Raw genomic sequence first — 56,667 nt, forward strand, 5'->3', positions numbered from 1 at the left:
AGCTTCTGGCCGGTTTGGGCATGGGGGAAGAGGGACAACGCACTCCCGGCACCGTGCGCGAAGGAGTGTCCTGGATTCCGTCATCCCGCTGTGAGGCGCTTCTCGTCACGCTCCACAAGTCGGAGAAGGACTTCTCGCCCAACACCATGTACAAGGACTATGCGATCCCTGAGACGCTCTTCCACTGGGAGTCGCAGAACCAGACCACTCCGGAGTCCGCAGCGGGACAGCGGTATCAGCACCACACCGCGCAAGACAGCCACATCATGCTGTTCGTCCGCGAATCTCCGACGCAGGAGGCGGGCACCTCGCCATATGTGTTTTTGGGTCCTGTCGACTACGTATCGCACGAAGGATCCAAGCCCATGTCGATCGTCTGGAAACTGCGGCGCCCAATGCCCACCACGGTGTTTTCCGCAGCGAGCACGGTAGCGCCGCACATTTAGCCTCGATCCACCGATGAGCTTGGGTGACAAGCGGGTGCCGTGACGCAGAAATGCCCCTCTGATCAGGAAGAATAGAGCTTGCTAAAGATTCTGTTCGACCGATCCGAGAGGCATCTCGTAGGTGCAATTCAAGCATGCTCCCGCTGCGGTGTCAGCGAAGTTCGATGACCCGAATCTTGTGTCGGCCGCAGGGCTGGTCCCGATGCTCCGCCTGGCCCGCACCGCAGGGCTCGATCAGCTCGCGCAGGTCCGGTTGACGGTCCCGTCGGATAAGGGCGCGAACGCGGGCAGCAAGGTGATGGCGCTGGTGGCGGGGATGCTCGCCGGGGCGGACTCGATCGACGACATGAACGTGCTTCGTCACGGCGGGATGGGCAGGTTGTTCGACCGGACGTATGCGCCGTCGACGCTGGGCTCGTTCCTGCGGGAGTTCCGGTTCGGGCACGTCCGCCAGCTCGACGCCGTCGCCTCCCGGACCCTGGTGAACGTCGCGCAATCCGCGCCGCTGCTGCGGGCGTCGAACGGCGAGCGGGTAATGGTGGATCTGGACGACACGATCATCGAAGTCCACGGATACCAGAAGCAGGGCGCGTCGTTCGGGTACTCCGGCGTCCGCGGCCTGAACGCCCTGTTCGCCACGGCGTCGACATCGCAGTCGGCGCCGGTGATCGTGGGGCAGCGGCTGCGGCAGGGGAAGACCGGTTCCCCGAAGGGTGCCGCACGGATCGTCGGCGACGCTCTCGCCACCCTCCGCCGCATGAACCCCGGGACCAGCGCCCGGCCGCTGCTGCGGGCAGACTCCGCGTTCTACGGTCACGCCACCATCGGCACGGCGATCAAGGCCGGCGCGGACGTATCGGTGACCGTCCGGATGGACCCCGCGGTGAAGGCGGCGATCGCGACGATCCCCGAGGATGTGTGGGAGATGATCGAGTACACCGACTCGATCCGTGACGAGGCCACCGGGCGACTGATCTCCAAAGCAGAAGTCGCCGAAGTGCCCTTCGTCGCGTTTCGGTCGAGGAAGATCGTTGAGCGGGTTGAAGGTCGTCTAGTGGTGCGGCGGATCCCGGACCTGAACCCGAAGCAGGTCGAGCAGCCGACACTGTTCGACATCTACCGGCACCACGCGTTCTTCACAACCACCGACAAGACAGTGATGGGCACCGTGGTGGCGGACAAGACCCACCGGGCACACGCGATCATCGAGCAAGTCCACGCCGACCTGAAGAGCGGCCCGCTCGCTCACCTGCCCTCCGGGGTGTTCACCGCGAACAGCGCCTGGCTCGTCCTCGCGGTGATCGCGTTCAACCTCACCCGCGCCGCCGGACTCATCGCCGACCACGCCGGCCGGCTCGCCAGAGCGACGACCGCGACGATCCGCCGCACTCTCATCTCCGTGCCCGCGCGGCTGGCGCGGTCCGCGCGCCGGGTCACACTGCACCTGCCCGAGGCCTGGCCCTGGCAGGCCCCGTTCGAGCAGCTCTTCACCGCGACGCACGCACCACCACCGGCCGCGACCAGCTGACCACCGCCGCGCCCGCGGCACGACCAAGGACCAAGTGGACGACCGGGATGCGACGCCCGGAACACACCCCTGCCCGCGGCGCATCATCTCGCACCGATCACGCCAGGACGGCCAGCCGAAGGCTCATCGGTGGATCGAGGTTTAGAGGCGCGGACGGCGAGGTTCAGAATTCGATCACCTGCCGCACCGCTCTTCCTGCGTCCAGCTCGTCCATCGCCTCGTTGATCTGGTCCAGCGTGATGTGCGAGGTGATCAGCTTCTCCAGCGGCAGCGCGCCGTCCCGCCACATCTGCTCGTACTTGGGGATGTCCACGGCCGGCACGGCGGAGCCGAGGTAGCTGCCGATGATCTGACGGGCCTCGGCGGTAATCTTCAGCGGCTCGATCTGGGACATCGCCCCCGGCGCCGGCAGGCCCACGGTGACGGTCACCCCGCCCACGGCGGTGGCGTTGAACGCCGTCTCGAACGCCCGCGGGTGCCCGGCGGCCTCGATCACCACGCGCGGCTTGTCCTCGAGCGCCACGAGCTCGTCCGGGGTGAGCGCCTCGTCCGCACCGAACTCCGTCGCCAGCTCCAGCTTCTCGGCCAGCGCGTCCACGGCGATCACCCGGCGGCAGCCCACGGCCTTGGCGACCAGCACCGCGGCGAGTCCCACGCCGCCGAGGCCGACCACGGCCACGGCGTCGTCGGGGGTGGCCTGCGCGGCGTTGATCACGGCCCCTCCCCCGGTGAGCACCGCGCAGCCCATGACGGCCGCGATGGGGGCCGGGACGTCCTCGCCCACGGGCACCACGGAGCGGCGGTCCACCACGGCGTGGGTGGCGAACCCGGAGACCCCCAGGTGGTGGTAGACGTTCCCACGGGACGCGGAGCTGAGGTGCCGGGAGCCCTCGATGAGGGTGCCGGAGGCGTTGGCCTTCGACCCGACCGTGCACGGCAGCAGCCCCTCGGTCCGGCACGCGGCGCACTCGCCGCAGCGCGGCAGGAACGCCATCACCACGTGCTGGCCCTCCGTGAGGTCGGTGACCTCGGCGCCCACGTGCTCGACGACGCCGGCCGCCTCGTGCCCCAGCAGCATCGGCAGGGGCCGCGGCCGGTTGCCGTTGACCACGGAGAGGTCGGAGTGGCACACCCCGGCGGCGGTGATCCGCACGAGCAGCTCGGTGGGCCCGGGCTCGCCGAGCTCGAGCTCCTCGACGCGCAGCGGCTGCGACTCCGCGTACGGGGCCGAGGCCTCCATGGTCTCCAGGACGGCTCCACGAATCTTCACGACGACCTCCGGTCTCGGTGCTGGGCTGTGACGCCGTTCACCGTATCGCCCGGTCCGGGAGTTATCGAGGACGTGCGCCGGACCGTCCCGCCGCGGGGTCGGCCCGTCCCGGCCCGTGCGGAGGAATCGGCAGTATGCGTAGTATCGGGGTGCGGCACTGCAGGAGAACCCCCGTCGCCGCCGGGACCCCCGACCTGAAAAGTGAGAGACCCCCATGATCGGATTCATCGTTGCCGGACTCGTCATCGGCGCCCTTGCCCGGCTCATCAAGCCCGGCAAGCAGCACCTCGGCCTGATCGCCACGCTGCTGCTGGGCCTGGCCGGCTCGGTGATCGGCGGTGTCATCGCCAGCGCGCTGGGCACCGGCGACATCTTCGAGCTCAACGTCCTGGGCTTCATCGTGGCCGTCATCGCCGCCGTGCTGCTGATCGGCGTGGCTGAGAGCCTGGCCGGGCGCAACAAGGCAGCACGCAACAGGGCCGTGCGCTGACTCCTCAGCCGAGCAGCACAGGCAGGAGCAGGCCGATCACCGTGAGCACGGCACCGGTCCAGAACAGCCACCGCGTCATGCGGTAGGGGGCCGTGAGCGCCCATCGCCGCGGATCGCGGACGCGGTAGTACACCGTCACCTCGGCCCCCGGGGCGGGGACCGGCGCCGGCGGGTCCGGCCACGGCTCCTCGTGGATCTCGTACCGGGTGGTGTGCCAGCGCAGGCAGGACTGCCCGTCCGTGAGCACGTGCAGGGCCTCGGTCCGGTGCCAGCCGAGGTAGAGGCACCGGATGAGCAGGGCCGCCACCACCAGCGCCACACCGGTGTTGGTGGCGGCGGCACTGAGCACTTCGAGCAGGGCCGCTCCACGGAGTCCGGTCACGGATGCGAGCCTATCGACCGGCCGCCCGGGCCACCGTGCGACGCCCCCGAACTCCCAGCCATCTCCCGGCCGGTGCGCCGGACCGCGGCCTCAGGCGGTCGCCGGCGGGGCGGCCCGGTCGGCCAGTCCCCGCCGGCGGGCGAGGACGATCAGGACCGCGGCGATGGCCGAGATGACCAGCATCGGCACCAGCATGAACGGGCCGCCGGCACCGGCCGAGCGGTCGAGCCCCTCGCTCATCTGGCCCGCGGCGGTGGCCACCAGGAAGAGCATGACGTTGTTCGCCGCGTGCACCAGCGAGGCCGCCTCGAGCCCGCCCGTGGCCTGGCTCAGCAGCGACATCGCGATCCCGAAGACCAGGTAGTAGACGATCAGCCACACGTCGGTGGCGAAGTGCGCGATCGAGAACAGCACCGCGCTCACGCCGGTGCCGACCACCAGGGACGGGACGGTCCCGGAGACCCATGACCCGGCCGCGCGCTGGATCACGCCGCGGAAGATGTACTCCTCGGACGCCGCCTGCAGGGGCGTGGTCAGCAGGACGACCGCGAGGAAGGCCCATGCGGTCGCGTCCAGGGACAGCGGGCCGGGCGCCTCGACGAGCGCCACGAGCCCCACGTAGGCCACGAACAGCGGAACGATCACCAGGGCGGCCCGCCCGCACCAGCCCCAGCGGAAGCGGCCCAGCACCGAGTGCAGGGTGCCGACGGGCTGCCGGTGCAGATACCGGTGCAGGAGCAGGGCGACGACGGCCGAGAGGACCAGCGTGAGATTGCTGGCCAGCAGCAGCACCGGCGTCATGGTGATCCGCCCGCTCGCGAGGTCGTCCATCGTGGTGGAGCCCAGGACGAGGTCGATTCCCATGGCGCCGAAGGTCAGCACGATCGACAACAGCAGCACCGCGGCGCAGAGGACGAGGATGCTGGTGAATCCCTTCCACCAGCGGTTGCGGGGCGTGCGGTAGAACTCCGCGTAGGTGACCGGCGCCGTCGCCGGGAAGCCCGGCTGCGGGGCCGGGCCGCCGGGGTGGCCCGGATACGGGGCTGCCGGCCACCCCGCGGGCGGACCAGGAGGCCGGACGCCGGAGGGCGCGGGCGCAGGAGGGGCGTCGGGCTGCCAGGGGGCCGGTCGCCGCGGAGGCTGCGAGGTCATGCCCTCAGCGTAGTTCTCGGCACCGACCCCGGGATTTTGGGGCCGGGGGCCGGGCCGGTGTCGCGGACGGTCAGGAGGGACCGGGCGAGGGAGTGCCGCCGTCGGCCGGGGACGGCAGGTAGTGCTCCAGCGGGGAGAACTCCGGCTGTGAGGAGGCGTCGCCGACGGCGTGGGCGCCCACTGCGTTGGCGGCGCGCAGGGCCGTTCCGTGGTCGAGCCCGGCGGCGAGGGCCAGCACCAGCGCGGTGCAGAAGGCGTCGCCGGCGCCGACCGTGCTGACCACGGCGACCTCCTGGGCGGGGGCGGAGGCGACCTGCCGCCCGTGCGCGTAGAGGGCCGAGCCCCGGGCGCCGTAGGTCACCGCGACGAGCTTCGCGTCGGCGAGCTCGGGGAGGCGGGCGTACTCCGTCTCGTTCACGATGACGAGGTCACACCGCTCCACCAACTCGGCCGGGAGGGACCGGGCCGGGGCGGCGTTCAGGGCGAAGAAGCCCGGGGTCCGCCGGGCGGTCTCGCACACGGTGTCGAGCGCGATCTCCAGCTGGCAGAGCACGACGTCCTCCGGCGCGAAGACCACGTCCTCGATCGACACCTCGGTGTTGGCCCCGGCGCAGACGGTGATCTGGTTCTCCCCGTGCCGGTCCACGGTGATGAGGGCGGTGCCGGTCGGCGCCGCCACGCGGCGGACGCCGGTGGCGTCGACGCCGACTGCCGCCAGGCGGCGGAGGAGGAGCCCGCCGTCCGGGTCGTCGCCGACGGCGCCGATCATCCGGGCGCGGCTGGCCAGCCGTGCGGCGGCGACGGCCTGGTTGGCGCCCTTGCCGCCCGGCTGCCGCTGCAGGTCCGCGCCGATGACGGTCTCCCCGGGCGCGGGCAGCCGCTCGCACACGGCCGTGAGGTCGAGATTGATGCTGCCCACCACGGTGAGCGCAGCCCCCACGGACTCCGCCGGTGCGGCCGGGCCGAGCCGGCGGAGGGTGTGCAGGAGGTGCGGGGCGAAGTCCTCGGCCAGCTCGAGCACCACGCGGCACCGGGCTCCGGCGGGTGCGGGATAGCCGGCGAACCGCCCGCGCAGATCGCAGATCGTCTGGCCGCGCCCGGGACCGTCGGTCGTGTCGACCTGCACCGTCACCCTCGGCGCGAGGGCCGGTTCCACGGTGCCGGCCGCCAGCGCCGCGGCCAGGGGGTCGTGCAGGGCGGACAGTGGGCGGCCGAAGACCCCGGTGTAGAACTCGGCGTAGCGCTCGAGCATCGCCGCCAGCGGGGGCAGCGCGGGATGGTCGATCGCCGCGAGCTGCTGTCGCTGGTCCTCGTCCAGGCGGTGGTCCATGGTGACGTCCAGTGGCACGAGGGTCACGTCCCACGGAGCGGCGAGCACCTCGGCGGCCGCCTCGGGGTCGTGCGAGATGTTGGCTTCGGCGACCGGCGTGCGGTTGCCGGGGACCAGGGCGGCGCCGCCCATGACGGTGACGCCGGCGACCAGCCCGGGCAGGGCGGGGTCCTGTCGCAGGGCGCGGGCGAGATTGGTCAGCGGGCCGGTGGCCAGCACGTGCAGCTCGCCCGGGTGCTCGTGGGCCAGCCGGATGAGCATCGCGTCCGCCGTCTCGGTCACCGGCTCGGCGGGCGCCCGCGGCAGGTCCACGTCCCCGGTGCCGTTGGTGCCGTGCACCGCCGGGGCGCCTCCGCCGAACCGGCTGCCGAGCGGATCCTGCGCGCCGACCGCGACCGGGATGTCGGAGCGGTCCAGCAGGGCCAGCAGGTCCACGGTGCTGCGGGCGGCGGTGGCGGCGTCGGTGTTGCCGCTGACGGTGCCGACGCCCCGCAGGTCGACCGAGGGGGTGGCCACCAGGTAGGCCAGCGCGACGGCGTCGTCGATGCCGGTGTCGCAGTCCAGATAGAGGAGCCGGGCAGCCGGATCGGTCATCGCTCTCGTCCTTCGGGTCGGTCGAGGACAGGGGCCCTCGCAGCGCTCACGCTAGAGTACGCGGTACCACGCCGGCGGCGCCGAACGCAGGAGGCCGTGCCCGCACCGACGTCGTCGCCGGCACCCCGGGCACACCCGACGGAAGGACAACCGGACATGCTCGACGTGCTGTGGGGCGTCGGGGGCATGATCGCCCTCCTCGCCATCGCCGTCCTCTTCTCGGTGGACCGCCGCAGGATCCGCATCCGCACCGTGGCCCTCGCGCTGACCATCCAGGTGGTCTTCGGCGTGCTGGTGCTCTACGTCCCGGCCGGACGCGCCGTGCTCGAGGCCCTCACCCTGGCGGTCCAGGCCGTGATCAACTCCTCCGGCGCGGGCATCGACTTCCTCTTCGGCCCGGTCCTGCCCGAGGAGGGCTCGGTCTTCGCATTCCTGGTGCTGCCGGTCATCGTGTTCTTCGCGGCCCTGACGTCGGTGCTGTACTACCTGGGCGCCCTGCAGTGGGTCGTGAAGATCATCGGCGGCGGCCTGGCGAAGCTCCTCGGCACGACCACGCCGGAGTCGATGAACGCGGCGGCAAACATCTTCGTGGGGCAGACCGAGGCGCCGCTGGTCATCAAGCCCTACGTGGCCGGGATGACGCGCTCCGAGCTCTTCGCCGTCATGTGCGGCGGGCTGGCCACCGTGGCCGGCTCGGTGCTCGTGGGCTACTCCCTGCTCGGGGCGCCGCTCGAGTACCTGATCGCCGCCTCGTTCATGGCCGCGCCGGCCGCCCTGCTCATGGCCAAGCTCCTCGTCCCCGCCGGGGCGCTGGAGGACGCCCGGGATGCGGCGCCGGCGGATGCGTCCGGGCGGACCTCCGACGACGCCGCCGGTCCGGCGGGCTCGGCGCACCACGCCGGTGACTCGGCGGCGAGCGCGCCGGCGCAGAAGGAGCGCCGCGGCGCCTCCCGGTGGCTCGCCCGCGGCTCCCGGCGCGGGGCGACCTCCTACGCCGCCGTCGAGTTCGCCCGCCGGGAGGACGCCCAGGCCGCGGCGCGCGGCGACGGCGCCGCCACCCGACCCGACGATCTTGTCCGGTCGCACGATGCCGCCCAGCCCGGCGACTCCGCCCGGCCCGACGACGTCGCCCGGTCCGCCGACCCGGCAGGGGTGTCCGCCACGGACGCGGCCGACGGCGCGACGGGCGGCGCGAGGGGCGATGCGACGGACGAGGACACGGAGCCGGCCAACGTCATCGACGCCGCCGCCCGCGGCGCGTCCGACGGCCTGAGCCTGGCCCTCAACGTCGGCGCGATGCTCATCGCCTTCATCTCGCTCATCGCGCTGATCAACATCGTCCTCGGCGCGGTCGGCGGCCTGTTCGGATTGGAGGCGCTCACCCTGGAGCAGCTCTTCGGGTACGTCTTCGCGCCGGTGATGTTCGCCGTGGGGGTGCCCTGGACCGAGGCGATCGACGCGGGCAGCTTCCTGGGGCAGAAGCTGGTGCTCAACGAGTTTGTCGCCTTCGCCGACTTCGCCCCGCAGATCGAGAACTACTCCGCCAAGACCCAGGCCATCGTGACCTTCGCCCTGACCGGCTTCGCGAACTTCGGCTCCCTGGCGATCCTGCTCGGCGGGCTCGGCGGCATCGCCCCGAGCCGCCGCCGGGACATCGCCCGCCTCGGCCTGCGGGCCGTGCTCGGCGGGACGCTCGCCAACCTCATGAGCGCCGCGATCGCGGGCATGCTCATCGGCTGACCGCGCCCGGAAGGTCCGCCCGGCCGTGCTCGCCCGGACGGCCGGGCGGCGTCCGGTGCGCGGCCTGCTAGGCCTGGGCCGGGTCCTCGCCGAAGACGTGGCCGCGCTGCTCGGCGTAGAACTCCGCCTCCGCGGGCTCGGGCCGGTCCTGGCCGTTGAGCAGCCGGTGCCACAGCGGGTAGTAGGCGGGCAGCTGGGACGCGGACGTGATCCGGTCCCGGGCCTCCTGCGGCAGCGTCAGCTCGGCGGCGTCGAGGTCCTCCTGCAGGTGCTCGAACCGCCGGGCGGCGATCACGGTCCCGTCGATCCCCGGGCGGCCCAGGATCCAGGAGATCACCACCTGGGGGATCGTCCAGCCCAGCTCCCGGGCGATCTCGTCGAAGAGCTCGATCAGGTCGTAGGCCCGGTCCCGGTCCACCACGTGGGGCTCCGGCCAGCCGGTGCCCTGCCGCGTGTCGGACGGGGTCTCGGTCCCGCGGCGGACCTTGCCGTTGAGCAGCCCCTCCCCCAGCGGGCTCCAGCCGAAGGTCGCCAGCCCGAGGTCGCGGGCGGCCGGGACGATCTCGTACTCGATCTCCCGGGCCTCCGGGGTGTAGTAGGCCTGGTGGGCCACCGGGCCCTCCAAACCGGCCAGCCGCGCCTCGTAGACCGTCTTGGCCAGCTGCCAGCCGTTGTAGTTGGACACGCCCCAGTAGCGGATCTTCCCGGCCCGGATCAGCTCGTTGGCGGTGGCGATGGTCTCGGTGATCGGGGTCTGCCCGTCCCACTGGTGCAGGTAGAGCAGGTCGAGGTGGTCGGTCCTCAGCCGCTTCAGGCTGTCCTCGACGGCCCGGGTCACGTGGATCCGGCTCGCGCCGCCGTCGTTGGGGCCGTCCCCGGTGGGGGTGCGGGCCTTGGAGGTGAGGACGACGTCGTCCCGCTTGCTGCCCAGCACCTCGCCCAGCACCCGCTCGGCGTCCCCGCCGGAGTACAGGTTGGCGGTGTCGATGAAGTTCACGCCGCGGTCCAGGACCTCGTCGATCTGCCGGCGGGCCTCGTCCGGGCCCAGCCCCGCGATCTTCTCGAACCCTCCGCCGGAGCCGAAGGGGATGGTGCCCAGGGCCAGCCGGGAGACGTACAGGCCGGAACTGCCGAGTCGGGTGTATTCCATGGAAGAACTCCTCTGCTCGTGGTGCGGTGCTGGTGCTTCCTGCCGGTGCTTTCCGCGGGCGGCCGGCGGACCGGGCCCGCGGGGCACGGTATGAGGCAACGCCGGACCGGGGCTCAGGAATTCCGGGAGCGCGCCTCGGCGGTCGTCAACCGGTGGGCCAGCGTGGTGAACTCGCCCACCGCCTCGGTCCAGTCCTCCAGGAGCGCCCACAGGCTCAGGCCCTGGTGCCGGCGCTGCTCGATCCGGTCCGCCACGGCGGCGAAGACGGCCGAGCGCAGCTCGGTGTTGATGTTGATCTTGCCGATGCCCGCCAGCGGCGCGCGGACCAGCATGGTCTCCGGGATCCCGGAGGCGCCGTGCAGCACGAGCGGGGTCCGCTCGGCGGCCTCGCAGATCTGCTCCAGACGGCTCCAGTGCAGCCGCGGGGTGCCCCGGTAGTGCCCGTGCACGTTGCCCACGGCCACGGCCAGCAGGTCCGCCCCGGACCCGTCCAGGAACCCGGGGACCTCCCCGGGGTCGGTCATGCCGCCGGCCTCGGAGGTCATGGCCGCGTCCTCGTCCCCGGGCAGGCTGCCGAGCTCCGCCTCGACCACCACGCCGGGGCCCACGAGCTCCCGGGCGCGGGCGACGAACGCGGCGTTCGCGGCGGCGGGCAGGGCGGAGCCGTCGGCCAGGACGGCGTCGGCGCCGGCCGCCACCGCGTGCTCGATCAGGTCCAGGTCCACGGCGTGGTCGAGCTGGACGCACACGGGGGTGGCGGCGTCGTCGGCCAGTGCGCGCAGGGCGGTGACGAGGCGGCGCCCGCCGGTCCCGGCGGCGGCCTTGGGCGGGACCAGCAGGATCACCGGGCGGCCCGCCCGCTCGCTGGCCTCCACCACGGCCTGGGCGGTGGTGAAGTCGTAGGTGCTCAGCGCCGGCACGGCGGTGTGGGCGGCGAGGGCGGAGGTGACGACGTCGAGCAGGTTGGCGCGCATGGGCACAGTCCTTCGGGATATGCGGTCAGCGGTCGGCCGGGGAGACGTCCCCGAGCACGTAGGTCTTCAGGTCGGCGAGCGTCTGCTGCATGTGCTCGTCCATGGCCTGCCGGGCCCGGGCCGGGTCGGCGGAGGCCAGCGCGGAGACGATCTTGCGGTGCTCGGCGACGGCGTGGGCCTGGATCTCCGGCACCCGGGACGTCTGGGCCCGCCGCTCCGTGAGCACCCGGTGCAGCGGCTCGAACAGCACCGCGATGAACACGTTGCCCGAAGCCTCCAGGATCCGCTCGTGGAAGCGCAGGTCGGCGGTCACGAAGGCCGCCATGTCCTGGACCCGGTGGGCGTCCTCCATGGCGTCGGCGTCCCGGGCCAGACCGTCCAGCTCCTCGGCGGAGAGCCGCCCGGCGGCCAGCTCGCAGGCGCCGGACTCCAGGAAGCGGCGCAGCTCGATCAGCTGCACGGCCGCCGCCGCGTCGTCCTGCCCCTCCGAGACCGCCCGGATCACGGCCTCGAGGGACGCCCACCGGGACAGGGGGTTCACGAACGTGCCGCGCCCCCGCTCCACGCGCAGGATGCGCTGGGCGCCCAGGGTCTTGATCGCCTCCCGCACCGTCATTCGGCTGACCTGGTGCTCCGCGCTGAGGTCGATCTCACCGGGCACCACCGACCCGGGCGGGAAGTCCCCCGCGATGATGCGGTCGAGGAGGGCGTCGGCGACCTGGTCGACCAGGGACGGGCGGGCCATGGTGCTCCTCCTGGGTGCGGTGGACGGCTGGCAGCGGCACCGGTGCGCGCTCCCGCCTCTGGGGAGAAAGCCTAGCAACCGAGCCATGTCAGATGTCTGGTCTTCTCCCGGGGAGAGGCCGAGCGTTGACCACGTGTCCTACCTCACATAATATGTCTGACATCTGACAGATGGACGTTGTTCCCCGAGTCCCCGGGTCACGACCGGCGCTGACGCACTCACTCCGATGTCCTGCCCCGATGTCCCGCCGATTGGAGATCCTCGCATGACCACACCGCGCACCCTGCTCGTGCTCGACGACGACCCCACCGGGTCCCAGTGCGTCCATGACGTCGACGTCGTCCTCGAGCTCGACCCCGCCCCCGTCCTCGACGTCGTCCGGAACCCCGGGCGCACCTGCTTCGTGCTCACCAACAGCCGCGCCCGTCCGGAGGCCGAGGCCGTGGCGATCAACACCGAGCTCGTCTCGGCGGTGCTGGGACGCCTGAAGGCCGAGGGCCTGCCACTACCCCACCTGGTCTCGCGCAGCGACTCGACCCTGCGCGGGCACGTCATCGCCGAGCCCACCGCCCTGGCGGACGTGCTCGCCGGACAGGGAGTGGCGGTGGACGGGTTCCTCTTCGCCCCGGCCATGATCGAGGCCGGCCGCTACACCGAGGACGACGTCCACTACGCCGTCCTGCAAGGGAAGCCGATGCCCGTGGGCGAGACCGACTTCGCCGCCGACGCCACCTTCGGCTACTCCTCCTCCGACCTCAAGGACTTCCTCGTGGAGCGCTCCGGCGGGGCGCTGGAGCGGGACGCGATCCTGTCCATCGGCCTGGAGGACATCCGCACCGGCGGAGCGGCCGCGGTCGCGGACATCCTGCGCCGGGCGAAGGACCGGGCCTGGGTGGTGGTCAACGCCACCGACTACGCCGATCTGGACACCGTGGCCCAGGCGCTCGCCGTGCTGGAGGCTGAGGGCCGCACCTTCGTCACCCGCTGCGGGCCCTCCTTCGTGCGCCCGCTGGCCGGTCTCACCGGCTCCCGCGAGCTGGACCCCGAGGACATCGTGGTCGGCCCCGGGCGGCTGCCGCACGGACTCGTGGCGGTCGGCTCCCACGTGGGGCTGACCAACCGCCAGCTGGCCGAGCTGCGGACCCGGCGGGAGCTCTTCGAGGTGGAGCTGGACGTGCCCACCCTGCTCGACGACGCCGCCCGTCCCGGTCACGTGGCCGACGCGGTCGCGCGGATCGTCGAGGCGCTGGCGAGCCGCGACGCGGTGGTGTGGACCAGCCGCGAGCTCGTGCGCACGGAGGACCCCGACGAGTCGCTGGCCATCGCCCGCTCCGTCTCGGACGCCCTCGTGGAGGTCGTGCACGGCGTGGCCCGGTCCCGCCCGGCGTGGGTCGTGGCCAAGGGCGGGATCACCTCCCACGAGGTCGCCCACCGGGGCCTGGGCATCCGCCGGGCGAGCGTGACCGGCCAGTTCTTCCCCGGCCAGATCTCCCTGTTCCAGCCCACCGACGCCCCGGACACCACCCAGGGCGGGCCCTATGTGGTCTTCCCCGGCAACGTGGGCGGGGAGTCCGCCCTCGCCGACGTCGTGGACGTCCTCGACCGGGCCGCCGAGCGCGCCCGGTCCGCCGCACACCCCCGCACCTCTGATCCCCAGGAGAACCCGTCATGAGCACACCCCTGTCCGTCGGCTTCCTCGGCCTCGGCGTCATGGGCGCCCCCATGGCCCTCACCCTGGCCCGCGCCGGCTTCCCCGTCCGCGGCTTCGACGTCTCGCCCCGCGCCCAGGAACACATCGGTGACGCCTTCGAGCTGCTGGCCGACCCCCGCGAGGCGGCGGCCGGCACGGACGTCGTCGTCGTCATGGTCGCCACCGGGGCCCAGCTGCACGAGGTCCTGTTCGGCGAACGCGGCATCGCCGGGTCCCTCGGCCCGGACACGGTGCTGCTCGTGATGGCCACCGTCGGTCCCCAGGCCGTGGAGTCCTGCGCGCAGGGCCTCGAGGCCCGCGGGGTGCGGCGGATCGTCGACGCGCCGGTCTCCGGGGGAACGGCACGCGCCGCCACCGGCGAGCTGCTCGTGATGGTCGGCGGCGCCGAGGAGGACGTGGCCGTGGTCCGGCCGCTGCTGGACGCGATGGCCGCCAACGCGCCCCTGGTCGGGCCCCGGGTGGGCGACGGGCAGCGCTTCAAGGTGGTCAACCAGCTGCTGTGCGGCGTGCACATCGCCGTGGCCGGCGAGGCGCTGGCCCTGGCCGACTCCATGGGCCTGGACCCCGCGCAGTGCCTGGAGGTGCTCTCCACCGGGGCCGCCACGTCCTTCATGTTCGAGGACCGCGGTCCGCGGATGCTGCAGGGCGATCAGGCCGAGGTCCGCTCCGCCCTGGACATCTTCGTCAAGGACATGGGCCTGGTCACCGACGCCGCCCGGGCGGTCGAGCAGCCGGTGCCGCTGGCCTCGGCGGCCGAGCAGCTCTACGTGCGCGGCCGCCGCGAGGGCCACGGCCGGCACGACGACTCCTCGGTCTTCGACATCCTCCGCTCCCGGTAGCCCCGCCCCCGGCAGCCCCGGGCCCCCGGCCGGTCAGGCCCGGGGACCCGGGGCGGCGACGAGCTCCTCGCGCATCTGCGCCACCGCCGCGCGGATCGCGGCCATCACGGCCTGCACGGCCGGGCGGCGCAGCAGGTCCGACCGGGAGACCACCCAGTACTCCACCGGGAACCACAGCTCCTCCGGGAAGAGCCGCACCAGCTCCGGGACGCGCTCGGCGAGGTAGCAGGGCAGCAGCCCGATCCCGGCCCCGGCCCGGGTGAGCTCCACGTGCACCACCGAGGAGGTGGCGCCCACGCCCTGGCGCATCCGCGGGAAGCGCCGGCGCGGGATGTCGAGCTCCGCGACGTCCTGCATGGAGTCCACGAAGTAGATCAGCGGGTGCTCCTGCACCTGCTCGGCCGTGCGCAGCGGCGGGTGGGCGGCGAGGTAGTCCTGGGAGGCGTAGACGCCCAGGGAGTAGTCGGCCAGGTGGAAGGCCTCCTTGCGGGAGACCTCCGGGCGCCCGACGACCACCTCCAGGTCGATGCCCACCGGGTTGGTCTGCGCCCGCCGGGCGGCGTTGATCATCTCCAGCCGCACCCCGGGGTGCTCCTGGACGACCTGCCGCATGGCCGCGCCCATGACCACGCCCCCGAACCCGTCCGGGGCCAGCGCCCGCACCACGCCGCTGACCGAGCTGCCGCGCCCGCCGGGCCCCAGGGGGAGGGCGTCCACGGCGTGCTCGATCTCCTCGCCGGCGGCCACGAACGTCCGGCCCAGCTCGCTGGGCTCCCACCTGTCCCCGGAGCGCACGAGCAGCCGGGCGCCCACGGCCCTCTCGAGCCCGGCCATCCGCCGCGACACGGTGGTGTGACTGAGCCCGAGGTCCGCCGCGGCCCCGGCGTAGGACCCGTGGCGGGCCACGGCGAGCAGGAGCAGGAGGTCGTCAGCGCCGTGTGACAAGGGGCTTCTCCTCCGGAGCGGAGCGCAGCACGGATGACTGCGCGAATTCGGGCGTCGTGTGCATTTTTGCACAGGCGCCGTGAGCGCATGGTCATTGTGAAGCGCACCACAGATCCGCACACTGTAGGCAAACAATGTGACCACAGTCACCGTTCACCCAGCAGCAGGAGAAACCCATGAGCACTGAGGACAGGGTCGCCGCCTCGGCGGACCCGAACGACTCGCCGGAGAACCGGGGCGGGCTGAAGAAGGTCGTGGCGGCCTCGATGGCCGGCACGGTCGTGGAGTGGTACGAGTTCTTCCTCTTCGCCACGGCCTCCACGCTGGTCTTCGGCCAGCTGTTCTTCGTGGACACCGGCAACCCGCTGGACGGCATCCTCAAGGCGTTCCTGATCTACGCGGTGGGCTTCATCGCCCGCCCGCTGGGCGGCATCGTCTTCGGCCACTTCGGCGACAAGTACGGTCGCAAGCACCTGCTGCAGATCTCGATCGTCATGGTCGGCGCCGCCACCTTCCTCATGGGCTGCCTGCCCGGCTACGACCAGATCGGCTACTGGGCCGCGGCCATGCTGGTGGTGCTGCGCTTCGTGCAGGGCTTCGCGGTGGGCGGCGAGTGGGGCGGGGCCGTCCTGCTCGTGGCCGAGCACTCCCCCAACAAGGAGCGCGGTTTCTGGTCCAGCTTCCCGCAGGCCGCGGTGCCGCTGGGCAACCTGCTCGCCACCATCGTGCTGCTCACCCTCTCCTTCACCCTCTCCGAGGAGGCGTTCCTCGCCTGGGGCTGGCGCGTGGGCTTCTGGCTCTCGATCGTCATCGTGGCCATCGGCTACTACATCCGCACCCACGTGACCGACGCCGCGATCTTCAAGGAGGCCCAGCAGGAGGTCCTCGAGAAGAAGTCCGCCGCCTACGGCGTGGGCGAGGTCTTCCGCCGCTACCCGCGCGGCGTCTTCGGCGCCATGGGCCTGCGCTTCGCGGAGAACATCCTCTACTACGTGGTGGTGACGTTCTCGATCACCTACCTGTCCACCCAGCGGGACGTGGACACCAGCCGGATCCTGCTGCTGCTGCTGATCGCCCACGTCATCCACGCGATCTGCGTGCCGATCGTGGGCCGGGCCACCGACAGGGTGGGCCGCCGCCCGATGTACGCCGCCGGCGCCGCGCTGGGCGCGGTCTGGGCCTTCGTCGCGTTCCCGATGTTCAACACCGACAACAGCTTCATCATCCTCGCGGCCATCACCCTCGGCCTGGTGATCCACGCGCTCATGTACGCCGGGCAGCCGGCCATCATGGCCGAGATGTTCCCCACCCGGATGCGCTACTCCGGCGTCTCCCTGGGCTACCAGGTGACCTCGATCGTGGCCGGCTCGCTGGCCCCGATCATCGCGACCGCCCTGCTGCGCGAGTTCAACTCGTGGGTGCCGATCGCCGTCTACATCGCCGCGGCCTGCCTCGTCACCCTGATCGCGGTGGCGACGCTGCGCGAGACCAAGGGCATCTCCCTCCAGGACGTCGACGCCGAGGACCGGCGCCGGCTCTCCGAGGAGAAGGCCGCCCAGGACCGGATCTCCTGATCCCCGCCGCCCCGCACCGCCCGCGCCCAGCGGCGGACCGGTTCCCCGGTCCGCCGCTGGGCGCGCTGTGCACGCCCCCCGCCGCGGGGCACCCCGCAGTTCACGACCATGCAGTTCACGACCTCGCTGAAGGGAACACACGATGACCACCATCACCTGGATCGGCCTCGGCCACATGGGCAACCCGATGTCCGCGAACCTCGTCCGGGCCGGCCACGAGGTCCGGGGCCACGACGTCAGCGCCGCCGCCATGGCCGCCGCCCGGGACAGGGGCGTGCAGACGTTCGACAGCTTGGAGGAGGCCCTCCAGGGAGCGGAGGTCGTGTTCACGATGCTGCCCAAGGGCGAGCACGCCCGGGCGGTCTACCTCGGGGACACCGGCGTCATCGCGCTCGCGCCGAAGAACGCGCTGCTCGTGGACAGCTCCACGATCGACGTGGAGACCGCGCTGGATTTGCACCGGGCCGCCCGGGAGGCCGGCTTCCGCTTCGTGGACGCCCCGGTCTCCGGCGGGATCAGCGGCGCCGCCGCCGGCACCCTGACGTTCATGGTCGGCGGGGAGGCCGACGACGTCGCGGCCGCCTCCGCCTGCATCGAGCCGATGGCGCGCAAGATCGTGGCCACGGGCGAGGCCGGCACCGGCCAGTCGGCCAAGATCGTCAACAACATGATGCTGTTCATCTGCCTCGAGGCCTGCGCCGAGGGCTCCGTGCTCGCCGACCGGCTGGGTCTGGACCCGAAGGTGTTCTGGGACATCGCCTCGGTGTCCTCCGGCAACTCCTGGGCCCTGCAGACCTGGTACCCGGTGCCCGGCATCGTGGACTCCGCCGCGGCGAACAACAACTTCGAGGCGACCTTCAGCGCGACCCTCGCCGCCAAGGACGCCGGCCTGGCCCTGATGGCCGGCGAGCAGACCGGCGTGCGGCTGCCCGCCGCGGAGCTCGTGGCCGAGCGGCTGCAGCAGCTCATCGACGAGGGCTACGGGGACAAGGACTGCTCCCTCATCACCAAGTACGCCGCCCCGGACGGGAAGATCGCGGGCTGGGACCCGGAGAAGGCCTGAGCGGCGACCACACACCAGGAGGACACCATGCAGGACACCAAGCAGAGCGCCGAGGTGCGCGCGCAGCAGGACGCCGAGCAGGGCGCCCAGGGCCCCCGGGGCGCCGGGGAGGTCATCGAGCACTTCATCGACGGGAGGCGCCACGGCGGCTCCGAGCGGACCGCGCCCGTCTACAACCCCGCGACCGGGCAGGTGGCCAAGCAGGTGCTGCTGGCCTCGGCCGAGGAGGTCGCTACCGCGGTGGAGGCCGCCGAGGCCGCCCTGCGCGGGTGGCGGGCCACCAGCCTGGCCAAGCGGACCGCGATCATGTTCAAGGTCGAGAACATCATCCGGGAGCGCACTCCGGAGCTGGCCGAGATCGTCACCGCCGAGCACGGCAAGGTCCTCTCGGACGCGGCCGGGGAGATCGCCCGCGGGCTGGAGAACGTGCAGTTCTGCACCGGGCTGATGCACCACCTGAAGGGCGAGCACCTCGAGCAGGCCGCCACCGGCGTGGACGTGCACCAGATCCGCCAGCCGGTGGGCGTGGTCGCGTGCATCACCCCGTTCAACTTCCCGGCCATGGTGCCGCTGTGGATGATCACCACCGCGATCGCCGCCGGGAACACCGTGGTCCTGAAGCCCTCGGAGCGGGACCCCTCCGCCTCCGTGTGGATCGCCGAGGCCTTCGCCGAGGCCGGCCTGCCCCCGGGCGTGCTCAACGTGGTGCACGGGGACAAGGTCGCCGTGGACGAGCTGCTGACCAACCCGCTCGTGAAGGCCGTGTCCTTCGTGGGCTCCACCCCGATCGCCCAGTACATCTACGAGACCTCGGCCGCCCACGGCAAGCGCGTCCAGGCGCTGGGCGGGGCGAAGAACCACATGGTGGTCATGCCGGACGCCGACCTCGACGGCGCGGCCGACGCCGCCGTCTCGGCCGCCTACGGCTCCGCCGGGGAGCGCTGCATGGCCATCTCGGTGGTCGTGGCCGTGGGCGACACGGCGGACCCGCTGATCGAGAGGATCACCGAGCGGGTCGGGAAGCTGACCATCGGCCCGGGCACCGACCCGGCCTCGGAGATGGGCCCGCTCATCACGGCGCAGGCCCTGGAACGGGTCAACGGCTACGTGGCGGGGGCGGAGGCCGAGGGCGCGACCGTCGTCGTCGACGGCACGAAGCAGGAGTTCGAGGGCGACGGCTTCTTCACGGGCGTGTCGCTGATCGACCACGTGAAGCCGGGGATGAAGGTCTACGACGAGGAGATCTTCGGCCCGGTCCTGTCGGTCGTGCGGGTCGGCAGCTACGACGAGGCCGTGCGGCTGATCAACTCCAACCAGTTCGCCAACGGCACCGCCGTGTTCACCCGCGACGGCAAGACCGCCCGGGAGTACCAGTTCGACATCGAGGTGGGCATGGTGGGGATCAACGTCCCGATCCCGGTGCCGATCGGCGCGTTCTCCTTCGGCGGCTGGAAGAAGTCCCTGTTCGGCGACACCCACATGTACGGGCCGGAGTCGTTCAACTTCTACACCCGCCGCAAGCTGGTCACCACCCGCTGGCCCGAGCCCTCGGAGTCCCAGATCAACCTGGGCTTCCCCACCCACTGACGGCGCCCCGCAGGACCCCTCCCCCCGACTGGCCCCGGGCGCCCCGGCCGGCCACGACATGCCGTGGCCGGCCGGGGCGCTCGCGCACGCCGGGCCCGCCCGGGCGGGATCAGCACGCTGCGGGAGCGGCCGGCGGCGGGAGCAACCGGTCACGTGCGCTCGGCCCGGGGCGGGAGCGGCGTCGTCGTCGGCCAGCGGCCTCGCTAGGCTGGGAAGGCCCCCGCACCCGTCCCGGAAGGACGCCCGTGAAGTCGATCGTCGCGAGCCTGCTCGTGCTGGCCCTGGTGCTCACCTCGGCCGGGGTGCTGCTGACCTCCCTGGACGCCCAGGAGTGGCTGCCCACGGTGGTGCTCGCCGCGCTGGCCTACCTCGGGACCTTCGCGCTGTACCGGCGGATGCGGGACCGCTACGCCAACCGGGAGGACTGAGCCCGGCGGGGCTCAGCGCTCCCGGCGGGCGCGGCGCCAGGCCCGCCACGCCCCGGTGGACCACAGCGCCCACACGACCAGCAGCGGCTGGAACAGCAGACGGACCGCCCGGACCCGGTCGGTGTCCAGGCCGAAGGCGTCGGTGCGCGTGAGGTACTGCGAGACGTTGCCGGGGAACACGGCCACGAAGAACGCCGCCACGACCCAGCCGACGGCCGCCCGGTGGCGTCGCAGCACGAGCAGCGCGACCCCGAGCACGATCTCGACCACTCCGGAGACCAGCACCACGGCGTCCGCGGGCACCGGCAGCCACGGGGGCACCTGGGCGGTGAACTCCTGCCGGGCGACCGTGAGGTGGCCGATGCCCGCACCGAGCAGCACGAGGGCCAGGGCCACCCGGGCAAGCGTGCGGGGGACGGACGTGGCGGGGACGCCCGGCCGGGCGGAGGAGGACATGCCCGGAGGCTAGCAGTCGCCCCCGGCCGCCCCCGCGGCCAGGCACCCCGGAGGTCGGGCGCCCCGAGCAGCCGGACGACCGGAGGCCCCGCACGCCCGGGCGGCCGGGGATGCTCGGGAGCGGTCAGGAGCGGTCGAAGTCGGCCTTGCGGATCAGCCCGTGCACGCCCACCGTGCGGTCCACCACCTGGGAGATCGCGAAGTCCGCGGCGGCCGAGAGGTAGGCGTAGGCCACGGCCCGCTCCATGCCCCTGTCCTGCTCGAGGAAGTCGAGGGCGTTGAGCACGGCCCGGCGCATCGCCACGTCCAGGTCGGAGTTCTGCTCGCCGCCGCCGGCGCCGTCCGGGTCGGAGAGCCCGATGGGGATCCAGTGCTCGGCGGTCTCGGCGAAGGGGTAGTGGTGGGCCACGGACGGGGCGTCCCCCTCCCCCGCGCGGCAGACGGTGAGCCGGAAGGTCCCGCGCAGCGAGCCCTCCATCGCGGTGAGCGCCACCTCGCCGTCACCCATGGCCATGTGCGGATCACCGACGTAGAACAGGGCGCCGTCGGTCTGCACGGGCAGGTAGAAGGTGGAGCCCACGCCGAGGTGGCGGATGTCGATGTTGCCGCCGCCGAGGGTGGGCGGGATCGAGTTCAGCAGGTCGTCGGTGGGCCCGGCGCCCCGCTGGTGGGCGACGCCCATCATGCCCATGAAGGGGCGCAGCGGGAAGCGCACCGCCCCGCCGGCCATGACGCCCTGGCCGTGCTCGACCGGGGTGAACGTGGAGACGTTGCCGTACTCCTCCGGGTTCCCGGTGGCCCGGCCGTCCGTGCCCACCGCCGGCAGGATGTCCTCCACGAGGAGGTCCGCCACCGGGCCCCCGCGGGCAGGTCCCGGGAGCGCGCCCTTGCCGTGCCGGCTGGAGACCACCCCGTACGGCACCCGCAGGTCCGCGCGCAGGGTCTCGATCTTCAGGACGTCACCGGGGCGGGCCTCCTCCACGAACACGGGTCCGGTGACCACGTGCGGGCCGTCGCGGTCGAAGTCCCGCTCGGTGCGGTCGTAGTCGCGGGCGATCTCCACCGCGTCGTCGAGCACCCGGGACCGCGGAACGCCCTGCCCGGCGAAGAACTCCACGGGGTCCCGACCCTGGTCCTCGAGGATCCCCTCGTGGGAGACGGCGTCGATGGTGACCGTCCGCCCGGAGCGCATGCGCAGCGCGGGTTCGGCGTCCACGGACGGCACGTAGCCCCACAGGACGCGGTCGACCTCGGAGGGCAGGTAGTGATCGCCGGGGATCGGGCCCCGTCCCGGCTGGAGGACAGTGCCGCGGAAGCCGGGGCGCCCGCCCCGTCCCGCGGCGTGCCCGGCGGCGTGCCGGCCACCGGCGCCCGGGGCGGCGGCGGCTGCGGCCCCCGCGCCGGTGGTGGTGACGGCGCCGGCGGCGGCCACGCCGGCGGCCGCCCGGAAGAAGGTGCGCCGCCCGAGGCCGCGCTGGAGTTCGTCGGCGGCTCGTCGTGCCAGGTGCTCACGCATGGGTGGTCTCCCGAGGTCGGATGCGGGTGCGTCGAATGACTACGACCTTAGGGAGACGGTGTTACGGGTTCGGCGCCCCCGTGTTTCGGCACCGTGACGGCGCGGGGGTTGGACAGGTCACCGGGCGCCCCGGCCGTGGTGCTCCGACCGGCGGCAGGCAGCCCGACCTCGTCGTCGGAACCGCGCACGGACGCCCGCGTGACCTGCGTCACCCACAGTAGGGGCTCGGGCGCGGTCGTGGTGAGTGCATGCGCAATATGACCATTGCAACTGCACACGCCGAGGAATCGGCGCGTGTTCCGGCGGTCTCAGGCGAAGTCGGCCTTGCGGATCCGTCCGTGCGCGCCGACCGTGCCGTCCCCCAGACGGGTGACGGCGAACTGGGCGGTGGCCGAGAGGTAGGCGTGGGCGATCGGCCGGTCCAGGCCGCGGTCCCGCTGCAGGAACTCCACCCCGGCGCTCACCGCCCGGTGCATGGCCGTGGTCATGCAGAAGGACCGCGCGTCGTCCCCGGCTCCGGCCTGACCCGCCGGCTCCTCGGGCGCCTCGACGCGCGAGTGCCCGACGACGATCCAGTGCTCGTCGGTCTCGGCGAACGGGTGCCGGTGGGCCACGGAGGGCAGGTCCTGCGTGCCGGCCGGGCACACGGTGAGACGGAAGGAGCCCTGCGGGTCTCCCTCGGCCGAGCCCAGGGCCCGGCAGAGCTCCCGGGGACAGAAGGCCGTGCCCTGCGTGCGGACCGGCAGGTAGGCGGTGCATCCGGATTCCAGCGGTGCGCTCCCGCCGGCCAGGCCCAGCACCTCGACCCGCAGCACATCCCCGGGCCGGGCGGCGGCGAGGAACGCCCGGCCCGTGGCGAGGTGCGGGCCGGCGCCGTCGAGGGCGGGGATGTCCTCGTGCTCCTGCGCCGGGTACGGCGCGGGGGCGGGCGGGACGTCCGGGGCGCCGGGAACCGTGGCGGCAGGCTCGGGACGCCGGAACCCGGGCACGCCGATCCCGGAGGACGGGTGCGCGGCGCGCGCGGCGGCGGCACGGGCCCGCGCCCGCTCCTCCTCGGTGCCGGCGGGTTCCACGGTGCCGGCGGGTTCCACGGTGCCGGCGGGTTCCACGGTGCCGGCGGGTTCCACGGTGCCGGCGGGTTCCACGGTGCCGGCGGGTTCCACGGTGCCGGCGGGTTCCACGGTGCCGGCGGGTTCCACGGTGCCGGCGGGTTCCACGGTGCCGGCGGGTTCCACGGTGCCGGCGGGTTCCACGGTGCCGGCGGGTTCCACGGTGCCGGCGGGTTCCACGGTGCCGGCGGGTTCCACGGTGCCGGCGGGTTCCACCGCGGTGCCGCCCACCACGCGGAGCGCCCGCCGCCGCGCATGCGGCAGGGAGGGCGCGGGTCCTGGTCCGGCGTGCTCGGTCATGGGTGCTCCTTGGGGGCGGGGCGGGTGCTGCTCCGAACTGTAGGAAAGCCGTGTTACTGCACCGGGCACGGGACGTTTCCGAGACGTGACGGCGCCCATAACGAGACGAAGCATGCCACGGACCGGCGCACAAGCCCCATAGATGACGATTGCGACGAGGAGGCGGCCCTTCCGCCTCGGCGGCACGCCATAGTCTGGCGGGATGGAAGTCCACAAGGCCCAGGCGTTCCTCGCCGTCGCCGAGGAGCTGCACTTCGGCCGGGCGGCCAAGCGCCTGCACATGGCGCAACCACCCCTGAGCCGGCTGATCCGGCAGCTGGAGGCCGAACTGGGCGCCACCCTGTTCGAGCGCAGCACCCGCCACGTGACGCTCACGCCCCAGGGCGAGGCTCTCCTCGAACCGGCCCGGGAGCTGGTCATGCTGGCCCGGCGGATCAAGGACGTGGTCCGCAAGTCCCAGCAGGGCGAGATCGGGCGGGCCCGGCTCGGCTTCGCCGGGGCCTCCGTGAACCAGGCGGTGGGCGAGCTGGCGCGGCAGGTCCGCCGGCTGCGCCCGGGGATCAGCCTGGAGCTCTACAGCTCGCAGTTCTCCCACCTCGGCCTGCAGAAGGTCCTGGACGACTCCCTCGACCTGGTGATCGGCCGCTGGGACTTCCTGCCCGCGGAGGTCGACTCCCGGCTGGTCGCCCTCGAGGAGCTGCTCATCGCGCTGCCGGAGAGCCACCCGCTGGCCGACCGCGAGACCGTCGACGTCGAGGACCTGGCCGAGGAGGCCTGGATCGTCCTGCCCGGAGGGGCCGGGGCCACGCTGCCCAACCGGCTGAACACCCTGGCGATGAACGCCGGCTTCGTCCCGCGGATCGTGCAGGTGGCCCCGGACTCCTGGACGCTGGTGGTGCTGGTGGGCGCCGGGATGGGCATCTCCCTGATCCTCTCCAGCGTGCGGGACAACGTGCCCTCCCGGGGTGTGGTCTACAAGCCGCTGACCCGGGAGCAGAAGCCCGTGGAGGTCCGGCTCATCTGGCGCCGGGGGGACCCCAATCCCGCCCTGCAGTCGGTCATCGAGATCTCCGAGACGGTGTTCCCCGCACCCGCCGACTTCTCGGTCCCGGAGGACCCGCTCCCGGCGCCGTGACCCCCCCTCCCCCGCTCGGGGGACACGACACCGGGTGCGCCGGGGGACACGGCACCGGGCCACGGCACGGGGCCGCGCCGCCGGGGACTCCGCCACCGTGGCCCCGTGCCGGGCGGCTCAGCTGAAGGCCGAGATCCCGGTGATGTCCCGGCCCACGAGCAGCGCCTGGATGAAGTCGGTGCCCTCGTAGGTGGAGACGACCTCCATGTCCGTCATGTGCCGGATGACGTGGTTCTCCAGCAGCAGCCCGTTGCCGGCGAGCAGGTCGCGGGCCTCGTTGCAGATCCACTTGCCCTTCTGCGCGGTGGCCATCTTCACCATCGAGGCCTGCGCGTTGGACAGCTGCCCCCGGTCGGCGAGCTCGGCCATCCGGTTGCACAGCAGCTGCATGGCGGTGAGCTCGCTGAGCATGTTCGCCAGCCGGGACTGCACGAGCTGGTAGCTGCCGATCGCGTGGCCGAACTGCTTGCGGCGGGAGGCGTAGTCGGCGGCGATCTCGAACGCGGCCATCGCGTGGCCCACGGCCTCCCAGGCGGCGCCGCCGCGGGTGGCCTGCAGCACGCGGGAGACGTCCTTGAAGGACCGGCAGTGCTCCAGCCGGTTGGCCGCGGGCACCCGCAGGCCCTCCAGCACGATGTCGGCCTGCTGGATCGCCCGCTTGCCGACCTTGCCGGTGATGACCTCGGGCCGGTAGCCGGCCGGGTGCTCGCCGGCGTCGGTCTTCTCGACGACGAAGGCGTTGACCTTCCCGTCCTCGGTGCTGCGCGCGAACAGCACGACGACGTCGGCCGCGTGCCCGTTGCCGATCCAGCGCTTGTGCCCGTCGATCACCCAGCAGTCCCCGTCCCGGCGGGCGGTGGTCTCCAGGGCCACCGAGTCGGAGCCGTGCTCGGGCTCGGTGAGGGCGAACGCCCCGGTCTTCTCCAGCCGGGCCATGGCCGGCAGCCAGCGGTCCTTCTGCTCCTCGGACCCGAGCATGTTCAGCGCGCCCATGCACAGGTTGCCGTGCACGCCCAGGAACGTGTTGATGCTGCCGTCCACCCGCGCCATCTCGCGGGCGACCATCCCGGCGGCCTTCCGGCTCATCCCCGGGCAGCCGTGGCCCTGGATGGTGGTGCCGATGATGCCCAGCTCGGCCAGGCCGGGCAGCAGCTCCCACGGGAACTCGGCGCGCTCCCAGTAGTCGTTGATCAGGGGCAGCACCTGCTGCTCGGCGAAGGCGCGCACGCGGTCTCGCACGGCGATCTCCTCGGGGCTGAGGTCGTCGTCGAGCCGGAAGTAGTCGGAGGTCGCGGCGCCGGCGGGAACGGCCTCCGGGGACGCGGTCGAGGGAGCGCTGGAGGTGGTGGTCATGGTCGGTCCTTTCGTCGGCGGGTCGCAGGACCCGCGGTGGTGGGAAGGGGCGGGGGCGCCGGGGCCGGCTCAGGGCCCCGGGTGACCCGCAGCAGCAGGAGCAGGCCCAGGGCGGCCACGGCGAGCGCGGGAAAGACGAACAGGGAGGCGCCGGTGGCCCAGGCCAGGGAGACCGCGGAGTAGCCGGCGGCCATGGAGAGGAAGCGGATCATGTTGTGGATGCCCACGGCGGCGCCGGAGCGGCCGGCGGGCGAGAGGACGAGCTCCGTGGCCGCCGCGCTCTGGGCGAGGGCGATGCCGATCCCGGCGAGCACGAGGCCCAGCACCACCAGGGACACGACCACCCAGCGGGCCACGCCCAGTCCGGAGGTCGCCATGGCCACGGTGACCACGGGGGCGGCCAGCACGACCAGCGCGACGCCGCGGCCCAGCTGCACCCGGCTGCCCAGCCGCCGGCCGATCCGCGCGGCGGCGGGGCCGGTGGCCGTCATCGCGAGCGCGAGCGTGAAGACCACGACGCCGATCTGCGCCGGGCCCAGCCGCAGCTCGGCGCCGAGGAACAGCGGCACGGCCACGATGGCCACCGCCAGGGTCCCCATGGCCAGCCCCGCCCCGGCCGCGGCCGTGAGGTAGGCCGGGTCCCGCAGCAGGGCGGGGTCCAGCAGGGGCCGGGGCGCCGTGCCGTCCGCCGCCGACCGGCGGGCCCGGCGCCGGGAGAGGTGGGCGAACAGCCACCAGCCGAGCACCGCGCAGGCCGCGAGCAGCGCCACCGCGGTCCACGGGCCGGTCTGCCCGGCCAGCAGCACGGCGGTGGCCGTGGAGCCGCCGCCCACCACGAGCCAGGCCATCGCGGCCACGTGCATGGGCGGGCGGCGCCGCCCGACCTTCGGCATGGACGCCGCGAGCAGGGCCATCAGCACGAGCACCAGCCCGGCGTGCACGAGGAAGACCCAGCGCCAGCCCAGCGCCTCGGTGAGGAGCCCGCCGAAGGGCGGCCCCACGGCCTGGCCCACGCCGATGGCCGAGGCCCACGCGCCCATGGTCTGCGCCGTGCGCTCCGGCCAGGTGCTGACGAGGGCGGCCTGCACGCACGGCGGGATCGCGCTGCACGCCGCGCCCTGCACCGCGCGGGCGGAGACCAGGGTCTCCAGGCCGGTGGCCGAGGCCGCCGTGAGCTCCGCGAGCACCATCACCCCGAGCGCTGCGATGAGCAAGACCTTCACCCCGAGCCGGTCGCCGAGCCAGCCGGCCAGCGGCACCGCCGTGGCCATGGCGATCGTGAAGGCGCTCACGGCCAGGACGGACTGCTGGGCCGTCATGCCCAGATCCGTGCGGATCACCCACAGCGGGGCGTTGATGACGTTCGAGGACATGGTCCCCAGCGCGGTGGTGGCCAGCAGCGCCGGATAGGCGATCCGCCCCGCGCCCCGTCCGGGCCCCGCCGCGGCGCTCATGCACGTGCGGTCACGGAGCCCGGCACCGGGGCGGGATCCGGCGCCGGCCCGAGCCCCGTCCCCGGGGCCGGCTCGGACTCCCGGACCGCTGCGGCCCGCTGCTCCGGTTCCCGGGCCGGCTCCGATCCCGGGGACGGTGCTGGGCCGCGCTCCGGGTCCGGGTCCGCCCCGGAGGACCGCTCCGGATCCTGCTCCGGGTCCGGGTCCGGGTCCGGGACGACCAGGCCCTCCAGGACCGTGCGCACCCCCTCCGGCAGCGGCACGGACCGTCCGGTGGCCGGGTCCGTCTGCACGAGCACGGTGCGGGCCCGGGCCGCGGCCCGGCCGTGCTGGCGCAGCTCGTAGGCCACGGTGTAGGAGGAGCGGCCGAGCCGGGCCACCCAGACGTGGGCGGTGAGCTCCGGGCCGTGGTCGATGGGCCGCAGGTAGTCCAGGGACAGGGACACCACCACCCGGGGGCGGGCGGGGTCCGGGACGCCGTCCTCCCCCAGCCAGGCGGCGACGGCCGAGAGCCGGGCCTCCTCGATCAGGGTCACCACGCGGGCGTTGTTGACGTGCCGGTTGAGGTCCTGGTCGGACCAGCGCACGGGCAGCACGGTGCGGTGCACGGCGCTCATGACGCCTTCCGGACCGCTGGCCGCCCGCGCTCGAGCCAGGCCAGGACCCGGTCCCGGTCGCCGTCGAGCCGCGGCGGGGCCTGCGTGTAGTCGACCGGGGTGCGGCTGAACTCCACCGGGTGGCGGACCGTGGGGATCTCGCGGTCCCCGGACCCGGCGAGGACCACCGGGTCCAGGCCGAGCCCCTCCGCGAACCGGACGCCCTCGTCCACCCCGAGGATCGGGGCGCAGGGCACCTGCACGGCCTTGAGCCGCTCGAACCAGTCCTCGGCGTCCCGGGCGGCGAGCCGTTCGATCATCAGCCGGCGCAGCTCCACCCGGTTCGCGTTGCGCGCGGAGACCGTGCGGAACCGCTCGTCCTCGGCCAGCTCCGGGGCCCCGAGGCACCGGCAGAGCCGGGCGAACTGCCCGTTGTTGCCCACGGCGATGACGATGTCCTTGTCCCGGGCGGGGAACGGCTCGTAGGGGTAGAGGCTGGGGTGCTCGTTGCCCATCCGGGTGGGCACGCTGCCGCCGGCCACGTAGGCGGCGGACTGGTTGACCAGCCCGGACAGGGCCGAGGTGAGCAGGTTCAGCTCCACGTGCTGGCCCGCACCGGAGGCCTGGCGCTCGTGGAAGGCGCCCAGGATGCCGGTGGCCGCGTGCAGGCCCGTGATGACGTCGAACAGGGCAACGCCGGCCCGGTACGGCTCACCGTCCTGGCTGCCGGTGAGGCTCATCATCCCGGAGAGGGCCTGGGCCAGCAGGTCGTAGCCGGGCAGGTCCGCGCCGCCGGCGGTGCCGAAGCCGGTGATCGAGGCGTAGACGAGGTCCGGGCGCCACGCGCTGACGCTCTCGTAGTCGAGGCCGTAGCGGGCCAGCCCGCCGGGCTTGAAGTTCTCCACGAGGATGTCCGCCCGGGCGACGATCTGCTCCACGACCTGGAGCTGCTCCGGGTCGGCGAAGTCCAGGGCGATCGAGTGCTTGTTCCGGTTGACCGAGAGGAAGAAGGTGCTCTCCCCGTCCCGGTGCGGCGGCACCCACGCACGGGCGTCGTCCCCGGCGGTGGACTCCACCTTGATCACGGTGGCGCCCATGTCCGCCAGGAGCATGGTGCAGTAGGGCCCGGCGAGCACCCGGCTGAGGTCCGCGACCACCACCCCGGCGAGCGGGCCGGTGCCGGGGCGGCCGAAGATCTCCTGCAGGACGCGCAGGTCCTCGAACTGGCTCATGTCGTCTCTCCTCGTGGTTCGGTGGGTGCGGCGCGCGGGTGGCGGCTCAGCCGGCGTACTCGTACCAGCCGCGGCCGGTCTTGCGGCCGTAGCGGCCCTGCTCGTAGAGCTTCTGCACGGAGGGGTGCGGCAGGTCCGCGGGGTCCCCGCTCTGCTCGTGCTCGGACAGGCGGATCAGGTAGGACACGTCGATGCCCACCAGGTCCATGAGCTCGAAGGGGCCCATGGGGTGGCCCAGGGCGGTGCGGGCGGCCACGTCGATGTCCTCGAAGCCGGCCACGCCGTCGGCCTCCAGCCGCAGCGCCTCGTCCCGCAGGGCCCCCAGCAGGCGGTTGGCCACGAAGCCGGGCACCTCCTGGTTGAGCCGCACCGGCTGCTTGCCGAGCCGGCGGGCCAGTTCGAGGGTGGTCTCCACGGTCGCGTCCGAGGTCAGCGGGTTGCGCACCACCTCGACGCAGGCCATGACCAGCGCCGGGTTGAAGAAGTGCATGTTGCACACCCGGTCCCCGCGCCCGGTGGCGTCCATCAGCAGGGAGGAGGGGATGGTGGAGGAGTTGGTCGCCAGGATCGCGTGCTCGGGGGCGGCCTCGTCCAGGTCGGCGAAGAGCTGCCGCTTGATGTCCAGCCGCTCCACGGCGGCCTCGAGCACGAAGTCGGCGGTGCGGGCGGCCTCCAGTGAGTCGGTGGTGTAGGCCATCCGGGCCAGGGCGGCGTCGACCTCCTCGCGGCTGCGGCGGCCCTTCTCGGCGAGCCGGTCGAGGCGGCGGTGCACCTCGTCCCGGGACCGCTCGAGGGCGGCGGGGTCGAGGTCGCTGGTGGTGACGGGATAGCCGGCCAGGGCGAAGACCGCCCCGATCTGGGTGCCCATGGCCCCGGATCCCACCACGAGGACGTCGTGGACGGCGTCGATGCTCGGCTGGGGGTTCATGGTGGCTCCTTCGAGAGGCCGCGCGGGGCCTCGGGTGGTGGATCGTGGTCGGTGGGTTCGGCCGTGGTGCCGGCCGTGGGGTGTCTCAGGCGTCGCGGAAGCGCGCGGGCCGCTTCTCCAGGAAGGCGCTCGCGCCCTCGGCCTTCTCGTCGGCGGCGTAGAGCAGGGACTGGGCCAGGCGCTCCAGCAGCAGCCCGGTGCGCTGGTCCGTCTCGGCGCCGCCGCGCACCACGAGCTTGGCCAGGCGCACGGCCAGCGGCCCCTTGGCCAGGATCGTCCCCGCGGTGCCGAGCGCGGCGTCCAGCAGCTCCTCGGGGGCCACCACGCTGGTGACCAGGCCGATCCGCAGGGCCTCCTCGGCGTCGATGATCCGGCCGGTGAGGATCATCTCCTGGGCCCGGCCCAGGCCCACGAGCCGGGACAGTCGCTGGGTGCCGCCGGCGCCCGGGAGGATGCCGAGGCCGGCCTCGGGCAGCCCGAACCGGGCGCGGTCGGCGGCGATCCGGATGTCGCAGGACATCGCCAGCTCGTTGCCCCCGCCCAGGGCCACGCCGTTGACGGCGGCGATCGTGGGCAGCTCGAGGTCCTGGATCCGGTCCCAGAGGCGCTGCATCCGGGCCCGCAGCCCGTCCTGCAGCGTGTAGCCGACCAGCTGGGAGATGTCCGCGCCGGCCACGAAGGACTTCTCCCCCGCGCCGGTGAAGACGACCGCGTCGACGTCGGCCCGCCGCTCGCACGCGTCGAGGGCGGCCTCGATCCCGTCCAGCACCCCGACGTTCAGGGCGTTGCGCACCTCGGGCCGGGTCACGGTGACGACGGCGACGCGGCCCCGCAGCTCGACGACGACGGTGCCCGTCCCCGTCTCGATGCCGGCGTCCGTGCCGGTGCTGGTGTCCGCTCCGGTGCCCGTGGTGGTGTCCGCGGCCGGGTCGGCGCCGGTGGTCGTGCCGGTGGTGGTGTCCGCGGCTGGGTCGGCGCCGGTGGTCGTGCCGGCGTCCGTGCCGGTGGTGGTGTCCGCGGCCGTGCCGGTGGTCGTGTCCGTGGTGGTCTCGCTCATGGCTGGTCCTTCCGGTCAGGCGTTCGCGGTGACGGGCGCATCGGCCCGGGCCGCAGGGGCGTCGTCGTCGGTGGGCCCGGTCCTCACGGTGAGGAAGGTCAGCAGCACGCTCCCGGCCACGAGGGCCAGGCCGACGACGGCGGTGAGCGGGGTGGGCAGGAAGAGCAGGAACCCGCCGACGGCCGCGGCGACCCGGAACAGCGCGGGCATCCGGCGGTCGAAGCCGACCGTCCAGCCCTCGATCGCCGAGGCCAGGGCGTAGACGCCCACGACGCTCAGCGCGAAGGCCAGCAGGATTCGCCCGGGCGAGTCCTGGGCGACCAGCGCCGGGTTGAGGGCGAAGCCGAACGGGACGATGTACTTCACCGCGCCCAGCTTCATGGCCGCCACGCTGGTGGCCATGGCGGGGGCCTTGGCCAGGCCCGCCGCGGCGAAGGCGGCCAGGCCCACGGGCGGGGTGATGTAGGAGACGGACGCCCAGTAGATGACGAACAGGTGCGCCGCGAGCGGGTTCACCCCGAGGTCGATCACCGCCGGGACCATGACGATCGCCAGGAACACGTAGGCGGCGGAGATCGTCATGCCCATCCCGAGGACGAAGCAGGTGACCGCGCCGGCGATGAGGATGAGCACCACGTTGTCGCCGACCAGCGAGACCAGCTCGCGGGCCAGGGACAGGCTCACGCCGGTAGCGGTGAGCCCGCCGACGATCAGGCCCACTCCGGCGATGATCCCGATGATGTTGCCCAGCGTCCGGCCGGAGTCGACCAGGAAGTCGGTGAACTCCCGCAGGCCGAACGTCTGGCCCGGGCGCAGGACGGCCACCACGAGCAGCACCAGGATCACCCAGTAGGGCACCTGCGCCTCGGAGCCGGTGAGGAACAGCATCCCGGTGAGCAGGGCCAGCGCCAGGACGTAGGGCCAGCCCTGCACCAGGGTGGCGAGGGTCCGGGGCAGCATGCTCACGGGCACGCCCTTCAGCCCCTTGCGGGCCGCGTACCCGTCGACCTGCAGGTAGATGCCCAGGAAGTACAGGACGGCGGGGATGGTGGCGGCCACCAGGATCTCCGTGTAGGGCACCCCCACGAAGGAGACCATCAGGAAGGCCGCGGTGCCCATGATCGGCGGGGTGATGGACCCGCCGGAGGAGGCCGTGGCCTCGATCCCGCCGGCGTAGGTGGGGCTGAACCCGGAGCGCTTCATGGCCGGGATGGTCATGGGCCCGGTGGTCAGCACGTTGGACACCGCGCTGCCGCTCATCATGCCCATCGCGGCGCTGCTGGCCACGGACACCTTGGCGGAGCCGCCGCGGTAGCGGCCGAAGATCGACATCGACAGGTTGTGGAAGAAGTCCGCGCCGCCGGTGTGCTGCAGGGCCACGCCGAAGACCAGGAAGCCCACGAGGATGGTCGCCGCGGTCTGGATCGGCAGGCCCAGCACGCCCTCGGCGCCCATGATGTGCACCTGCGCCAGCGTGGGCAGGTCGTAGGTCACGCCCTGCAGCACCCCGATCGGCAGGTTCTCGGCGACCAGCGGATAGAGCGAGAAGAGCAGGGCGATCACGGTGACCACCGTCCCGCCGGTGCGGCGCAGGGCCTCCAGGACCACGAGCCACAGCACGAAGGCGGCCACCGTGGCCGTGGTCGGCGCCATGAACTCCCAGCCGAAGTTCTTGATCCGGGTGCCGTTGACCGCGAAGTACACGCACACCGCCGCCGCGACCACCATGAGCAGCACGTCGTACCAGCGGACCGGGGACTCGTGCGGCACGGGTGCGTCGTCGTCGTCCCGGCCGGCCCCGACCTTCGCGGCCAGGGGCACCTTGCGCAGCGGGTTGACGATGAACACGACCGGCAGGAAGGCGGCCAGGATCAGATAGAGGTAGGAGTTGGTGAGCAGGGACAGCCCGCCCACGTTCCAGAAGAAGACCTGGTTCATGGCCAGCAGCACGCCCAGGACGGTCAGCACGATCACGGCGGCCCGCCACGGGGTCGTCACCCGGGTGTCAGTTCTCATCGTCGGTCCCCTCGGTCGGCTCGGTGTCCAGCTCGGTCTTCTTCCACTCCGCCCAGTCCTGAGCGAGCGTCTCCTCCGAGGAGGACTCGACGACGCCGGGCCACCCCTCCCGCATCCGTTCGCCGCGCTCGACGAGCTCCTGGTTCTTCCGCTCGAGCTCCTCGGTCCACACGCCGCGCTCCTCGAAGTAGCGCACGGTGCCCTCGTGGAACGGGACCACGAGAGGCTCCTTCAGGACGGCGTCGAAGGAGAACCGGTGGGTGTCCGGGGTGGTGGTCCCGTAGCGCTCGTAGTGCTCCACCATCGACTTCACGAGGTGGTAGACCTCGTCGGCGTCCCGGGAGGCCAGGGTGGTGAGCGGGATCGTGTACTCGAGCACGCGGGCGCTCTCGCCCTTCTCCATCCCGGCGCCGTCGGTGACCTCGCCGACCGAGACCATGGGCATGAGCTCCTCCCAGGTCTCGTAGCGGGCCGGGTCCGGGTCGTCGAAGCCCAGCCACTTCACGTCGTGCGTGGAGGCGAGCTCGTCGATGTTGGAGCCCACCACGTTCTGGTACAGGGCGTCGATCTGCCCGGCCTCCAGAGCGGCGATCTGCTCGCCGTAGGAGACGGGGACCTTCTGCACGTCCTCCCCGGTCAGGCCGCCGTAGTTGAGGAAGCCCTCCATCTTGTTGTTGATCGAGGTGTTGGCGGTCAGCTCCGGGAACCGCTTGCCCTCCAGGTCGGCGAAGGAGTCGATCCCGCTGTCCTCGCGCACCAGCAGGCCGTAGTTGCCCAGCGGCGCCCACACCATCCGGAGGTCCTGGGGCCCCCACTCCGGGCTGGCGTACTCGTAGTCGCCCTCGAAGGCGTAGTAGTACTCGTCCCCGGCCCGGGAGTAGTCCACGGTGCCGTTGACCAGCGGGGCCAGCCGGCCGATGCCGGTGTCCGCGGTCATCAGGCGCACCTGCACGCCCTCCTCGTTGGTGAGCGTGTTCGCGATCGCCGCGAGGTCGTTGTACGTGCCGGTGCCCACGTTGTAGGTGGACCACACCAGCTGCTGCGGCAGCCCGTTGGGGCCCACCGGCTCCTCCCCGACGGCGGCGCCGCAGCCGGTCAGGCCCAGCAGGGCGACGGCGCCCAGGGCGGCGAACCGTGTTCTCGTTGTCCTCATGACGGCCTTTCGTCGTGCGGTGGGGGCGCTCAGCGCCCGGAGAAGGAGGGCTCGCGCCGCTCGAGGAAGGCCTGCTTGCCCTCCCGGAAGTCGGCGGTCCCGAAGAGCGCGGGCTGGTGCTCCCGCTCGAAGGCGAGGGCCGCCCCGAGGGAGCCGGAGGACTCCCGCAGGCCCCGCTTGAGCGCGGCGACCGCCAGCGGCGCCCGCTGCGCGAGGTCCTGTGCTGCGGCGATCGCGGCGTCCAGCACGCCGGGATCCGCCACCACGCGGTCGGCGAGCCCGGCGGCCAGGGCGTCCCGCGCACCCACCGGCGCGCCCTCGAGCAGGACCGCCCGGGCCCGCCCGGGGCCCACGCGCTGGGCCAGCGAGTGCACCAGGCCCCCGTCGGGAACCAGCCCGAGGCGGGTGAAGGGGAACAGGAACCGGGCGGACTCCCCGGCCACCACGACGTCGCAGAGGCACACGAGACCGACGGCCACACCGGCGGCGGGTCCGCTCACCGCGGCGACGACGGGCTTGTCCAGCGCGGCCAGCTGCCGCACGAGGCCCGCGATCTCCGCCATCCGGCCGGCCGCCTCCGCGGGGCCGGCCGGGGGCATCGAGGCGAGGTCCCCGCCGCCGCTGAAGCAGCCGCCCGCGCCGGTGAGCACCACGGCGCCCACCGCGGGGTCCACCGCGAGCTCCGCCAGGACGGCGCGCAGCCGGTCGCGCAGCTCGGCACCGAGCACGTTGCGGCGGCGCTCGTCGTCCAGGGTCACGACGGCCACGGCGCCGGCACGCTCGACGCGCACCTGCGGCGGGGCCTCGAGGGCGGTGGAGTGCGGCTCCGGCACGGGGGTCCTCCGAACGTCGGGGTGTAGTGCACATCACATTTGCAGACCCACTGTGAAACCTCAAATACCTAATCCGTGCCCCAGTGATACCTATGAAGGAAATATGAGGACGTGGGTGTTGCCCCGGTCACACGTACGACATCCTCGACAGAGGCACCCGCCGCACACCCGCACCCCAGGAGGACCCATGACCGCCGCCGCGACCGATCTGCTCAACGTCGACGCGGACCTCGGCCCCGAGGAGCTCGAGACCCGCGACAGCGTCCGCGAGTTCGTGGACCGCCGGATCCGCCCGAACATCGCCGGGTGGTACGCCGACGCCGTCTTCCCGCAGGAGATCGTGCCCGAGATGGCGCAGCTGGGTCTGCTGGGCATGCACATCCAGGGCTACGGGTGCGCGGGGAGGTCCGCGGTGCAGTACGGCATCGCGATGCAGGAGCTCGAGGCCGGGGACTCCGGGCTGCGCACGTTCGTCTCCGTGCAGGGCTCGCTCGCGATGTCCGCGATCGCCAAGCACGGCTCCGAGGAGCAGAAGCAGCGCTGGCTGCCCGGCATGGCCGCCGGCGAGATCATCGGCTGCTTCGGGCTCACCGAGCCCACCGCCGGCTCCGACCCCTCCACGATGGCGACCACCGCGGTGCGCGAGGGCGACGAGTGGGTGCTCAACGGCGCCAAGCGCTGGATCGGCCTGGCCTCCATCGCCCACGTGGCCGTGATCTGGGCCAAGGCCGTGGACGAGAGCGGGAAGGCGCGGGTCCGGGGCTTCCTGGTGCCCACCGGCACCCCCGGGTTCACGGCCGTCCCGATCGAGCCGAAGCTGTCGATGCGCGCCTCCGTCCAGTGCGACATCACCCTCGAGGACGTGCGGCTCCCGGCCGACGCGCTCCTGCCGGAGAACCCCGGGCTGCGGGGCCCCTTCTCCTGCCTCAACGAGGCCCGCTACGGCATCGTGTGGGGCGCCCTGGGCGCCGCGCGCGACAGCTTCGAGGCCGCCCTGGCCTACGCGCAGCAGCGCATCCAGTTCGACAAGCCCCTGGCGGCCTACCAGCTCTCCCAGCAGAAGCTGGTGAACATGGCCCTGGAGATCCAGAAGGGACAGCTGCTGGCCCTGCGCATCGGACGGCTCAAGGACGAGGGCCGGCTGGAGAACCACATGATCTCCGCGGGCAAGCTCAACAACTGCCGGGTGGCGATCGAGGTGTGCCGGGAGGCCCGGACGATGCTGGGCGGCAACGGGGTCACCCTCGACCACTCCCCGCTGCGGCACGCCAACAACCTGGAGTCCGTGCGCACCTACGAGGGCACCGACGAGGTGCACACCCTGATCCTGGGCCAGCACCTGACCGGGCACGCGGCCTTCCGCTGAGCACCCGCCGCCGGGCGGACTGACGAAGATCACACCGGAAGCCCTGGGAGGCCCCGGGGACGCACGCGTAGCATCGAGAGTTCCGCCACTCCGTCGCGGGCTCGATGACGCGCTCGTCGCCCGAACCGCCGCCCTCCGGAAGGTCCCTCCGTGTCCGCACCCCGCACCGCTCTGCTCCAGGTGGTCAACGCCCCCGGTCCCGCCGGCACCCGCCTCGCGCTCTTCGCCCTGGCCATGGGCGGATTCGGCGTGGGCACCACCGAGTTCGCCTCGATGGGCCTGCTGCCCTTCATCGCCGAGGACCTCGGCGCCTCGATCCCGGCCGTGGGCCAGTCCATCTCCCTCTACGCGCTGGGCGTGGTGGTGGGCGCACCGCTGATCACGGCGCTCGCCGCCCGGGTGGAGCGCAAGACGCTGCTGCTGGGGCTGATGCTCACGTTCGTCGTGGGCAACGGGCTCTCCGCGGCCGCGCCCTCCCTCGAGTGGCTGTTCGTGGCCCGGTTCCTCTCCGGGCTGCCGCACGGGGCCTACTTCGGGGTGGCCGCGGTGGTGGCCTCCTCCCTGGTGGCGCGCGATCGGCGCGGCACCGCGGTGGCCCGGGTGATGCTCGGACTGACGATCGCCAACATCGTGGGCGTGCCGTTCGCGGCGGCCCTCGGAGGGGCCCTGGGCTGGCGCTCCGCCTATCTGCTGGTGGTGCTGCTGGGCGCCCTGACCGTGGCGGCGCTGGCCCTCTGGGTCCCGCGCACGCGCAACGAGGGCATGGCCTCCCCGGCCCAGGAGATCCGGGCCCTGGCCCGCCCGCAGGTGGCCCTGACGCTGCTGGCCGGCTCCGTGGGCTTCGGCGGGATGTTCGCGGTCTACACCTACATCTCCCCCACCCTCACCGAGCTCTCCGGCCTGGACATCGGCACCGTCCCGTGGGTGCTGGCCGTGTTCGGCGTGGGCATGACCGTGGGCTCCCTGCTGGCCGGCCCGCTGGTGGACCGCTCGATCGAGAGGACCGCCCTGGGCGCCGGCGCCGTCTCGGGGCTCGCCCTGGCCTTCTTCGCGCTGTTCGTCCACGTCCCGGCGGCGGCCGTGATCGGCGCGCTGTGGATCGGCATCATGGGCTCGATCTTCACGACCTCCCTGCAGGTGCGCCTGCTGCGCGAGGCCAAGGACGCCCCCTCCCTCACCGCCGCCATGAACCACGCGGCCTTCAACCTGGCCAACGCCGTGGGCGCCTTCCTCGGCGGGGCCGTGATCTCCGCCGGGTGGGGCTACCGCGCCCCGGCCGGGGTGGGCGTGGGCCTGGCCCTGGCCGGGCTGCTCATCCTCTCCTACGCCGTCCAGCGGCGCCGGCAGCAGTCGCTCCCGGCGGGCTGAGCCCCGCGCTCCGCCCTCGGAAGCCCGTGCCTCCCGTCCCTGGATCGACCGGGGCCGGGCGCACCACGACACAGCTGAGACACAGCTTGCACAGGAGCTGCGCCTACGCTGGTGGCGCAGAGTGGGACCGTCACCGCCGTCCGCCCGGAACCGGGAGCCCGCCATGTCCTACGCCTCCAGCTTCACCGTCCTCACCGAGGTCCTGCCCCGCCTGACCCACCCGGACGGATCGCCCATCCGCGCCCTGGTCGTGGACGACGAGCCCGCCCTGGCCGACCTCGTGGCCATGGGCGTGGGCATGTGCGGCTGGGAGGCGAGGATCTCCCACGAGGGCTACGACGCCGTGACCCAGGCCCGGGAGTTCGCCCCGGACGTGCTCGTGCTGGACCGGATGCTGCCGGGACTCGACGGGCTGCAGGTCCTGTCGAGGATCCGCCAGTCCTTCCCGGAGGTGCCGGTGCTGTTCCTCACGGCCAAGGACAGCGTCGAGGACCGGATCGAGGGGCTGGCCTCGGGCGGGGACGACTACGTGACCAAGCCCTTCTCGATCGAGGAGGTGCTGATCCGGCTGCACCGGCTGGTCCAGCGCTCCGGCGCCGCCGCCCAGGACAGCGCCACCCTGGTGGTGGGCAACCTCGTGCTGAACATCGACAGCCGCGAGGTCACCCGGGCCGGCGCGCCGGTCGAGCTGACGGCCACGCAGTTCGAGCTGCTGCGCTACCTGATGGAGAACCCGCGCCGGGTGCTGTCCAAGGCGCAGATCCTGGACGCGGTGTGGCACTACGACTTCTCGGGGCAGGCCAACATCGTGGAGCTCTACATCTCCTATCTGCGCAAGCGGATCGACGCCGGCCGCGCCCCGATGATCCACACCGTGCGCGGGGCCGGCTACGTCATCAAGCCCGCCCCCTGATGGCGGCCGGCCACCGCACCGCACCGGCCCCCCGCCGCCGCCTGGCCACCCGGCTGATCGCCGGCGTCCTGACGATCCTGGCGGTGGTGCTGCTCGTGCTCGGCGCGACCATCGTGGAGCTGACCCGCCAGGACCTCGCCGAACGGCTCGACGGGTCCCTGCGCCAGGCCACCGGCCGCGCGATCACCTTCACCCGCCCCGACGGGCCCCAGGACCGGGATCCGCTCGACGCCCCCGGTCAGCCGGTGGGCGTGCTGGTGGTGGCCGTCCAGGAGGGCGAGCTGAGCGCGGCGTCCTACCGGGCCGAGTCCGGGGAGGCCGAGCCGCTGCCCGAGGCGGACGTCGAGGCCCTGCGCACGGCGGGCGCCTTCGAGGCCGAGACCCCGGACGAGCGCGGCTTCGGGGACCGGGCCCGCTCCGTGGGCACGGAGCAGGGCCGGCTGACCACGGTGGAGCTGTCGGTGGGCGAGTACCGGGTGGAGTCGGTCGCCCGGACCCGCAGGGGCACCGAGCAGGTGCTCGTGGTCGGGCTGCCCACCGCGTCCGTGGACGAGACCGTCGGAGAGCTGGTGGCCACCATGGCCGGCGGCAGCGTCCTGGCGCTGCTGACCACGGCGGTGGCCGGCACGGTGGTGGTGCGCCGGTCGCTGCGGCCGCTGGAGCAGGTCTCGGCCGCGGCCGCCCGCGTCGCCCGCCTGCCCCTGGCCTCCGGGGAGGTGTCGCTGGCCGACCAGCAGGTGCCGCGGGGCCTGGCCGAGCCCGGCACCGAGGTCGGGGAGGTCGGCCACGCCCTGAACAGCCTGCTGGACAACGTCGACTCCGCCCTGGCCGCCCGCCAGCGCTCCGAGACCCGGCTGCGCCGGTTCGTCGCCGACGCCTCCCACGAGCTGCGCACCCCCCCTGGCCGCGGTGCGCGGCTACACCGACATGCTCCGGCTGACCGAGCCTCTCACGGACAACGGCCGGGCGTCCCTGACCCGGGTCGAGCAGCAGACCTTGCGGATGACCGCCCTGGTGGAGGACCTGCTGCTGCTCGCCCGCCTGGACGAGGGCCGGCCCCCGCAGCTGCGTGAGACCGACCTGGCCGAGCTCATGGCCGAGGCCCTCACCGACGCCTCCGCCGCCGGGCCCGACCACTGCTGGTTCCTGGACGTCCCCGCCGGGCCCGTGCCGGTGCGCGCCGACGCCGCCCAGCTGGGCCAGGTGCTGGCCAACCTGCTCTCCAACGCCCGCAAGCACACCCCGGCCGGCACCGCGGTCACCGCCACGGTCAGCACCACCGACGACGGGTGGGCCCGGGCCGGCGTGCTCGACGAGGGCCCGGGCATCCCGGCGGCGTTCCAGGACCAGCTCTTCGAGCGCTTCAGCCGCCTGGACAACTCCCGCACCTCCCGGGAGGGCAGCACCGGACTGGGTCTGTCCATCGTCCGCTCCGTGGTCACCGCCCACGGCGGGGACGTCACCGTGGACTCCCGCCCCGGCCGCACCCTCTTCACCGTCCGCCTGCCGCTGCACACCGCCTGACCCGCGTCCGCCGGTCGACGTCGTCGACGTGCTCGCCGATCCGGCGGCCCGGCCGGCACTGCCCGCCGAGAACATCCGGCGCCGGCCACCCGGGCGGGGACGGCCGATGGGCGACCCCGCCGTGACTCGCCGGCCCCACCGCCCGGGCCTGGCTCACCGCCCGGAGCGGACCCGGCGCCCGGGGGCCAGGACGCGGCCGCGCGCGGCGCCGGCCACCCGGGCGACGACGCGCTCGAGCGGACCCCGCCCGTAGGCGCGCTGCCACGCCACCGCGAACAGGGCGGCGACGCCGGCGTGGATGAGGAACCACAGCAGGGGCACCTCGTAGTGCAGCATGGCGGCCAGGGCCAGCAGGTGCGCCGTGTAGAGGGTCAGGGTCATGGAGCCCATGGCGCTCAGGGGCAGCAGCCACGCGCCGATGACGCGCGCGAGCAGGAGCAGGCCCCCCAGCACGGCCGCGCCGGAGCCGAGGTCGTACAGCAGAGCCACCGGTGTGTTCGTGTGCGGACCGGGGATCAGCAGCCACCACCACGACGTGTCGGGCAGGACGGGGTCGGGGCCCCAGACGATGATCTCGTCGATCCCGTCCTCACCCAGCCAGGGGGTGGAGCTCATCAGCCGGTCGTAGCCGCCGGACCGGAGGATCAGCACCCAGTAGACCAGCCACGCCCCCACGGCCAGGACCAGGCCTGTCCCGAGCAGGCGGGCCTGGACGTGCAGCGACCGCAGGTTGAGCCGGCCGATGCCCATTCCCGCGAGCAGGTAGGTCAGGTACGGGACCGCCGGGTAGGTGCCGGTGAGCAGCACCTGGGAGAGCACGGTCCCGGGGTCGGACAGCACCCCGGTGAGGGTGGGGTTGTAGGTCTCCTGCGCGGGGAGCACGCCCCGCAGCGCCTGCATCAGCACGGGCCCGGCCACGGCAGCCACCCCGGCGAGGACGAACAGGGTCCGGGCGGGCAGGTGCAGGAAGGGGACGGCCAGCAGGAAGAACATCCCGTAGTACAGCAGGATGTCGTAGGCGGGCGGGTCCTCCGGCATCACCTGGTTGACGAGCAGCCCGAGCGCGGTGATCAGCACAGCTCGGACGAGCAGCCCTGCGCGGTCGCCGGTCATCGCCCGGCCCCGGTGGGGCGTGCGCCCGCCGGAGGAGAAGCCCAGGCCCACCCCGGCGAGCAGGGCGAACAGGGCGGCGGCCCGGCCGGCGAACAGCTGCCACTGGAGGGTGGGCTCGTAGGTCTCGGGGTTCCAGGCGGGCAGGATGTGGATCGACATCATCCCGATCAGGGCCAGCCCCCGTGCGGCGTCCACCCCCACGAGCCGCGGCTTCCGGAGCAGGGGCATCCCCGGCCCCTCTGCTGACGGCGGCGCCCCGGGGACAGGGTGGTGGACGTTGACCATGCTGGTGCGTTCCTTCGGTCGGACGTACCGGCGGGTGCGGCCCGCCGGCCCGGGCCCTCGGGCCCTCGTCCTCCATCCGACCAGGCACGATTGTGCCGCCGTTGTGGCGATCCTGTGCCGCGGCTGTCGAGGCGGCCCGCCCGGACGGGCCGGTGCGCCGGCCTACCGCCGCGCCGACTTCTCCAGCCCGCTGACCAGCAGCACCGCACAGGTGGACCAGATGGCTCCGGCCGGGCCCAGCGGCGCCGCGACCAGCCCGGCCAGCAGGGGCATGGCCACCTGCCCCACCCGGTTGCCGACGAGCCGGACCGCCAGGGCCGAGCCCCGCCACGCGGACGGCACCGCGGTGGACACCAGCGTCATGGTGATCGGCTGCCCCAGCCCCAGGCAGAACCCGCCCACGAACAGGCACAGCGCCGCCAGCCACGGCACGGTGATCACCAGGGGAGGCGCGGCCAGGGCCAGGCCGGCGCCGTAGAGGCTCACCAGCAGCAGGGCCCTCCGGGACATGCGGTGGGCGAGCCACGGCAGCAGCACGCGGGAGAGGATCGACGCGCCGCCGCGCACGGCCAGGAGCACGCCCACCCACGCCGGGGAGATCCCCGCCCGCTCCCCCACCAGCGGCAGGAACGCGGTGAGGATGTCGAGCATCGCCAGCAGGGCCAGCGAGGCCAGCATGTGGGACGGGATCCCCGGCACCCGCAGGATCCGCACCATCGAGGCCCGCGGCACCGGGTCCTGGACCACCTCCAGTTCCCCGGTGGCGGGACCGGGCGCGGCGTCGTCGGGCCGGGCCCGGCCGCGTTCCGCGCCCGTCGCGCGCAGGCGCAGGAGCATCAGCGGCACCACGAGCAGGGACAGGCCGGCCCCGATCCACAGCGACAGGGTGATGTCGGCGACCCGCTGGGGGGAGGCGACGTCGCTGCCCGTGCCCAGCAGCAGGCCGGCCAGCAGCGGACCCAGCAGCTGCCCTGCGGAGAACGCGGCGGTGAACCAGCCGAAGCCCTTGTCCAGCTGGTCCTCCGGGGAGAACCGGGCGACCGCGGACTGCCCCGCGATGGTGAACAGCAGGTGCCCCATCCCCAGCAGGGCGCTCGCCGCGGCGACCAGGGCCACAGTGGGAGCCACCGCCAGGCCCATGGCCCCGAGGGCCAGGACCAGGGCGCCGGCGATCACCATGGTCCGCAGGTCCCGCACCCGGTCGGTCATCCGCCCCAGCCACATCGCGGTGGCCAGGGGCAGCACCGCGTAGGCGGCCGTGACCAGCCCGACCGTCACCGAGTCGGCGTCCAGGGCGAGCAGCTTGTAGGTGGTGACGGGCCGGACCAGGTTCAGCGCGGTCTGCGTGAGCAGAGCACCGGCCACGAGGAACCACAGCCAGGCCCCGGAGCGCGGCCCCGAGGACGCCGGCATCCCTCAGTCGCGCCGGGGCTTGACCGCGATCACCGGGGCGTTGGCCTCGAGCAGGATCTGCTGGGCCGCGCTGCCGAGCAGCAGCTTGCCCACGGGGCTGCGGTGCTTCACGCCGATCACCACGGCGGAGGCGTCCACCTGCTCGGCGGCGTCGAGCAGCTCGCCCACGGCGTCCCGGTTGCGGGCGTCGGGCGTGCGGAAGGTGACCGGCACGCCGTCGAGCTCGCTGCCCTCGGGGTCGAGCTGGGCGCCCTCGAGGTTGAAGACCAGCAGGTCCTCCTGGCGGCGCCGGGCCTCCTCGATGGAGGCCGCGAGCGCGGCCCCGCCCTCGGGGGTGCTGGTACGGGCAACGACGACGGTCATGGGGGCCTCCGTGGTGGGTGGGGTGGACGGACAGAGCGAGGTCCACCCTACGGCCGAACCTGTGACGCGCATCTCTCCGGGCGTGAGCAGAATGCGCAGAACCTGCACAACGATCAGTACGCACGAAAGCGCGATCAACGCCGGCCACGTGACGGGGGTCACTTATCGTCGGGTGAGCGGCTCGTCCAGAGCCCCGTGTTCCCCATCCTCGACCAAGGACAGTTGATCCCGTGAGTTCACCACCAGATCAGACCCGGTCCGGCACCCGCCGCAAGCACCCGGTCGTCATGGCCGTCTACGGCATCGTGGCCGCCGCAGTGATCGGCCTGGCCGCCTTCTTCTCCTTCCAGTCCGCGACCGCGGGCTCGGACATCCGCTCGAACCTGACGCTCATCGCCCCGGCCGGTGCCGGCGGCGGCTGGGACACCTTCATGCGGGAGCAGCAGCAGGCGATGCGGGCCAACAGCCTGGTGAACAACACCCAGGTGGTCAACATCCCGGGCGCGGCGGGCACCATCGGCCTGGGCCAGCTCTCCACCATGGAGGGCCAGGCGAACACCCTGATGGTCACCGGCGCCGGGCTCGTCGCCGGGGTGGCGCAGCTGGACTCCGCCGTGACGCACGACGACGTGCGCCCGATCGCCCGGGTGGTCGAGGAGTACGACGTCGTCGTGGTCCCCGCCGACTCGCCCTACGAGACGATCGACGAGCTCGTGCAGGCCTGGCGGGCGAACCCTGCCGAGGTGGCCTGGACCGGGGGCGGCACCTTCGACCAGCTCGTGATGACCGAGCTCGCGCTCGCGGCCGGCATCGAGCCGTCCGAGACCACCTACATCCCCAAGTCCGGCGGCGGCGAGGCCACCCAGGCGCTGATCACCGGCACCGCGGACGCGGCGACCTCCGGCTACATGGACGTCGCGGACCAGATCGAGGCCGGCCGCCTGAAGGCCCTGGGCATGGCCGCCCCGGAGCGCCTGGAGGGCGTGGAGATCCCGACCCTCACCGAGCAGGGATACGAGGTGGACCTGGCGAACTGGCGCGCGGTGCTGGCCCCGCCGGGGATCACCGACGAGGAGTTCGCCGAGCTGCGCACGCTGCTCGAGGAGTCCGTGGCCACCCCGGAGTGGCAGAAGGCCATCGAGCGCAACAAGTGGACCGAGGTGTATCTCGCGGGCGAGGAGTTCGACGAGTTCCTGGCCTCGGAGCAGGAGCGCATCGCCATGCTGGTAGAGGAGATCTCCTGATGAGCACCCCCACGTCCTCGCACACCGCCGCGGCGGGAGAGCACCAGACCGGCACGCAGCCCCCGTGGGCCGGGCCGGAGACGCAGAAGTCCTGGTGGAGCGGGCGCAGCGGCCTCGTGGTGCCCGCGGTGGTGGCCGCGTTCAGCACCTACCTGCTGGTCGGCACCCTGACCATGGAGATCCCGGAGGGCACGGACTTCCCCGGCCCCACCTTCTACCCGCTGATCCTGGTGGTCGCCGGCTACGTGCTGTCCGCGCTGCTGGTGCTCCACTACCTGCGCCACCCCGAGCACCCGGAGGAGCTCTCGGGGCGCACCTGGCGGACCCACTCGGACTGGTCCGCGGTGCTGTGGTGCGCGGGCGGCTTCCTGGCCTTCGCGCTCAGCATCGAGCTGCTGGGCTGGATCCTCGCCGCCGCGCTGCTCTTCTGGGCCGTGGCCCGTGGCTTCGGCAGCCGCCGGACCCTCTTCGACATCTCGCTCGCCCTGCTCGTGAGCAGCGCGATCTACCTGGCATTCACGGTCGGCCTGGGACTGAGCCTCCCGTCCGGCCTCCTGGGAGGCGGTTTCTGACATGGACGCACTCAACCTGTTGATGGACGGGTTCGCCGGCGCGCTGACGCCGATGAACCTCCTGTGGGTCGTGGTGGGCTGTCTGCTCGGCACCGCGGTGGGCGTGCTGCCCGGCCTGGGCTCCTCGATGGCCGTGGCCCTGCTGCTGCCCATGACGTTCGCCCTGGACCCCACCGCGGCGTTCATCCTCTTCGCCGGCGTCTACTTCGGCGGCCTGTTCGGCGACTCGACCATGGCCATCCTGATGAACACCCCGGGGCAGGGCTCCGCGATCGCCTCCACGTTCGAGGGCCACAAGATGGCCAAGGACGGCCGGGCCCCGCAGGCCCTCGCCACCGCCGCGATCGGCGCGTTCATCGGCGGCATGGTCGCCTCCGTGGTCGTGGTCTTCCTGGCGCCCCGGCTCGCCGACTTCTCCGCGAACTTCGGCCCGGCCGAGTACTTCGCCCTGGCCCTGTTCGCCTTCGTCGCGACCTCCTCGGTGGTCTCCGACTCCGTGCCCAAGGGCCTGGCGTCCCTGGTGCTGGGCCTGGGCATCGCCACGGTGGGCATCGACGCGATCTCCGGCTCGGAGCGCTTCACCTACGGCTCCCCGAACCTGTTCGACGGGATCTCCCTGGTCACCGTCTCCGTGGCGGTCCTGGCCCTGGGCGAGGTGCTGCACGTGGCCTCCCGGATCCGGCGCGACCCCGCGGCCCACGAGATGAAGTTCAGCGGGCGCCCGTTCCTGTCCCGGGCCGAGCTGAAGGAGGCCGCCCCGGCCTGGGCCCGCGGCACCGCCATCGGCCTGCCCTTCGGCGTCATCCCGGTCGGCGGCGCCGAGGTCCCGACCTTCATGTCCTACGACCTCGAGCGGCGCATCGACCGCCGCCGCCTGAACCCGATGTTCGGCAAGGGCGCCATCCGCGGCCTGGCCGCCCCGGAGGCCGCCGGCAACGCCACCACCGGCACCGCCATGGGCGCGCTGCTGGCCCTGGGCCTGCCGGTCTCGGCGACCGCGGCGATCATGCTCGCGGCGTTCCAGCAGTACGGCCTGCAGCCGGGCCCGCTGCTGTTCGACCGCGCACCCGAGCTCGTCTGGGCCCTGCTGGCCAGCTTCTTCATCGCCATGGTCGTGCTGCTGGTCATCAACCTGCCCTTCGCCCGGTACTGGGCCAAGCTGCTGCTGATCCCCAGCCAGTACCTGTACGCCGGCATCATGGTGTTCTGCGGCCTCGGCATCTACGCGACCTCGGGCGCGATCTTCGACCTGCTGCTGCTGCTGGGCCTGGGCGTGCTGGGCTTCGTCATGCGCCGCCACGGCGTGCCGGTGGCCCCGCTGCTGATCGGCATGGTCCTGGGGCCGCTGGCCGAGACGAGCATGCGCGACGCCCTGCTCTCCTCCAACGGCGACTACTCGATCTTCGTGACCGGGCCCATCCCGCTGGTGCTCTACGGCCTGCTGTTCGTCGTGCTGGCGCTGACCGTGCGCTCCAAGATCGTGAACCGGTCCCGCCGGGACGTGTGACCGCCCCGGCACCCGCCCCTCCCACCACCGCCGCCCGCGTGTCCCGCACGCGGGCGGCGGCGCGCTGTGCGGCACCCGTGGTGCCCCCACAACGGCGTCTGGCGGCCGGGGCCACGGGCGGGGAGGCTGGAGGGCGGCCATTCCGCCCTCCAGGATCGGAGCTCCCCGTGCCCGACCGACGACGCCCGAGCACGCCGCTCCCGCCGCGCGGACCCGCCGCGGGAGCGGCGGCGCTGACCGCGCTGCTCCTGATCACCGGATGCGCCGCGGAGCCGGGGGCCGGCACCGCCACGGACGCCGGGGCGGTCGCGGCGGAGCCCACGCTCGCCGACGACCTCGAGCAGCTCGCCGTCGGCGTGCCCGGCGAGCTCGGCCTCGTCCTGCTGGGCCCGGACGGGGACGAGCTGGCGTCCCGTGCCGCCGACCGCCCGTTCACGAGCGCCAGCTTCTACAAGCTCTTCGTCGCCCACGCCGTGCTCGAGCGCGTGGACCGGGGCGAGCTCGCCCTCGACGACCCGGTGCCGGGCAGCGCGCTGACCGTGGGGACCGCGCTGGCCGCGATGATCAGCTGGTCGGACAACCCCTCGGGCGCCGCCCTGGGCCGGTGGCTCGGCTGGGCCGAGCTGGAGGAGTTCGCGCACCGGCACGGCTTCCCGGCGACGACCTTCGACCCGGACACCGGGGACGCGGACCGGGTGGCCATGACGACCACCCCGGCCGACGTCGCGGCGCTGCTGGAGCGCCTGCGCCGCGGCGAGCTGCTGTCCCCCGCCTCCACCGCCCTCTTCCGGCAGCTGCTGGAGGACCAGCAGCTGGACTACGCCCTGCCCTCCGGGTTCTCGCCGGGCACGGCCTTCGCGCACAAGACCGGCCTGCTCGAGGACGTCTCCCACGACGCGGGCCTGCTCACCCTGGACGGCCGGGAGCACGTCGTCGTGGTGATGACGGACGGCTGGGCGGGCTACGAGGACTCCCGGCCCTGGTACCGGGACACGGGTGCCGCCCTCGAGACGTGGCTGCTCGACCCCGCCCGCGCCTGACCTCCCCCGTCGCCGGGGCCCCGCGGGCCGGGGCACCGGACGGGCGGACAGCGGCCCGCTGACCGCCCCCGGGCGGTTAAACACGACCGTTACGGAAGGGAAACTCCGGCGCCGCACCCCGCCGACATGCTTTACCTGTCAGTTGACAGAAACTCCGCTCGGGCGGGGTCCAGGCGGGGAGAAGCACATGATCATTCTCGGGGTCGGCACCACCGTCCTGGCGGTGCTCGTCATCGGCGTGCTGGTGGCGCGCAAGGTCGACGGGGACAGCACCAACTATCTCGTGGCGGGACGCCAGCTGGGCATGCCGCTGGTCGCGGTCTCGCTCACCGCCGCGGCGGTGGACTCGAACGCCACCGTGGGCAACACGGACCTCACCTCCGGCTACGGCTTCTGGGCCGGGGCGTCCCTGGCCCTGGGCCTGGCGGTGTGCCTCCTGCTGGCCGGGCTCTTCCTGGCCAAGCCCATGAACCGGATGCGGCTGCTCACCCTCGGGGACTTCTTCCGCATCCGCTACGGCCGGCGCACGGAGACCCTGGCGTCCCTCATCATGATCTTCGCCTTCACGTTCCTGCTGGCCGGCAACCTCGTGGCCTGCGGGTTCCTGCTCGAGTACTTCGCGCACGTGCCCTACGCGGCCGGCGTGGTGGTGGCCAGCGCCCTGGTGCTCAGCTACACCCTGGCGGGCGGGCTGTTCTCCGACGCCTACACCGCGGTGCTGCAGACCGTGATCACCGTGGTGGCCGCGGTGGCGCTGATCGTGTGGGTGGCGCTGACCTACGGCATCGTGGTGCCAGAGGGGATGGGCCCGTTCGACCTGGAGCAGCTCACCAGCTCCGAGGCCGGCGCCCCGATCAACTGGGCCACACTGATCGCCCTCGGCATCGGCGACCTCGTGGCGATCGACTTCATGCAGCGGATCTTCGGCGCCAAGAGCCCGCGCGTGGCGCAGCGCTCCTGCTTCCTGGCGGCCGGCACCACGGCCGTGATCGGCACGATCTTCGCCCTCGTGGCCCTCACCGCCTCCTCCGTGCTGGGGCTCTCCGCCGCGGACGGGCCCATCCTCTACACCCTGCTGGGCGAGTACGCTCCGCCGCTGCTCGCGGTGCTGGTGCTCTCCGGCATCGTGGCGGCATCCTTCTCCACGGCCTCCGGCGCCATCCTGGCGACCTCGGCCGTGACCGTGCGCAACGTCTTCAACGTGCGGCGCACCGAGATCACCGGCGCGCAGGACCCGCTGCTGCGCTGGACGCGGCTGGCCATGCTCCCGGTGGTGCTCGTCGGGATCCTGCTGGCCGTGCGGGTCAGCCAGACCGGGATCCTGCTGACCCTGGCCTTCGACCTGATGCTGGCGAGCCTGTCGGCGTCCTTCATCCTGGGCACCTTCTGGAAGCGGCCCGGCGCCCGCGCCGCCCTGGCCGCGGCGGGCGTCGGCCTGACCAGCCGGCTGGTGTTCCTCGCGCTGACGCCCACGATCTACGGCGCCCCCAACGAGCTCTTCCACCTCGAGAACACCCTGGTCACCAGCGCCTTCGACGGCTGGGCGACCCTGCTGGCCGGCGCCCTGGGCTGGCTGACCTACGTGCTCGTGGGTCTCACCGCTGCCCGGCCCCAGGCGGAGACGGACACGCAGCGGCTGGAGCTGTACCGCCTCTACCGCGAGCAGACGCCCTCGGGGTTCACCCCGCGCGTCCGCGCGGGCGCGGCGGCCGGGCCCGGCGTCGAACCCGCCGCCGATCCGCAGGTCCCGGCGCGCGTCTGAGGACTCGGAGCCCGCGCCGAAGGGCCGGCCCATCAGCGCGGGCTGCTCAGCGCGCGGTGGCCGTCACGGTCCTCGGCTGGTAGCGGACGGGCTCGAAGGTGGTGGCCACGATGCCGCGCAGCGCCTCGAGGTCGCCCCTCACCAGGCCCGCGGCGCGGGCCTGGACCAGGACGTTGCCGATCGCGGTGGCCTCCGCCGGTCCGGCGACGACGGTGCGGCCGGTGCGGTCGGCGGTGAGCTGGCACAGCAGGGCGTTCTGGGACCCGCCGCCGACGACGTGGATCGTGCGGATCGCCCGCCCCGACAGCCGCTCGGCCTGCTCGATCGTGACGGCGTAGGCGGCCGCCAGCGACTCCAGGATGCAGCGCACCACCTCGGCGCGGGTCCGCGGGGGCTCCACGTCGTGCTCCCGGCACCAGGCCGCGATCCGGGCGGGCATGTCCCCGGGGGCGGTGAACCGCTCGTCGGTGGCGTCGACGACGGGCACGGGCCGGACCACCGCGGCGGCCTCGGCCAGCAGCGCGGCGAGGTCGCTGCTGCGCTGGGCGTCGGTGGTGCCGGGGCCGTTCCAGGTGCGCATCGACTCGGAGAGCAGCCACAGCCCGGAGACGTTCTTCAGGAAGCGCACCCGGCCGTCGACTCCCCCTTCGTTCGTGAAGTTGGCCGCGCGGCTCTCCGGGGTCAGGACCGGGGCGTCCAGCTCGATCCCGACCAGCGACCACGTGCCCGAGGAGATGAACGCCGACTCGCTGTCGACGGCGGGCACGGCGACCACGGCCGAGGCGGTGTCGTGGGAGCCCACGGCGGTCACCGCGAGCCCCGGTGCCGCCCCGAGCTCGGCGGCGACGTCCGGCAGCAGCTCCCCGATCGTGGTGCCGGGGGCGACGACGGGGGCGAAGAGCTCGCGGGGGTAGCCGAGCCGGTCCATCAACCGGGTGTCCCACTGCCTTGTGCGGGCGTCGAGCAGCCCGGTGGTGGAGGCGTTGGTGGCCTCGGCGACCTGCCGGCCGGTGAGCCAGTAGCCGATCAGGTCCGGGATCAGGAGCATCCGGTCGGCCACGTCCAGGTCGCCGCGGACCCGGTCGACGGCCAGCTGGTAGACCGTGTTGAAGGGCAGGTGCTGCAGCCCGGTGCGGGCGTGCAGCTCCTCCGGCGGGATCCGCCCGTGCACGGCGTCCACCCCGGCGGCGGTGCGCTCGTCTCGGTAGGAGTAGGGCACCCCGAGCATCCGCCCGTCCCGCAGCAGGGCGTAGTCCACGGCCCAGGAGTCGACCCCGATCGAGGCCACCCCGGGGTCCTCCCGCACCGCCTGGGCCAGCCCGGCGGTCAGGGACCGGTGGATCTCGGTGATGTTCCAGTGCAGCCCGTCCCGGTCCCCTTCGTGCAGACGGACGGGCCGGTTGGGGAAGCGGGCGACGTGGCGCAGCCGCAGCCGCCCGTCCTCGATCCCGCCGAACATCACCCGTCCGCTGGTGGCGCCCAGGTCCACCGCCGCCACGGTCCTCGTCATGGTCGTCGCCTCCGCTGCCGGGCGCGCATCAGCGCAGGAAGGCGGCGGCCACGCCGGCGTCGACGGGCACGTGCAGACCGGTGGTGTGCGAGAGGTCCCCGGCGGTGAGGGCGAACACCGCGTTGGCGACGTTCTCGGGCAGCACCTCGCGCTTGAGCAGGGTGCGCTGGGCGTAGAACTTGCCCAGCTCCTCCTCCGGCACCCCGTAGACCGCGGCTCGCTTGGCGCCCCAGCCGCCGGCGAAGATCCCCGAGCCGCGGACCACCCCGTCGGGGTTGATGCCGTTGACCCGGATCTGGTGCTCGCCCAGCTCGGCGGCCAGCAGGCGGACCTGGTGGGCCTGGTCGGCCTTGGTGGCGGAGTAGGCGATGTTGTTCGGCCCGGCGAAGACGGAGTTCTTCGAGGAGATGTAGACGATGTCCCCGCCCATGTCCTGGGCGATCATGGTCCTGGCCGCGGCCTTCGAGACGAGGAAGGAGCCCTTGGCCATCACGTCGTGTTGGAGGTCCCAGTCGGCCTCGGTGGTCTCCAGCAGCGGCTTGGACAGCGACAGCCCGGCGTTGTTGACCACCAGGTCCAGCCCGCCGAAGGCCAGCACCGTCTCGTCGACGGCCGTCTGCACGGCGGCCTCGTCGGCGACGTTGACGGCCACCCCGACGGCCACGTCCGGCCCGCCGAGCTCGGCGGCGGCCGCGCGGGCCTTCTCGAGGTCGAGGTCGGCGATCACCACGCAGGCGCCCTCGGCGGCCAGGCGGGCGGCGATCGCCTTGCCGATGCCCGAGGCCGCCCCGGTGACCAGGGCGATCCGGGTGGCCAGGGGCTTCGGCTTCGGCATGCGGGCCAGCTTGGCCTCCTCCAGCGCCCAGTACTCGATGCGGAACTTCTCGGCCTCGTCGATCGGCGCGTAGGCGGAGATGCCCTCCGCCCCGCGCATGACGTTGATCGCGTTGAGGTAGAACTCCCCGGCCACCCGGGCGGTCTGCTTGTCCTTGCCGAAGGAGAACATCCCCACCCCGGGCACGAGCACGATCGCCGGATCGGCCCCGCGGATCACCGGCGAGTCCGGGCCGGCGTGGCGGTCGTAGTAGGCCTGGTAGTCGGCACGGTAGGCCTCGTGCAGCTCCTTGAGCCGGGCCACGCACTCCTCCACGGGGGCGCCGGCCGGCAGGTCGAGGACCAGGGGCTTGACCTTGGTGCGCAGGAAGTGGTCCGGGCAGGAGGTGCCCAGGGCGGCCAGGCGGGGGTGCTCGGCGGCGGCCAGGAACTCCAGCACCCGGGGGTCGTCGGTGAAGTGGCCCACCTGCGGGCGGTCGTGCGAGGCGAGCCCTCGGATGACCGGGGCCAGGGCCGCGGCCTTGGCCCGGCGCTCCCCCTCCGGCAGCGCCTGGAAGCCCTCCAGGACCGGGCCGAAGGGCTCCGGCACCGAGTACTGGTCGAGATGGGCCTCGGCGGTGCGGATGATCCACAGCGAGTTCGCCTCGGCCTCCTCACTGGTGTCGCCCCAGGCGGTGATCCCGTGGCCGCCCAGGATGCAGCCGATCGCCTCCGGGTGGGCCTCCTTGACCGCGGCGATGTCCAGGCCCAGCTGGAAGCCGGGACGGCGCCAGGGCACCCACACGACCTTCCCGCCGAAGATCTCGGCGGTGAGCCGCTCGCCGTCGGCGGCGGTGGCGACCGCGATCCCGGAGTCCGGGTGCAGGTGGTCCACGTGGGCGGCCTCGACCAGCCCGTGCATGGCCGTGTCGATGGACGGGGCGGCCCCGCCCTTGCCGTGCAGGCAGTAGTCGAAGGCGGCGACCATCTCGTCCTCGCGCTCCACCCCGGGGTAGACGTCCACCAGGGCCCGCAGGCGGTCCAGCCGCAGGGTGGCCAGGCCCTGCTCGGTGAGCGTGCCGAGGTCCCCGCCGGAGCCCTTGACCCACAGCAGCTCGACGTCCGCGCCGGTCACCGGGTCCGTGGCTGTGCCCTGGGCGGAGGTGTTCCCGCCGGCGTAGTTGGTGTTCTTCGGGTCGGCGCCCAGCCGGTTGGAGCGGGCGATGAGATCGGCGACGACGGGCTGCGCAGTGGTCTTCGTGGTGGTTTGCTGGGCGTTCATGGGGAGGATGCTCCTCGGAGAGTGGCTCAAATGGATCAGACGGAGTGAAGGAATCAGACCGATCGAGTCATCGGCCGATCAGGACGGTCGGAACAGCAGGCTCATGCGTCCTCGGCGGCACCAACTCGCCCGAGCCGGGTCGCCGCTCAGGAGGCCCAGGAGGCCTGCGTGCCGCCGACCCGCTCGGCGCTGATGCGCTGCTGGTACCCGGAGGCGGCGTAGGCGGCCATCGGGTCGGCCGGCAGGCCCCGGGACTCCCGCCAGGCGGCGAGGGCCGGCCGGACGTCGGTGTAGAAGGCGTCCATCAGGACCTGGTGCGCCCCCAGCACGTCCCCGGCCTCCTGGGCGGCCGTCAGCGACGCCCGGTCCAGCAGCAGCGCCCGGGCGGTCATCTCCTGGACGTTGAGCACGGAGCGGATCTGGCCGGGGATCTTCTCCTCCACGTTGTGGCACTGGTCGAGCATGAACGCCACCCCGGCGGCGGGATCGAGCCCGCCGCCGCGGACGACCTCGACCATGATCCGGAAGAGCTGGAAGGGGTCGGCCGCGCCGACGATGAGGTCGTCGTCGGCGTAGTTGCGGGAGTTGAAGTCGAAGGACCCGAGCTTGCCCAGCCGCAGCAGCTGCATCACGATGAACTCGATATTGGTGCCGGGGGCGTGGTGTCCGGTGTCGAGGCAGACCACGGCCCGCTCCCCCAGGGCGGCGACCTGGGCGTAGGCCGTCCCCCAGTCCGGCACGTCGGTGTGGTAGAACGCCGGCTCGAAGAACTTGTACTCCAGCACCAGCCGCTGCTCCGCGCCGACCTGGGCGTAGATCTCCGCCAGGGACTCGGCCAGCCGGTCCTGGCGGCCCCGCATGTCCTGCTGGCCGGCGTAGTTCGTGCCGTCGGCCAGCCAGATCTTCAGGTCCCGCGAGCCCGTGGCGTCCATGACCTCCAGGCACTCGAGGTGATGATCGATCGCCGTCCGCCGCACCGCGGGGTCGGTGTGGGTGAGGGAGCCGAACTTGTAGACGTCGTCCTGGAAGGTGTTGGAGTTGATCGTCCCGACGGCCACCCCCTGGTCGGCGGCGTACCGGGCCAGGCCCGCGTAGTCGTCGACCCGGTCCCACGGGATGTGCAGCGCCACGGACGGCGCGAGCCCGGTCAGCCGGTGCACCACGGCGGCGTCGGCGACCTTCTCCTCCACCGTGCGCGGCGTGCCGGGCGTGGAGAACACCTTGAACCGGGTCCCGGAGTTGCCGAACGCCCAGGAGGGCAGCTCGATGGCCTGGGCGGCGAGCTGGGGCGCGATGTCGTCGAATGCAGTCATGACCTTCACGTCTTCCGTGCGAGAGGCGGGAACGCGACCTGCGGGGCCGCAATGCGTGCTTGAATCGTTTCACTACGGTAAGTCGTGAGCTGAGTCACGTCAAGGTGCGGTCTTCCGATCACTTGCGTGACTCGTTGGCGCTTCGCGCTACGGCGTGCAAGAGAGATCATGCCGAGCTATTGAAACGTCTCAAAAACTCGCTACGATGGCGGCGTACTGAGAGGCAGCTCACATGCCGCGGGTCGTCCGATGCCCGGCCCGCCGGCGAGCACCACCGCCTCCCATGCCGTTCCGGCCCCTCCGGCCGTCCACCACGAAGGAGTCCCGCATGGGCACCCACGCCTCTTCTGCGGAGCTGCAGGAACTGATCCGGCTGCCCGAGGAGACCACACGCACCCGCCGGTGCTTCCTCCTCCACGTCCGTCCCGAGAAGCTGGCCGAGTACGTGGAGGTGCACCAGCGGGTCTGGCCCGAGATGCTCGACGCGCTGCACGAGACGGGCTGGCGGAACTACTCCCTCTTCCTGCGCCCGGAGGACGGACTGGTCGTGGGCTGCTTCGAGGCCGAGGACACCGCCGCGACCGAGCAGCGCATGGCCGAGCACCCCGTCAACACGCGCTGGCAGGCCGAGATGGCCCAGTACTTCGTCGAGGGCTCGCAGCCGGAACCGCTGCTGCAGTACTTCCACCTGGCCTGACCCGGCCGCCACCGCCCGTCCTGCGCTCCGCGCCACCACCGTCATCGTCGTCGAAGGATCACCCATGACCACCACCAAGCTCGGAGGCTGGAAGGCCACCATCGCGGTCTCCATGTCCAACTACATCGAAGCGGGGTCCATCATCGCCCTGGCCACCAGCCTGGGGCTGTGGCAGGAGTACTTCGGCTTCACCAACCTCGCCGTCGGCCTCGTGGCCGCGCTCAGCGCCAACGCCTTCGGCGCGGCCCTGGGCGCGATGATCGGCGGCCCGCTGGGCGACCGATACGGACGCAAGTTCATCTACACCTACGACCTGATCCTCTACATGATCGGCACCGCGTTCGTGATCTTCGCCGTCGCCCCGTGGATGCTGGTGCTCGGAGTGATCCTGACCGGCATCGCCGTGGGCGCCGGGGTGCCGGTGGCCTGGACCTACATCGCCGAGGAGGCCCCCTCGGAGGACCGTGCGAAACACGTGGGCACCGCCCAGTTCGCGTGGTCGCTGGCCCCGGCGCTCGTGTTCCTGTTCGCCACCTTCATGGTCCCGCTGGGCCTGCTGGGCAGCCGCATCGTCTTCGCCCACCTGTTCGTCGTCGCCTTCATCACCTGGTGGGTGCGCCGTGGGCTCTCCGAGTCCCACACCTGGAAGAAGTCCGACGAGGAGCGGCGCGCCTCGGAGGCCACCGGGATCAAGCGACGCAACTACCGCGAGCTGCTCACCAGCTCGATCAATCTCAAGGCACTGCTCTTCCTCATCGGCGTCTACGCCCTGTGGAACCTCGTCGCCGGCCAGATGGGCATCTTCATGCCGCGGGTGTACGAGACCGCCGGTGTGGAGTCGGCCACCCAGCAGAACCTGCTCCAGGTGCTCCTGTGGAGCTGCACGGTGCTGGCCACCTGGTTCGGCTTCATGCGCTACGGCGACCGCGTCGACCGCCGCCTGCTCTACGGCATCGGCGCTCTACTGGGCATCGTCGCCTGGCTCCTGCTCGTGTTCGCCCACGTCACCATGCCGGTGCTGATCCTCTTCGCCGTCCTCTGGGGTGTGTCGGCCGGCATCGGTGCCCAGGCGTTCTACGCCCTCTGGGCCGCGGAGATGTTCGCGACCCGCTACCGGGCCAGCGCGCAGGGCGTGCTCTTCTTCGTCGCGCGCATCGTCGTGGGTCTGCTCAGCTACTGGTTCCCCACCCTGCTCGCCGAGCACGGCGTGCCGTTCGTGGGGATGATCATGATCGGCGCTCTCGTGGCCGCGCTGCTCATCGGCGTCCTCGGCGCCCCGGACACCCGGGGCAAGAGCCTGGAGCAGATCGAGGAGGAGCGCTACGGCAGGACCCTCCCCCGGCCGGACCGGACGGCGGTCTGACCAGGCGGGAACACAGGGCTCCGGCCCGTCGGCGGGGACGCGGATGGGCGGGAGCCCTGTGTCCCCGCGTGGCGAGGCGGACCGCGCCCGCCCTCCGCGCCGTGCTCGCTAGAATCGAGGCTCCGCACGTACC

At 72.9% G+C, this 56,667-nt stretch carries 48 protein-coding genes and 2 pseudogenes; 23 read left to right on the top strand and 27 right to left on the bottom strand.

What is annotated here, in order from left to right; all coding sequences use genetic code 11:
• Both ABL57_RS04560 and ABL57_RS04565 read left to right on the top strand, forming a co-directional pair.
• Positions 1-446: DUF3427 domain-containing protein (locus ABL57_RS04560; RefSeq protein ID WP_047802266.1), on the top strand; the 446-nt coding region annotated here is incomplete at its 5' end.
• Positions 447-567: 121 nt separating this feature from the next.
• A complete protein-coding gene (locus ABL57_RS04565) occupies positions 568-1,974 on the top strand; it encodes an IS1380 family transposase (protein WP_082157222.1) in 1,407 nt (468 codons plus the stop codon).
• Positions 1,975-2,137: 163 nt separating this feature from the next.
• Here the strand turns inward: ABL57_RS04565 and ABL57_RS04570 are convergent, their stop codons facing one another.
• Positions 2,138-3,244: a zinc-binding dehydrogenase gene (locus ABL57_RS04570; RefSeq protein WP_203225552.1), complete on the bottom strand. Its 1,107-nt coding sequence runs from the start codon at positions 3,242-3,244 to the stop codon at positions 2,138-2,140.
• Between the two features lie 214 nt (positions 3,245-3,458).
• On the opposite strand from ABL57_RS04570, the gene ABL57_RS04575 reads away from it, so the two are divergent.
• A complete protein-coding gene (locus tag ABL57_RS04575; RefSeq protein ID WP_047802269.1) occupies positions 3,459-3,734 on the top strand; it encodes a GlsB/YeaQ/YmgE family stress response membrane protein in 276 nt (91 codons plus the stop codon).
• 4 nt (positions 3,735-3,738) lie between these two features.
• Here the strand turns inward: ABL57_RS04575 and ABL57_RS04580 are convergent, their stop codons facing one another.
• The 4 genes and pseudogenes from ABL57_RS04580 to ABL57_RS22890 form a co-directional block, all read right to left on the bottom strand.
• Positions 3,739-4,116, bottom strand: a complete 378-nt coding sequence (locus ABL57_RS04580) for a hypothetical protein (RefSeq protein ID WP_152683285.1) — start codon at positions 4,114-4,116, stop codon at positions 3,739-3,741.
• A 90-nt stretch (positions 4,117-4,206) separates the two neighbouring features.
• Positions 4,207-5,268, bottom strand: a complete 1,062-nt coding sequence (locus ABL57_RS04585; RefSeq protein WP_047802271.1) for a CPBP family intramembrane glutamic endopeptidase — start codon at positions 5,266-5,268, stop codon at positions 4,207-4,209.
• A gap of 70 nt (positions 5,269-5,338) precedes the next feature.
• Positions 5,339-6,253, bottom strand: a complete 915-nt coding sequence (locus tag ABL57_RS22625; RefSeq protein WP_371212465.1) for a ribokinase — start codon at positions 6,251-6,253, stop codon at positions 5,339-5,341.
• Between the two features lie 36 nt (positions 6,254-6,289).
• Positions 6,290-7,192: pseudogene (locus ABL57_RS22890) on the bottom strand (nucleoside hydrolase); the annotation flags it as partial.
• Between the two features lie 156 nt (positions 7,193-7,348).
• Between ABL57_RS22890 and ABL57_RS04595 the strand changes: the two are divergent.
• A complete protein-coding gene (locus ABL57_RS04595) occupies positions 7,349-8,932 on the top strand; it encodes a NupC/NupG family nucleoside CNT transporter (protein WP_047802273.1) in 1,584 nt (527 codons plus the stop codon).
• Positions 8,933-8,999: 67 nt separating this feature from the next.
• On the opposite strand, the gene ABL57_RS04600 is transcribed toward ABL57_RS04595, so the two are convergent.
• The 3 genes from ABL57_RS04600 to ABL57_RS04610 form a co-directional block, all read right to left on the bottom strand.
• A complete protein-coding gene (locus tag ABL57_RS04600; protein WP_047802274.1) occupies positions 9,000-10,082 on the bottom strand; it encodes an aldo/keto reductase in 1,083 nt (360 codons plus the stop codon).
• Between the two features lie 113 nt (positions 10,083-10,195).
• The gene (locus ABL57_RS04605; RefSeq protein ID WP_047802275.1) at positions 10,196-11,056 is read right to left on the bottom strand and encodes a class II fructose-bisphosphate aldolase; all 861 of its coding nucleotides are present in this window, start codon (positions 11,054-11,056) and stop codon (positions 10,196-10,198) included.
• A 25-nt stretch (positions 11,057-11,081) separates the two neighbouring features.
• Positions 11,082-11,801, bottom strand: coding sequence for a FadR/GntR family transcriptional regulator (locus ABL57_RS04610; RefSeq protein WP_047802276.1), 720 nt, complete (start codon positions 11,799-11,801; stop codon positions 11,082-11,084).
• A gap of 265 nt (positions 11,802-12,066) precedes the next feature.
• Between ABL57_RS04610 and ABL57_RS04615 the strand changes: the two genes are divergently transcribed.
• Positions 12,067-13,473 (top strand): four-carbon acid sugar kinase family protein, encoded by a 1,407-nt coding sequence (locus tag ABL57_RS04615; RefSeq protein ID WP_047802277.1) that lies wholly within the window; start codon positions 12,067-12,069, stop codon positions 13,471-13,473.
• Positions 13,470-14,351 (top strand): NAD(P)-dependent oxidoreductase, encoded by an 882-nt coding sequence (locus ABL57_RS04620; protein WP_047802278.1) that lies wholly within the window; start codon positions 13,470-13,472, stop codon positions 14,349-14,351. Before ABL57_RS04615 ends, ABL57_RS04620 begins: the two co-directional genes overlap by 4 nt.
• A gap of 33 nt (positions 14,352-14,384) precedes the next feature.
• On the opposite strand, the gene ABL57_RS04625 is transcribed toward ABL57_RS04620, so the two are convergent.
• Entirely contained in the window at positions 14,385-15,296 is a 912-nt protein-coding gene (locus ABL57_RS04625; protein WP_047802279.1) for a LysR family transcriptional regulator, read from the bottom strand.
• Between the two features lie 176 nt (positions 15,297-15,472).
• On the opposite strand from ABL57_RS04625, the gene ABL57_RS04630 reads away from it, so the two are divergent.
• The 4 genes from ABL57_RS04630 (at position 15,473) to ABL57_RS04645 (ending at position 19,948) form a co-directional block, all read left to right on the top strand.
• Positions 15,473-16,870, top strand: coding sequence for an MFS transporter (locus ABL57_RS04630; RefSeq protein ID WP_047802280.1), 1,398 nt, complete (start codon positions 15,473-15,475; stop codon positions 16,868-16,870).
• 142 nt (positions 16,871-17,012) lie between these two features.
• Positions 17,013-17,933 carry a 3-hydroxyisobutyrate dehydrogenase gene (mmsB, locus tag ABL57_RS04635; protein WP_047802281.1) on the top strand — a complete coding sequence of 307 codons (921 nt, stop codon included), beginning with the start codon at positions 17,013-17,015 and terminating at the stop codon, positions 17,931-17,933.
• Positions 17,934-17,960: 27 nt separating this feature from the next.
• The gene (locus ABL57_RS04640) at positions 17,961-19,520 is read left to right on the top strand and encodes a CoA-acylating methylmalonate-semialdehyde dehydrogenase (RefSeq protein WP_082157223.1); all 1,560 of its coding nucleotides are present in this window, start codon (positions 17,961-17,963) and stop codon (positions 19,518-19,520) included.
• A 245-nt stretch (positions 19,521-19,765) separates the two neighbouring features.
• Positions 19,766-19,948: a hypothetical protein gene (locus ABL57_RS04645; protein WP_047802282.1), complete on the top strand. Its 183-nt coding sequence runs from the start codon at positions 19,766-19,768 to the stop codon at positions 19,946-19,948.
• Positions 19,949-19,960: 12 nt separating this feature from the next.
• Here ABL57_RS04645 and ABL57_RS04650 read toward each other — a convergent pair whose 3' ends face one another.
• The 3 genes from ABL57_RS04650 to ABL57_RS20590 all read right to left on the bottom strand — a co-directional run bounded on the left by ABL57_RS04650 (position 19,961) and on the right by ABL57_RS20590 (position 23,329).
• The gene (locus ABL57_RS04650; protein WP_047802283.1) at positions 19,961-20,404 is read right to left on the bottom strand and encodes a membrane protein; all 444 of its coding nucleotides are present in this window, start codon (positions 20,402-20,404) and stop codon (positions 19,961-19,963) included.
• 124 nt (positions 20,405-20,528) lie between these two features.
• On the bottom strand, positions 20,529-21,920 hold the full coding sequence (locus tag ABL57_RS04655; protein ID WP_047802284.1) for an acetamidase/formamidase family protein: 1,392 nt from the start codon (positions 21,918-21,920) through the stop codon (positions 20,529-20,531).
• Between the two features lie 308 nt (positions 21,921-22,228).
• Complete coding sequence (locus tag ABL57_RS20590) at positions 22,229-23,329, bottom strand: hypothetical protein (RefSeq protein WP_053004742.1); 1,101 nt, start codon at positions 23,327-23,329, stop codon at positions 22,229-22,231.
• 202 nt (positions 23,330-23,531) lie between these two features.
• Here ABL57_RS20590 and ABL57_RS04665 point away from each other — a divergent pair, with 202 nt between their 5' ends.
• Positions 23,532-24,464, top strand: a complete 933-nt coding sequence (locus tag ABL57_RS04665; RefSeq protein WP_047802285.1) for a LysR family transcriptional regulator — start codon at positions 23,532-23,534, stop codon at positions 24,462-24,464.
• 117 nt (positions 24,465-24,581) lie between these two features.
• Here ABL57_RS04665 and ABL57_RS04670 read toward each other — a convergent pair whose 3' ends face one another.
• From ABL57_RS04670 to ABL57_RS04710, 9 genes are all read right to left on the bottom strand, one after another.
• Positions 24,582-25,817, bottom strand: coding sequence for an acyl-CoA dehydrogenase family protein (locus ABL57_RS04670; protein ID WP_047802286.1), 1,236 nt, complete (start codon positions 25,815-25,817; stop codon positions 24,582-24,584).
• Entirely contained in the window at positions 25,814-27,271 is a 1,458-nt protein-coding gene (locus tag ABL57_RS04675) for an MFS transporter (RefSeq protein WP_047802287.1), read from the bottom strand. Before ABL57_RS04675 ends, ABL57_RS04670 begins: the two co-directional genes overlap by 4 nt.
• Positions 27,268-27,888, bottom strand: coding sequence for a thioesterase family protein (locus ABL57_RS22895; RefSeq protein ID WP_053004743.1), 621 nt, complete (start codon positions 27,886-27,888; stop codon positions 27,268-27,270). Before ABL57_RS22895 ends, ABL57_RS04675 begins: the two co-directional genes overlap by 4 nt.
• Positions 27,885-29,099, bottom strand: coding sequence for a CaiB/BaiF CoA-transferase family protein (locus ABL57_RS04685; RefSeq protein WP_047802288.1), 1,215 nt, complete (start codon positions 29,097-29,099; stop codon positions 27,885-27,887). Before ABL57_RS04685 ends, ABL57_RS22895 begins: the two co-directional genes overlap by 4 nt.
• Positions 29,100-29,145: 46 nt before the next feature.
• Positions 29,146-30,027, bottom strand: a complete 882-nt coding sequence (locus ABL57_RS04690) for a 3-hydroxyacyl-CoA dehydrogenase family protein (RefSeq protein WP_047802289.1) — start codon at positions 30,025-30,027, stop codon at positions 29,146-29,148.
• Between the two features lie 85 nt (positions 30,028-30,112).
• Positions 30,113-31,084, bottom strand: a complete 972-nt coding sequence (locus ABL57_RS04695; RefSeq protein WP_238985978.1) for an enoyl-CoA hydratase/isomerase family protein — start codon at positions 31,082-31,084, stop codon at positions 30,113-30,115.
• Positions 31,085-31,099: 15 nt separating this feature from the next.
• Complete coding sequence (locus ABL57_RS04700) at positions 31,100-33,100, bottom strand: TRAP transporter permease (protein ID WP_047802290.1); 2,001 nt, start codon at positions 33,098-33,100, stop codon at positions 31,100-31,102.
• Positions 33,090-34,253 (bottom strand): TAXI family TRAP transporter solute-binding subunit, encoded by a 1,164-nt coding sequence (locus ABL57_RS04705; RefSeq protein WP_047802291.1) that lies wholly within the window; start codon positions 34,251-34,253, stop codon positions 33,090-33,092. Before ABL57_RS04705 ends, ABL57_RS04700 begins: the two co-directional genes overlap by 11 nt.
• A gap of 29 nt (positions 34,254-34,282) precedes the next feature.
• The gene (locus ABL57_RS04710) at positions 34,283-35,086 is read right to left on the bottom strand and encodes an enoyl-CoA hydratase/isomerase family protein (protein ID WP_053004745.1); all 804 of its coding nucleotides are present in this window, start codon (positions 35,084-35,086) and stop codon (positions 34,283-34,285) included.
• Between the two features lie 187 nt (positions 35,087-35,273).
• Here ABL57_RS04710 and ABL57_RS04715 point away from each other — a divergent pair, with 187 nt between their 5' ends.
• The 5 genes and pseudogenes from ABL57_RS04715 to ABL57_RS21685 all read left to right on the top strand — a co-directional run bounded on the left by ABL57_RS04715 (position 35,274) and on the right by ABL57_RS21685 (position 40,257).
• A complete protein-coding gene (locus tag ABL57_RS04715) occupies positions 35,274-36,452 on the top strand; it encodes an acyl-CoA dehydrogenase family protein (RefSeq protein ID WP_047802292.1) in 1,179 nt (392 codons plus the stop codon).
• A 150-nt stretch (positions 36,453-36,602) separates the two neighbouring features.
• On the top strand, positions 36,603-37,820 hold the full coding sequence (locus tag ABL57_RS04720) for an MFS transporter (protein ID WP_082157224.1): 1,218 nt from the start codon (positions 36,603-36,605) through the stop codon (positions 37,818-37,820).
• A gap of 163 nt (positions 37,821-37,983) precedes the next feature.
• Positions 37,984-38,733: a response regulator transcription factor gene (locus tag ABL57_RS04725; protein WP_047802293.1), complete on the top strand. Its 750-nt coding sequence runs from the start codon at positions 37,984-37,986 to the stop codon at positions 38,731-38,733.
• 927 nt (positions 38,734-39,660) lie between these two features.
• Positions 39,661-39,726: pseudogene (locus ABL57_RS22905) on the top strand (hypothetical protein); the annotation flags it as partial.
• Positions 39,727-39,735: 9 nt separating this feature from the next.
• Positions 39,736-40,257, top strand: coding sequence for a cell wall metabolism sensor histidine kinase WalK (locus ABL57_RS21685; RefSeq protein ID WP_053004747.1), 522 nt, complete (start codon positions 39,736-39,738; stop codon positions 40,255-40,257).
• Positions 40,258-40,410: 153 nt separating this feature from the next.
• On the opposite strand, the gene ABL57_RS04735 is transcribed toward ABL57_RS21685, so the two are convergent.
• The 3 genes from ABL57_RS04735 to ABL57_RS04745 all read right to left on the bottom strand — a co-directional run bounded on the left by ABL57_RS04735 (position 40,411) and on the right by ABL57_RS04745 (position 43,431).
• Positions 40,411-41,598, bottom strand: a complete 1,188-nt coding sequence (locus tag ABL57_RS04735) for a heparan-alpha-glucosaminide N-acetyltransferase domain-containing protein (protein ID WP_047802294.1) — start codon at positions 41,596-41,598, stop codon at positions 40,411-40,413.
• Between the two features lie 219 nt (positions 41,599-41,817).
• Positions 41,818-43,068: an MFS transporter gene (locus ABL57_RS04740; RefSeq protein WP_047802295.1), complete on the bottom strand. Its 1,251-nt coding sequence runs from the start codon at positions 43,066-43,068 to the stop codon at positions 41,818-41,820.
• A gap of 3 nt (positions 43,069-43,071) precedes the next feature.
• A complete protein-coding gene (locus tag ABL57_RS04745) occupies positions 43,072-43,431 on the bottom strand; it encodes a universal stress protein (protein WP_047802296.1) in 360 nt (119 codons plus the stop codon).
• A 287-nt stretch (positions 43,432-43,718) separates the two neighbouring features.
• On the opposite strand from ABL57_RS04745, the gene ABL57_RS04750 reads away from it, so the two are divergent.
• The 5 genes from ABL57_RS04750 (at position 43,719) to ABL57_RS04770 (ending at position 49,556) form a co-directional block, all read left to right on the top strand.
• On the top strand, positions 43,719-44,675 hold the full coding sequence (locus ABL57_RS04750; protein ID WP_047802297.1) for a tripartite tricarboxylate transporter substrate binding protein: 957 nt from the start codon (positions 43,719-43,721) through the stop codon (positions 44,673-44,675).
• Complete coding sequence (locus ABL57_RS04755; protein ID WP_047802298.1) at positions 44,675-45,247, top strand: tripartite tricarboxylate transporter TctB family protein; 573 nt, start codon at positions 44,675-44,677, stop codon at positions 45,245-45,247. The genes ABL57_RS04750 and ABL57_RS04755 overlap by 1 nt, the downstream gene beginning before the upstream one ends.
• Position 45,248: 1 nt before the next feature.
• The gene (locus ABL57_RS04760; protein ID WP_047802299.1) at positions 45,249-46,754 is read left to right on the top strand and encodes a tripartite tricarboxylate transporter permease; all 1,506 of its coding nucleotides are present in this window, start codon (positions 45,249-45,251) and stop codon (positions 46,752-46,754) included.
• A gap of 167 nt (positions 46,755-46,921) precedes the next feature.
• The gene (locus ABL57_RS04765) at positions 46,922-47,794 is read left to right on the top strand and encodes a serine hydrolase (protein ID WP_047802300.1); all 873 of its coding nucleotides are present in this window, start codon (positions 46,922-46,924) and stop codon (positions 47,792-47,794) included.
• 187 nt (positions 47,795-47,981) lie between these two features.
• Entirely contained in the window at positions 47,982-49,556 is a 1,575-nt protein-coding gene (locus ABL57_RS04770; RefSeq protein ID WP_082157226.1) for a sodium:solute symporter family protein, read from the top strand.
• 46 nt (positions 49,557-49,602) lie between these two features.
• Here ABL57_RS04770 and ABL57_RS04775 read toward each other — a convergent pair whose 3' ends face one another.
• The 3 genes from ABL57_RS04775 to rhaI all read right to left on the bottom strand — a co-directional run bounded on the left by ABL57_RS04775 (position 49,603) and on the right by rhaI (position 54,474).
• Entirely contained in the window at positions 49,603-51,066 is a 1,464-nt protein-coding gene (locus ABL57_RS04775) for a rhamnulokinase family protein (RefSeq protein WP_047802301.1), read from the bottom strand.
• A gap of 28 nt (positions 51,067-51,094) precedes the next feature.
• Positions 51,095-53,161: a bifunctional rhamnulose-1-phosphate aldolase/short-chain dehydrogenase gene (locus ABL57_RS04780; RefSeq protein ID WP_047802302.1), complete on the bottom strand. Its 2,067-nt coding sequence runs from the start codon at positions 53,159-53,161 to the stop codon at positions 51,095-51,097.
• A 146-nt stretch (positions 53,162-53,307) separates the two neighbouring features.
• On the bottom strand, positions 53,308-54,474 hold the full coding sequence (gene rhaI, locus ABL57_RS04785; protein WP_047802363.1) for an L-rhamnose isomerase: 1,167 nt from the start codon (positions 54,472-54,474) through the stop codon (positions 53,308-53,310).
• A 328-nt stretch (positions 54,475-54,802) separates the two neighbouring features.
• Here rhaI and ABL57_RS04790 point away from each other — a divergent pair, with 328 nt between their 5' ends.
• A complete protein-coding gene (locus tag ABL57_RS04790) occupies positions 54,803-55,171 on the top strand; it encodes an L-rhamnose mutarotase (protein WP_047802303.1) in 369 nt (122 codons plus the stop codon).
• Positions 55,172-55,235: 64 nt separating this feature from the next.
• Positions 55,236-56,534 (top strand): MFS transporter, encoded by a 1,299-nt coding sequence (locus ABL57_RS04795; protein WP_047802304.1) that lies wholly within the window; start codon positions 55,236-55,238, stop codon positions 56,532-56,534.
• Positions 56,535-56,667: the final 133 nt, after the last annotated feature.

It is taken from the genome of Kocuria sp. SM24M-10 (genome assembly GCF_001027955.1).
Taxonomy (GTDB): Bacteria; Actinomycetota; Actinomycetes; order Actinomycetales; family Micrococcaceae; genus Kocuria; species Kocuria oceani.

Excerpts from the sequence above, each read along its gene's own strand:
- ABL57_RS04575 (WP_047802269.1), top strand. The coding sequence starts at position 3,459 with ATGATCGGATTCATCGTTGCCGGACTCGTCATCGGCGCCCTTGCCCGG.
- ABL57_RS04585 (WP_047802271.1), bottom strand. The coding sequence starts at position 5,268 with ATGACCTCGCAGCCTCCGCGGCGACCGGCCCCCTGGCAGCCCGACGCC.
- ABL57_RS04595 (WP_047802273.1), top strand. The coding sequence starts at position 7,349 with ATGCTCGACGTGCTGTGGGGCGTCGGGGGCATGATCGCCCTCCTCGCC.
- ABL57_RS04600 (WP_047802274.1), bottom strand. The coding sequence starts at position 10,082 with ATGGAATACACCCGACTCGGCAGTTCCGGCCTGTACGTCTCCCGGCTG.
- ABL57_RS04605 (WP_047802275.1), bottom strand. The coding sequence starts at position 11,056 with ATGCGCGCCAACCTGCTCGACGTCGTCACCTCCGCCCTCGCCGCCCAC.
- ABL57_RS04610 (WP_047802276.1), bottom strand. The coding sequence starts at position 11,801 with ATGGCCCGCCCGTCCCTGGTCGACCAGGTCGCCGACGCCCTCCTCGAC.
- ABL57_RS04615 (WP_047802277.1), top strand. The coding sequence starts at position 12,067 with ATGACCACACCGCGCACCCTGCTCGTGCTCGACGACGACCCCACCGGG.
- ABL57_RS04620 (WP_047802278.1), top strand. The coding sequence starts at position 13,470 with ATGAGCACACCCCTGTCCGTCGGCTTCCTCGGCCTCGGCGTCATGGGC.
- ABL57_RS04630 (WP_047802280.1), top strand. The coding sequence starts at position 15,473 with ATGAGCACTGAGGACAGGGTCGCCGCCTCGGCGGACCCGAACGACTCG.
- mmsB (WP_047802281.1), top strand. The coding sequence starts at position 17,013 with ATGACCACCATCACCTGGATCGGCCTCGGCCACATGGGCAACCCGATG.
- ABL57_RS04640 (WP_082157223.1), top strand. The coding sequence starts at position 17,961 with ATGCAGGACACCAAGCAGAGCGCCGAGGTGCGCGCGCAGCAGGACGCC.
- ABL57_RS04650 (WP_047802283.1), bottom strand. The coding sequence starts at position 20,404 with ATGTCCTCCTCCGCCCGGCCGGGCGTCCCCGCCACGTCCGTCCCCCGC.
- ABL57_RS04655 (WP_047802284.1), bottom strand. The coding sequence starts at position 21,920 with ATGCGTGAGCACCTGGCACGACGAGCCGCCGACGAACTCCAGCGCGGC.
- ABL57_RS20590 (WP_053004742.1), bottom strand. The coding sequence starts at position 23,329 with ATGACCGAGCACGCCGGACCAGGACCCGCGCCCTCCCTGCCGCATGCG.
- ABL57_RS04665 (WP_047802285.1), top strand. The coding sequence starts at position 23,532 with ATGGAAGTCCACAAGGCCCAGGCGTTCCTCGCCGTCGCCGAGGAGCTG.
- ABL57_RS04670 (WP_047802286.1), bottom strand. The coding sequence starts at position 25,817 with ATGACCACCACCTCCAGCGCTCCCTCGACCGCGTCCCCGGAGGCCGTT.
- ABL57_RS04675 (WP_047802287.1), bottom strand. The coding sequence starts at position 27,271 with ATGAGCGCCGCGGCGGGGCCCGGACGGGGCGCGGGGCGGATCGCCTAT.
- ABL57_RS22895 (WP_053004743.1), bottom strand. The coding sequence starts at position 27,888 with ATGAGCGCCGTGCACCGCACCGTGCTGCCCGTGCGCTGGTCCGACCAG.
- ABL57_RS04685 (WP_047802288.1), bottom strand. The coding sequence starts at position 29,099 with ATGAGCCAGTTCGAGGACCTGCGCGTCCTGCAGGAGATCTTCGGCCGC.
- ABL57_RS04690 (WP_047802289.1), bottom strand. The coding sequence starts at position 30,027 with ATGAACCCCCAGCCGAGCATCGACGCCGTCCACGACGTCCTCGTGGTG.
- ABL57_RS04695 (WP_238985978.1), bottom strand. The coding sequence starts at position 31,084 with ATGAGCGAGACCACCACGGACACGACCACCGGCACGGCCGCGGACACC.
- ABL57_RS04700 (WP_047802290.1), bottom strand. The coding sequence starts at position 33,100 with ATGAGAACTGACACCCGGGTGACGACCCCGTGGCGGGCCGCCGTGATC.
- ABL57_RS04705 (WP_047802291.1), bottom strand. The coding sequence starts at position 34,253 with ATGAGGACAACGAGAACACGGTTCGCCGCCCTGGGCGCCGTCGCCCTG.
- ABL57_RS04715 (WP_047802292.1), top strand. The coding sequence starts at position 35,274 with ATGACCGCCGCCGCGACCGATCTGCTCAACGTCGACGCGGACCTCGGC.
- ABL57_RS04725 (WP_047802293.1), top strand. The coding sequence starts at position 37,984 with ATGTCCTACGCCTCCAGCTTCACCGTCCTCACCGAGGTCCTGCCCCGC.
- ABL57_RS21685 (WP_053004747.1), top strand. The coding sequence starts at position 39,736 with ATGACCGCCCTGGTGGAGGACCTGCTGCTGCTCGCCCGCCTGGACGAG.
- ABL57_RS04735 (WP_047802294.1), bottom strand. The coding sequence starts at position 41,598 with ATGCCCCTGCTCCGGAAGCCGCGGCTCGTGGGGGTGGACGCCGCACGG.
- ABL57_RS04740 (WP_047802295.1), bottom strand. The coding sequence starts at position 43,068 with ATGCCGGCGTCCTCGGGGCCGCGCTCCGGGGCCTGGCTGTGGTTCCTC.
- ABL57_RS04745 (WP_047802296.1), bottom strand. The coding sequence starts at position 43,431 with ATGACCGTCGTCGTTGCCCGTACCAGCACCCCCGAGGGCGGGGCCGCG.
- ABL57_RS04750 (WP_047802297.1), top strand. The coding sequence starts at position 43,719 with ATGGCCGTCTACGGCATCGTGGCCGCCGCAGTGATCGGCCTGGCCGCC.
- ABL57_RS04755 (WP_047802298.1), top strand. The coding sequence starts at position 44,675 with ATGAGCACCCCCACGTCCTCGCACACCGCCGCGGCGGGAGAGCACCAG.
- ABL57_RS04760 (WP_047802299.1), top strand. The coding sequence starts at position 45,249 with ATGGACGCACTCAACCTGTTGATGGACGGGTTCGCCGGCGCGCTGACG.
- ABL57_RS04770 (WP_082157226.1), top strand. The coding sequence starts at position 47,982 with ATGATCATTCTCGGGGTCGGCACCACCGTCCTGGCGGTGCTCGTCATC.
- ABL57_RS04775 (WP_047802301.1), bottom strand. The coding sequence starts at position 51,066 with ATGACGAGGACCGTGGCGGCGGTGGACCTGGGCGCCACCAGCGGACGG.
- ABL57_RS04780 (WP_047802302.1), bottom strand. The coding sequence starts at position 53,161 with ATGAACGCCCAGCAAACCACCACGAAGACCACTGCGCAGCCCGTCGTC.
- rhaI (WP_047802363.1), bottom strand. The coding sequence starts at position 54,474 with ATGACTGCATTCGACGACATCGCGCCCCAGCTCGCCGCCCAGGCCATC.
- ABL57_RS04790 (WP_047802303.1), top strand. The coding sequence starts at position 54,803 with ATGGGCACCCACGCCTCTTCTGCGGAGCTGCAGGAACTGATCCGGCTG.
- ABL57_RS04795 (WP_047802304.1), top strand. The coding sequence starts at position 55,236 with ATGACCACCACCAAGCTCGGAGGCTGGAAGGCCACCATCGCGGTCTCC.